Origin of the sequence: Microcoleus sp. B13-B6 (genome assembly GCF_036705405.1) — a bacterium.
Classification (GTDB): domain Bacteria; phylum Cyanobacteriota; class Cyanobacteriia; order Cyanobacteriales; family Microcoleaceae; genus Microcoleus.
Genome location: NZ_JAUBUJ010000040.1, coordinates 1 through 57,671 on the forward strand (window position 1 = coordinate 1; position 57,671 = coordinate 57,671).

Annotated in this window: 50 protein-coding genes (1 of these 50 running past the window's edge); 19 read left to right on the forward strand and 31 right to left on the reverse strand. The window is 46.1% G+C overall.

Annotated elements, in window-relative coordinates:
• From QUB35_RS18780 to QUB35_RS18795, 4 genes are all read left to right on the forward strand, one after another.
• On the forward strand, window positions 1-1,067 hold a 1,067-nt coding region (locus QUB35_RS18780; RefSeq protein ID WP_333143291.1), incomplete at its 5' end, for a GUN4 domain-containing protein.
• Window positions 1,068-1,564: 497 nt separating this feature from the next.
• Window positions 1,565-1,966, forward strand: coding sequence for an endonuclease domain-containing protein (locus QUB35_RS18785; RefSeq protein ID WP_333143292.1), 402 nt, complete (start codon window positions 1,565-1,567; stop codon window positions 1,964-1,966).
• 345 nt (window positions 1,967-2,311) lie between these two features.
• The gene (locus tag QUB35_RS18790; RefSeq protein WP_333143293.1) at window positions 2,312-3,673 is read left to right on the forward strand and encodes a protein kinase domain-containing protein; all 1,362 of its coding nucleotides are present in this window, start codon (window positions 2,312-2,314) and stop codon (window positions 3,671-3,673) included.
• 4 nt (window positions 3,674-3,677) lie between these two features.
• Window positions 3,678-5,366 (forward strand): glycoside hydrolase family 44 protein, encoded by a 1,689-nt coding sequence (locus QUB35_RS18795; RefSeq protein ID WP_333143294.1) that lies wholly within the window; start codon window positions 3,678-3,680, stop codon window positions 5,364-5,366.
• Between the two features lie 111 nt (window positions 5,367-5,477).
• Here the strand turns inward: QUB35_RS18795 and QUB35_RS18800 are convergent, their stop codons facing one another.
• Entirely contained in the window at window positions 5,478-5,879 is a 402-nt protein-coding gene (locus QUB35_RS18800; RefSeq protein ID WP_333143295.1) for a helix-turn-helix domain-containing protein, read from the reverse strand.
• A gap of 43 nt (window positions 5,880-5,922) precedes the next feature.
• Window positions 5,923-6,057, reverse strand: coding sequence for a hypothetical protein (locus QUB35_RS18805; protein WP_333143296.1), 135 nt, complete (start codon window positions 6,055-6,057; stop codon window positions 5,923-5,925).
• Window positions 6,058-6,068: 11 nt separating this feature from the next.
• On the opposite strand from QUB35_RS18805, the gene acsF reads away from it, so the two are divergent.
• From acsF to hcp, 4 genes are all read left to right on the forward strand, one after another.
• The gene (gene acsF / locus QUB35_RS18810; protein ID WP_333143297.1) at window positions 6,069-7,145 is read left to right on the forward strand and encodes a magnesium-protoporphyrin IX monomethyl ester (oxidative) cyclase; all 1,077 of its coding nucleotides are present in this window, start codon (window positions 6,069-6,071) and stop codon (window positions 7,143-7,145) included.
• A gap of 11 nt (window positions 7,146-7,156) precedes the next feature.
• Window positions 7,157-7,903, forward strand: coding sequence for a heme oxygenase (biliverdin-producing) (locus QUB35_RS18815; RefSeq protein ID WP_333143298.1), 747 nt, complete (start codon window positions 7,157-7,159; stop codon window positions 7,901-7,903).
• An 86-nt stretch (window positions 7,904-7,989) separates the two neighbouring features.
• Window positions 7,990-9,387 (forward strand): oxygen-independent coproporphyrinogen III oxidase, encoded by a 1,398-nt coding sequence (hemN, locus tag QUB35_RS18820; protein WP_333143299.1) that lies wholly within the window; start codon window positions 7,990-7,992, stop codon window positions 9,385-9,387.
• 242 nt (window positions 9,388-9,629) lie between these two features.
• Window positions 9,630-11,279 carry a hydroxylamine reductase gene (gene hcp, locus QUB35_RS18825; RefSeq protein ID WP_333143300.1) on the forward strand — a complete coding sequence of 550 codons (1,650 nt, stop codon included), beginning with the start codon at window positions 9,630-9,632 and terminating at the stop codon, window positions 11,277-11,279.
• Between the two features lie 265 nt (window positions 11,280-11,544).
• On the opposite strand, the gene QUB35_RS18830 is transcribed toward hcp, so the two are convergent.
• The 16 genes from QUB35_RS18830 to nfi form a co-directional block, all read right to left on the reverse strand.
• The gene (locus QUB35_RS18830) at window positions 11,545-12,366 is read right to left on the reverse strand and encodes an MBL fold metallo-hydrolase (protein WP_333143301.1); all 822 of its coding nucleotides are present in this window, start codon (window positions 12,364-12,366) and stop codon (window positions 11,545-11,547) included.
• A 15-nt stretch (window positions 12,367-12,381) separates the two neighbouring features.
• Complete coding sequence (locus tag QUB35_RS18835) at window positions 12,382-13,593, reverse strand: transposase (RefSeq protein ID WP_333143302.1); 1,212 nt, start codon at window positions 13,591-13,593, stop codon at window positions 12,382-12,384.
• 407 nt (window positions 13,594-14,000) lie between these two features.
• Window positions 14,001-15,287, reverse strand: coding sequence for an HhoA/HhoB/HtrA family serine endopeptidase (locus QUB35_RS18840; RefSeq protein WP_333143303.1), 1,287 nt, complete (start codon window positions 15,285-15,287; stop codon window positions 14,001-14,003).
• Window positions 15,288-15,378: 91 nt separating this feature from the next.
• Complete coding sequence (locus QUB35_RS18845) at window positions 15,379-15,564, reverse strand: hypothetical protein (protein ID WP_333143304.1); 186 nt, start codon at window positions 15,562-15,564, stop codon at window positions 15,379-15,381.
• Between the two features lie 757 nt (window positions 15,565-16,321).
• Window positions 16,322-17,404 carry an AI-2E family transporter gene (locus QUB35_RS18850; protein WP_333143305.1) on the reverse strand — a complete coding sequence of 361 codons (1,083 nt, stop codon included), beginning with the start codon at window positions 17,402-17,404 and terminating at the stop codon, window positions 16,322-16,324.
• Window positions 17,405-17,661: 257 nt separating this feature from the next.
• A complete protein-coding gene (locus QUB35_RS18855; RefSeq protein ID WP_333143306.1) occupies window positions 17,662-18,732 on the reverse strand; it encodes a D-alanine--D-alanine ligase family protein in 1,071 nt (356 codons plus the stop codon).
• Between the two features lie 197 nt (window positions 18,733-18,929).
• Window positions 18,930-20,270: a tRNA (N6-isopentenyl adenosine(37)-C2)-methylthiotransferase MiaB gene (miaB, locus tag QUB35_RS18860; protein ID WP_333143307.1), complete on the reverse strand. Its 1,341-nt coding sequence runs from the start codon at window positions 20,268-20,270 to the stop codon at window positions 18,930-18,932.
• A 770-nt stretch (window positions 20,271-21,040) separates the two neighbouring features.
• Window positions 21,041-22,195 (reverse strand): DNA cytosine methyltransferase, encoded by a 1,155-nt coding sequence (locus QUB35_RS18865; RefSeq protein ID WP_333143308.1) that lies wholly within the window; start codon window positions 22,193-22,195, stop codon window positions 21,041-21,043.
• A 57-nt stretch (window positions 22,196-22,252) separates the two neighbouring features.
• On the reverse strand, window positions 22,253-23,941 hold the full coding sequence (locus tag QUB35_RS18870) for an ankyrin repeat domain-containing protein (protein ID WP_333143309.1): 1,689 nt from the start codon (window positions 23,939-23,941) through the stop codon (window positions 22,253-22,255).
• Window positions 23,942-24,262: 321 nt separating this feature from the next.
• A complete protein-coding gene (locus QUB35_RS18875; RefSeq protein WP_333143310.1) occupies window positions 24,263-24,691 on the reverse strand; it encodes a hypothetical protein in 429 nt (142 codons plus the stop codon).
• A 59-nt stretch (window positions 24,692-24,750) separates the two neighbouring features.
• The gene (locus tag QUB35_RS18880) at window positions 24,751-26,754 is read right to left on the reverse strand and encodes an FHA domain-containing protein (protein ID WP_333143311.1); all 2,004 of its coding nucleotides are present in this window, start codon (window positions 26,752-26,754) and stop codon (window positions 24,751-24,753) included.
• A 234-nt stretch (window positions 26,755-26,988) separates the two neighbouring features.
• Window positions 26,989-27,519, reverse strand: coding sequence for an FHA domain-containing protein (locus QUB35_RS18885; RefSeq protein ID WP_333143312.1), 531 nt, complete (start codon window positions 27,517-27,519; stop codon window positions 26,989-26,991).
• 277 nt (window positions 27,520-27,796) lie between these two features.
• Window positions 27,797-29,020, reverse strand: a complete 1,224-nt coding sequence (locus QUB35_RS18890; protein WP_333143313.1) for a hypothetical protein — start codon at window positions 29,018-29,020, stop codon at window positions 27,797-27,799.
• A 76-nt stretch (window positions 29,021-29,096) separates the two neighbouring features.
• A complete protein-coding gene (locus tag QUB35_RS18895) occupies window positions 29,097-29,726 on the reverse strand; it encodes an IS607 family transposase (RefSeq protein WP_333143314.1) in 630 nt (209 codons plus the stop codon).
• Window positions 29,727-30,355: 629 nt separating this feature from the next.
• A complete protein-coding gene (locus tag QUB35_RS18900) occupies window positions 30,356-30,586 on the reverse strand; it encodes a KGG domain-containing protein (protein WP_006631632.1) in 231 nt (76 codons plus the stop codon).
• A gap of 474 nt (window positions 30,587-31,060) precedes the next feature.
• On the reverse strand, window positions 31,061-31,714 hold the full coding sequence (gene nfi / locus QUB35_RS18905) for a deoxyribonuclease V (protein WP_333143315.1): 654 nt from the start codon (window positions 31,712-31,714) through the stop codon (window positions 31,061-31,063).
• Between the two features lie 783 nt (window positions 31,715-32,497).
• Between nfi and QUB35_RS18910 the strand changes: the two genes are divergently transcribed.
• From QUB35_RS18910 to QUB35_RS18925, 4 genes are all read left to right on the forward strand, one after another.
• On the forward strand, window positions 32,498-33,331 hold the full coding sequence (locus QUB35_RS18910) for a prohibitin family protein (RefSeq protein WP_333143316.1): 834 nt from the start codon (window positions 32,498-32,500) through the stop codon (window positions 33,329-33,331).
• Window positions 33,332-33,539: 208 nt separating this feature from the next.
• Window positions 33,540-33,731, forward strand: a complete 192-nt coding sequence (locus tag QUB35_RS18915) for a hypothetical protein (protein WP_333143317.1) — start codon at window positions 33,540-33,542, stop codon at window positions 33,729-33,731.
• Window positions 33,732-33,790: 59 nt separating this feature from the next.
• On the forward strand, window positions 33,791-36,802 hold the full coding sequence (locus tag QUB35_RS18920) for an EAL domain-containing protein (protein WP_333143318.1): 3,012 nt from the start codon (window positions 33,791-33,793) through the stop codon (window positions 36,800-36,802).
• Between the two features lie 48 nt (window positions 36,803-36,850).
• Window positions 36,851-37,642, forward strand: a complete 792-nt coding sequence (locus QUB35_RS18925) for a Uma2 family endonuclease (protein WP_333143319.1) — start codon at window positions 36,851-36,853, stop codon at window positions 37,640-37,642.
• A 59-nt stretch (window positions 37,643-37,701) separates the two neighbouring features.
• On the opposite strand, the gene QUB35_RS18930 is transcribed toward QUB35_RS18925, so the two are convergent.
• From QUB35_RS18930 to QUB35_RS18940, 3 genes are read right to left on the reverse strand one after another with little or no spacing between them, the layout of a single operon-like run.
• Window positions 37,702-39,162, reverse strand: coding sequence for a DUF1802 family protein (locus tag QUB35_RS18930; protein ID WP_333143320.1), 1,461 nt, complete (start codon window positions 39,160-39,162; stop codon window positions 37,702-37,704).
• A gap of 2 nt (window positions 39,163-39,164) precedes the next feature.
• On the reverse strand, window positions 39,165-41,141 hold the full coding sequence (locus QUB35_RS18935; protein ID WP_333143321.1) for a P-loop NTPase fold protein: 1,977 nt from the start codon (window positions 41,139-41,141) through the stop codon (window positions 39,165-39,167).
• A 52-nt stretch (window positions 41,142-41,193) separates the two neighbouring features.
• On the reverse strand, window positions 41,194-41,916 hold the full coding sequence (locus QUB35_RS18940) for a hypothetical protein (protein ID WP_333143322.1): 723 nt from the start codon (window positions 41,914-41,916) through the stop codon (window positions 41,194-41,196).
• Window positions 41,917-42,328: 412 nt separating this feature from the next.
• Between QUB35_RS18940 and QUB35_RS18945 the strand changes: the two genes are divergently transcribed.
• Entirely contained in the window at window positions 42,329-42,808 is a 480-nt protein-coding gene (locus QUB35_RS18945; RefSeq protein WP_333143323.1) for a rhodanese-like domain-containing protein, read from the forward strand.
• A gap of 154 nt (window positions 42,809-42,962) precedes the next feature.
• Here the strand turns inward: QUB35_RS18945 and QUB35_RS18950 are convergent, their stop codons facing one another.
• Together QUB35_RS18950 and QUB35_RS18955 are read right to left on the reverse strand one after the other, a co-directional pair.
• Window positions 42,963-43,397, reverse strand: coding sequence for an NUDIX domain-containing protein (locus QUB35_RS18950; RefSeq protein WP_333143324.1), 435 nt, complete (start codon window positions 43,395-43,397; stop codon window positions 42,963-42,965).
• Window positions 43,398-43,471: 74 nt separating this feature from the next.
• Window positions 43,472-44,218, reverse strand: a complete 747-nt coding sequence (locus tag QUB35_RS18955; RefSeq protein WP_445252047.1) for a peptidase — start codon at window positions 44,216-44,218, stop codon at window positions 43,472-43,474.
• A 74-nt stretch (window positions 44,219-44,292) separates the two neighbouring features.
• Between QUB35_RS18955 and QUB35_RS18960 the strand changes: the two genes are divergently transcribed.
• Entirely contained in the window at window positions 44,293-44,499 is a 207-nt protein-coding gene (locus QUB35_RS18960) for a hypothetical protein (protein WP_333143326.1), read from the forward strand.
• Here QUB35_RS18960 and secG read toward each other — a convergent pair.
• The 3 genes from secG to QUB35_RS18975 form a co-directional block, all read right to left on the reverse strand.
• The gene (gene secG, locus QUB35_RS18965; protein ID WP_333103648.1) at window positions 44,494-44,733 is read right to left on the reverse strand and encodes a preprotein translocase subunit SecG; all 240 of its coding nucleotides are present in this window, start codon (window positions 44,731-44,733) and stop codon (window positions 44,494-44,496) included. The genes QUB35_RS18960 and secG overlap by 6 nt on opposite strands.
• Before the next feature lie 476 nt (window positions 44,734-45,209).
• Window positions 45,210-46,811, reverse strand: a complete 1,602-nt coding sequence (gene gpmI / locus QUB35_RS18970) for a 2,3-bisphosphoglycerate-independent phosphoglycerate mutase (protein ID WP_333143327.1) — start codon at window positions 46,809-46,811, stop codon at window positions 45,210-45,212.
• Window positions 46,812-47,237: 426 nt separating this feature from the next.
• Window positions 47,238-47,933 (reverse strand): retropepsin-like aspartic protease, encoded by a 696-nt coding sequence (locus tag QUB35_RS18975; protein ID WP_333143328.1) that lies wholly within the window; start codon window positions 47,931-47,933, stop codon window positions 47,238-47,240.
• Between the two features lie 200 nt (window positions 47,934-48,133).
• Here QUB35_RS18975 and QUB35_RS18980 point away from each other — a divergent pair, with 200 nt between their 5' ends.
• The 4 genes from QUB35_RS18980 to QUB35_RS18995 all read left to right on the forward strand — a co-directional run bounded on the left by QUB35_RS18980 (window position 48,134) and on the right by QUB35_RS18995 (window position 52,708).
• Window positions 48,134-50,110, forward strand: a complete 1,977-nt coding sequence (locus tag QUB35_RS18980) for a hypothetical protein (RefSeq protein WP_333143329.1) — start codon at window positions 48,134-48,136, stop codon at window positions 50,108-50,110.
• A gap of 215 nt (window positions 50,111-50,325) precedes the next feature.
• Window positions 50,326-51,090 carry an MORN motif-containing protein gene (locus QUB35_RS18985; protein ID WP_333143330.1) on the forward strand — a complete coding sequence of 255 codons (765 nt, stop codon included), beginning with the start codon at window positions 50,326-50,328 and terminating at the stop codon, window positions 51,088-51,090.
• Window positions 51,091-51,192: 102 nt separating this feature from the next.
• The gene (locus QUB35_RS18990; RefSeq protein ID WP_333143345.1) at window positions 51,193-51,909 is read left to right on the forward strand and encodes an MORN motif-containing protein; all 717 of its coding nucleotides are present in this window, start codon (window positions 51,193-51,195) and stop codon (window positions 51,907-51,909) included.
• Window positions 51,910-52,087: 178 nt separating this feature from the next.
• Window positions 52,088-52,708, forward strand: a complete 621-nt coding sequence (locus QUB35_RS18995; protein WP_333143331.1) for a DUF6391 domain-containing protein — start codon at window positions 52,088-52,090, stop codon at window positions 52,706-52,708.
• 84 nt (window positions 52,709-52,792) lie between these two features.
• Here QUB35_RS18995 and QUB35_RS19000 read toward each other — a convergent pair whose 3' ends face one another.
• On the reverse strand, window positions 52,793-53,542 hold the full coding sequence (locus QUB35_RS19000) for a Uma2 family endonuclease (protein WP_333143332.1): 750 nt from the start codon (window positions 53,540-53,542) through the stop codon (window positions 52,793-52,795).
• A gap of 194 nt (window positions 53,543-53,736) precedes the next feature.
• On the opposite strand from QUB35_RS19000, the gene cax reads away from it, so the two are divergent.
• Window positions 53,737-54,837 carry a calcium/proton exchanger gene (cax, locus tag QUB35_RS19005; RefSeq protein ID WP_333143346.1) on the forward strand — a complete coding sequence of 367 codons (1,101 nt, stop codon included), beginning with the start codon at window positions 53,737-53,739 and terminating at the stop codon, window positions 54,835-54,837.
• A gap of 200 nt (window positions 54,838-55,037) precedes the next feature.
• Here cax and QUB35_RS19010 read toward each other — a convergent pair whose 3' ends face one another.
• From QUB35_RS19010 to QUB35_RS19025, 4 genes are all read right to left on the reverse strand, one after another.
• Complete coding sequence (locus QUB35_RS19010; RefSeq protein WP_333143333.1) at window positions 55,038-55,754, reverse strand: Uma2 family endonuclease; 717 nt, start codon at window positions 55,752-55,754, stop codon at window positions 55,038-55,040.
• A gap of 99 nt (window positions 55,755-55,853) precedes the next feature.
• Window positions 55,854-56,498, reverse strand: a complete 645-nt coding sequence (locus tag QUB35_RS19015; RefSeq protein WP_333143334.1) for a hypothetical protein — start codon at window positions 56,496-56,498, stop codon at window positions 55,854-55,856.
• A 44-nt stretch (window positions 56,499-56,542) separates the two neighbouring features.
• The gene (locus tag QUB35_RS19020) at window positions 56,543-56,776 is read right to left on the reverse strand and encodes a hypothetical protein (protein WP_333143335.1); all 234 of its coding nucleotides are present in this window, start codon (window positions 56,774-56,776) and stop codon (window positions 56,543-56,545) included.
• A gap of 48 nt (window positions 56,777-56,824) precedes the next feature.
• Window positions 56,825-57,671 carry the 3' portion of a DUF655 domain-containing protein gene (locus tag QUB35_RS19025; RefSeq protein WP_333143336.1) on the reverse strand. Its footprint extends 818 nt past the window's final position, so 847 of the gene's 1,665 nt are visible here — the last part of the coding sequence; its start codon lies off the right edge, out of view; it ends in the stop codon at window positions 56,825-56,827.

Genomic DNA, 57,671 nt, shown 5'->3' on the forward strand with positions numbered 1-57,671 from the left:
TCTGGTGGCTGTGGGCTTTTTCATTCCTTTATTTTACCAGATGCCGCCACTTAAGTTTTTTTGACCTGAATCCTTACGAAAATATTATGCTCAGACGGCAGGGTTTAGGATCGGTTTTAATTGATTTTGGTATAGCAAGACAGCCTACTGCACCGGGGAAGTTGAGGACTAATACAAATGTTGGAACCAGGTATTACGCACCCATCGAATTGTCAGAAAAACGACGAGAATGTGGGTCTTATAGTGATGTTTATTCGCTAGCGGCGACGCTGTACGTGATGCTGACTGGTGAGATGCCGTTTCCGTCGGAATTTAGGAAGCAAAATGTGCTTTTAATTCCGCCGAAACAGCACAATGATCAAATTAGTAACAGGGTGAATGCGGCGATTATCAAAGGGATGGAGTTGGAACCGCAAAATCGCCCGCAGTCGGTGCAGGAATGGTTGGATTTGGTGATGCCTAAAAAAGTTGCTTTGGATTTAGGGATAGCTAAAAAGGCGGAGACAGTGCAATTGAATTTGTTGGAGACAGTGCAATTGAATTTGTTGGATTTGGTGATACCGAAACCAGCGCCTCCTGAGACTGCGCGGGTGATTTCAGCCGTGGGGATGGATTATATAAACTTGCGGAATTTATTGGCGGCTAAAAAGTGGCAAGAAGCCGATGAGGAAACTCTGAGAGTGATGTTGAAGGTGGCGGGTAGGGAGAAAGAAGGATGGCTGGATACAAAGAGTATTGAAAAATTCCCCTGCGAGGACTTGCGAACTATTGACCAACTTTGGGTAAAATACAGCGATGGGCGCTTCGGCTTTAGCGTGCAGAAGCGTATTTATCAAAGTCTGGGGGGAACTAGGAAATATGATATTACAGTATCGGAAGCGTTTGGCGATCAGGTAGGCTGGAAAAAAAATGACAAATGGCTGTACTACAAAGACCTCACTTTTTCAGAGAGAGCACCAGAAGCTCACCTCCCGTTGGGTGGGATGGTTAACGGGTTTAAAGGTCGGATTGGGGGGAGGTGGTGTTTTTGTTTTTTCGCGTCGAGACTTGTAGACTGTAACATCTAAGCGTTTCAGGATTTCATAAAGATTTATAACAAAGCCCAAAACCACGAAACCATGCCCTGTCTAGGTTTCCGACGGGGTTTTCGGGACATAACGAGCAAATAATCAAAGTAAAATCAATCTCAGAAACCGGGTTTCTGCGATAATTTACGCATCATCACCCAGATTCAGGAAGAAACCCGGTTTCTGCCTCCCCACCAACAGCCTCCAAACTCCATAACGCAAGAAACAAAATTTGTAGTTTGCATTAACAACCAAGACTAAGCAACCAACAATAAAACTCAAATAACTCTTACTCCCCCCCTTACCAAGGGGGGGCTGGGGGGGGTTAAAAATCTAAACAACAAACGAACAAACTAAAAAAACGCTCTTACTCCCCCCCTTAGCAAGGGGGGGCTGGGGGGGGTAAAAATCTAAACAACAAACGAACAAACTAAAAAAACGCTCTTACTCCCCCCCTTAGCAAGGGGGGCTGGGGGGGGGTTAAATCCTATATAACAATGACAAAACTCTACAACAGAAGCTCAGAAAAATTCAAGCGGCAGAAGCTTCGCGCAGAAATGACAGAAGCTGAAAAGCAGCTATGGAAACGGATCAGAAACAGACAGCTTGAGAATTGTAAATTTCGCAGACAATACAGTGTAGCAGCATTTGCGCTAGATTTTTATTCACCAGAAATCAAGTTAGCACTGGAAGTTGATGGTGACAGCCATTTTGTGGATGGCGCTGTAGAATATGATGCAGAAAGGCAAGAGTTTATTGAGTCGGCAAGAATTCATTTTTTGAGGTTTACTAATGATGATGTTTATCATAATTTGGATGGGGTTTTAGAGGTGATTGTGGAGGGGATTAAATCGTTGAGAACATCGGGTGTTTTACCCCCCCCAGCCCCCCCTTGCTAAGGGGGGGAGTAAGAGTTAGCCCCTTGCTAAGGGAGGGAGTAAGAGTTAGCCCCTTGCTAAGGGGGGGAGTAAGAGTTAGGAGGGTAGATTAGATTTAATCGTTTATAACATCCACTCTTTTACCCCCCCCAGCCCCCCCTTGCTAAGGGGGGGAGTAAGAGTTAATCCCTTGCTAAGGGTGGGGAGTAAGAGTTAGGAGGGTAGATTAGATTTAATCGTTTATAACATCAACTCTTTTACCCCCCCCCCAGCCCCCCCTTGCTAAGGGGGGGAGCAAGAGTTAGCATTTTACTAAGGGTGGGTGCAAAAGTGTCTATAATCCAAAATTCATAATTTACAATTTATATGAGTTCAAAAGTTACCCTCACTATCACCGCAGGCAATCTCAAAGGCCAAGAATTCGCCTTTGACACCCGCACTACTTGCATTATCGGGCGCGCCAAAGATTGCTATCCCAAAATTCCCGACGACGACAAACACCCCACCATCTCCCGCTATCACTGTTTGCTAGATATCAATCCTCCCGATATCCGCGTGCGAGATTTTGGTAGCAAAAATGGGACTTTTGTAAACGGTGAAAAAATCGGTCAGCGAGAAGCCCATCAAACTCCCGAAGAAGCTGCTCAAATTCAATTTCCAGAATACGACTTGCAGGGGGGAGATGAATTTACACTCAGCGATACTTCTTTTCGAGTTGCTGTTACCCTTGACCCGGAAATCGCCAAAAATATCCAACAACAATCACCCCCAATCATTCCCTCAAATCAAGCCAATCTGTGGGAAATGCTGCAAGCTTTTCTGTTGAAAGCTGTGGCTGGTAAAACTAATATTGGAGTTCTGGGGGATTATGTTTTACTGAAGGAGTTGGGTAAGGGAGGTTTTAGTTTGGTTTATTTGGCGCGACATAAACAAACAAATGAAGAAGTCGCCCTGAAAGTGATGTTACCAAAAGTTGCTGCGAATCAGCGGGCTGTGAATTGGTTTTTGCGGGAAGTTGATAATACTAAATGTTTGAAGCATCCGAATGTGGTAGGATTTAAAGAGTCTGGTTATGCTGATGAAACTTTCTTTTTCACGATGGAATACTGCGAGGGCGGTAGTGTTGTTGATTTGATGGCAAAACGCGGTGTCAGCACTTTGCCGATTGATGAGGCTGTGGCTATTATTGTGCAAGTTTTAGATGGTTTGACTTACACTCATAATGCGGAAATTCCCAATGTCAGATTGGCTGATGGTAGTTTTGCAAAGGGACGGGGTTTGATTCACCGGGATTTGAAGCCGGGGAATATTTTTCTGGCGAATGTGGGTGGGAAACAAGTTGCTAAGATTGGGGATTATGGGTTAGCAAAAGCTTTCGATCAAGCGGGTTTAAGCGGCCAAACGATGACTGGTAATGCTGTCGGTACGCCGTATTTTATGCCGCGACAGCAAGTGCTTGATTATAAGTATGCGAAACCGGAGGTTGATGTGTGGGCGGCGGCGGCTTGTTTGTACGTGATGATTACGGGATATTCGCCTCGCAATTTTGCAGGATTAGACCCGTTTCGTGCTGTTTTGGATAATGATGCAGTTCCTATTCGCGATCGCACTTCCTCGATTCCTCAACCGCTAGCCGCAGTTATCGATCGCGCTTTAATCGACAATCCTGAAATTTATTACAAAAGTGCAGTAGATTATAAACAAGCCCTATTAAATACTCTACCATAAATTAATGAATGCACGATTTTTGTGGCAGTTTCCCGAAAATAAACCTCGTTGGCTTGTCCTATTTTTGTTAGCTTTAATCGCCGCTTTGGCAATTGCCTCCACAACAGTTTACTTCAAAAACGGCATAGCCCAAACAGTCAATCCCACCTTATCTGTTGATGTGACAGCCGATCGACATTCCATCAGTCCTGACATCTATGGTATGAATGATTATGCCCTAGATCCCACAATCGCCAAAGAGTTACGAATTCCAGTAGAACGCTGGGGGGCCAATCACACCAGCCGCTACAACTGGTTAGTCGATTCTTCCAACAGCGGCGATGACTTCTTTTTCGTGGGTGGCGGCGACAAGAAAAATCCTGTTCCCGGTGATTCTATAGATAAAATTGTCAAAATCAACCGCCAAAACGGCAGCAAAAGCATCGTTACAATTCCGATGATTGGCTATGTAAATAAATTTAGCACTTGGAACTGCGGGTTTAGAGTATCCAAATACGGGCCACAAGAAAAAACAAATCCCTACATTTTTCCAGAAGGTGATAAATGCGGCAACGGTAAGCGTCCCGACGGTACTTTGATAACTGATAATAATCGCCTTGATGTCAGTATTATTAGCGACCCAGCATTTCAAAAAGCTTGGGTTCAACACTTAATTAAAACCCACGGTACTGCTGCTAAGGGCGGCGTGCAAATTTATCAAATGGACAATGAACCAAGCGGCTGGGGAAATACTCACCGCGATGTTCATCCAGAAGCGACGAGTTACGAGGAATTGCGCGATCGCACTTACCAATATGCCTCAATGGTAAAAGCTACAGATCCAACTGCTAAGGTACTCGGCCCGTCGGATTTTGGCTGGCCTGTCTATGTGGATTCGGGGGTTAAGGGCGATCGCGAAAAGCACGGCGGTGTCTGGTTTGCGCGGTGGTACTTGCAACAAATGCGCGCTTATGAAAAGCAAAAAGGTGTTCGGATTCTCGACTATTTCGACGAACACTACTATCCTTCGGCGGACGATACCTGTTTGGCCAATTGTCCCGCCGGCGATGCCAACACCCAAGCGCTGCGACTGCGATCGACTCGTTCTCTATGGGATGCTACCTATACTGATGAAAGTTGGATTGGTAAATACAATCCACCCCTAACAATTATCCCCCGGTTTCGAGAGTGGGTAAATCAAGATTATCCAGGTACAAAAGTCGCGATTACTGAATACAATTGGGGCGGTTTAGAGTCGATTAACGGCGCCTTAGCCCAAGCCGACGTACTGGGGATTTTTGGGCGGGAACAAGTGGATTTAGCGACGCTGTGGGGGCCTCCTAAGTCTTCGGAACCGGGGGCCTATGCTTTCCGAATGTACATGAATTATGACGGAAAAGGCGGTAAGTATGGCGATACTTGGGTGCGATCGGGTAGCACAGATCAAGGACTTTTGTCAATTTACGGAGCCGATCGCAGCAGTGATGGTACTCTGACGCTGGTAATTATTAATAAAACCAACAAAAATTTGACTAGCAACTTGAGTTTGAAAGGATTTAAATCGGCGGGTAAAGCTGAATTTTACACTTACAGCGAGGCCAATTTGCAGGCGATCGTCCGTCAGAGCGATTTAAATGTCAGTGATACTGGATTCCAGGCAACTTATCCCGCTAATTCTATGACTTTGGTGGCTATTCCCAAGGCTAATTCTTAGCGGACTTAACTTAAGCCACGGAATTCGCCCGCCAGAACCGGAATGATTAAACCGCAGAGGGCGCAGAGGACACTGAGGAAGAGAAGAGAGAGAGGAATAATTCTGACATTTTTAATCTGAAATTAGACCTGAAGCGTTCCTGCGATCGTCCTTAGCATCCGAGTGTGTTAGTGGACAAATGCAACTCTCCTGTCCCAGCCACTGCGATCCTACTTGATGCAGGGCTACCATCACCGGTTGAATTTGGCGACCCTTGGGCGTGAGGGAATATTCTACGCGGGGCGGAATCTCGGCATAAACACGCCGATCAACTAACCCTTGAGATTCCAACTCTCGTAGGCGTTGGGTGAGGGTTTTGGTGCTGATGCCAGGGAGTGCCGTGAGTAATTCGTGGGGACGCCTCGCGCCTCCAAACAGTTCGCGTAGAACCAAAATTGACCATTTATTGTCCAACAAATCCAGCACAAATTGAATCGGACATTTAACCTCTACGCACTGACTCGCTTCCACCATAAACTCCCTGCACAGTTGCCTTCACGATAATTTCCATATTTCTTTAGAAATGGCTCAAGCGTCCTATTGGCTTCAATGCTTTACCTAAAGTAACTATAGGATACCACTGGTAACTGACTTGTGGGCGATCGCGGATTAAGGCAATGTGGTGCACAGTCATCAATTCCGAACAATCCACTCTCCACTCCTATGGTCAGTTCAATTAGTAAATCGGAGTCTGCTGGTCTCCCATCCAGCATTAAAGCACCTGTTCAAGAAACCCTGTTAACACCCCGCTTTTACACCACCAATTTTGATGCCGTTGCCGAAATGGATCTGTCCGGGCAACAAGCGGAATTAGAAGCAGTTGTAGCAGAATTGCGCGCGGACTATAACCGCCACCATTTTGTCCGAAATCAAGAGTTTGAGCAATGCTGGGACAACATTGATGGCGAAACGCGAAAGGCATTTATTGACTTTCTAGAGCGATCCTGTACCTCAGAATTTTCGGGTTTTCTGTTGTTCAAAGAACTCTCCCGCAAACTTAAGAATCGCCAACCGTTGTTATCGGAAGCCTTTAGCTTACTGGCACGGGATGAAGCGCGTCATGCCGGTTTCTTGAATAAGGCGATGGCAGATTTTGGGTTGTCTCTCGATCTGGGCTATTTAACAAAAAATCGTACCTACACATTCTTCCCTCCAGAATGGGTAATTTATACTGTTTATCTGTCGGAAAAAATTGGCTACTGGCGCTATATTTTGGTGTATCGCCATCTCGAACAACATCCAGAACATCAAATTTATCCCCTGTTTCGCTACTTCGAGAATTGGTGCCAAGACGAAAATCGGCATGGGGATTTCTTTAAGGCTTTGTTGCGATCGCAGCCTAAGCTTTGGAATAACTGGAAGGCAAGACTCTGGGCGCGCTTTTTCCTACTGACGGTGTTTGCCACCCATACAATGACGGTGTTGGAACGCTCCACATTTTATGACTCCATCGGCATCGACCCCGATGAATATAACAAGCAGGTGATTCATCACACCAATGAAACAGCAAAACGGGCGTTTCCCAGTATTTTAGATACCCACCATCCAGAATTCTTTCCCCGTTTGGATCGATGTGCGATCGCCAATCAGAAGCTAGCAGAAATCTCAACTAACCAGCGCCCTGCCGCCATCCAATTTTGCCAAAAATTACCCTGGATTGCTGCGATCGCGTGGCAGTTGTTGCGCCTTTATTTACTGCCTTCGATTAATGCTGAATCGTCCAGAACCGCTATTAATTAGGAGATATTGCCATGACTAATCTATCGACACGCCTCAGAGAAGGCACGATGCAATCCCACACCACAGCCGAAAATACGGCATTTATGAAATGCTTTATCAAAGGCATTGTGGAACGGGAACCTTTGCGTAAACTATTTGCCGATTTGTACTTTGTTTACAGCGCCTTAGAAACGGCTTTGCAGAACCATGTCAACCACCCGATTATCGGAACCCTCTATTTCCCGGAGTTAAATCGCACTGAGAATCTGGCTTGCGATCTAGCTTTTTATTACGGTGAAAATTGGCGGGAGGAAATTACGGCTTCGCCAGCGGGTTCTGTGTATCGCGATCGCATTCAAACCCTCTCAGCAACCGATCCAGTCCTGCTGATTGCCCATGCCTACACCCGCTACATGGGTGATTTATCCGGCGGACAAAGCTTGAAAAATGTGATTCGATCGGCGTTGTCTCTGCCGCCGGATCAGGGAACAAATTTCTATGAATTTTCCCAAATCTCGACACCAGAAGCAAGGCGAGTATTTAAGGAACGCTATCGCCAAACCTTTGATGAGTTTCCGGTGGATGCTGACACGATCGAGCGAATTGTCGCCGAAGCAAATACGGCATTTACCCTTAACCAGGATGTAATGCACGAACTCGAAGCCGATGTGAAAGCGGCGATTGGAGACCATACCTTTGATTTGCTGACTCGGCAAGATCGCCCCGGTAGCACAGAAGGCCGCAGCCCTCATGCCAAGCGAGAATCTGTCGCAAAATAACTCGCCCAAGGAAAACAAGATCGATCCTATCTCTAAAATATGCCGGGGTTCTGAATTTACACAACAACAGAAGGATACATTAGTTAATGAAACAGTTATCACAAACGGTTGAATTTGATGCTGCATTGTTGAATAAATACAACCAGCCTTTACCTCGCTATACCAGCTATCCACCCGCCACAGAATTAAGCACTGATTTCGATCGCCACGCATTTAAAACCGCGATCGCCGTCGGCAATCACAAACAAACCCCCTTATCGCTTTACTGCCACATCCCCTTTTGTGAAACGCCCTGTTATTTCTGCGGCTGCAATACCATCATTACCCAGCGCAAGGAGGTGGTAGAACCCTATTTAGGCTATCTCGATCGCCAAATTCGCCAAGTTGCCAGTTTGGTGGATGCCGATCGGCTGGTGCATCAGTTGCACTGGGGCGGCGGCACGCCCAACTATCTCGATCGCAGTCAGGTAGAGTGTCTCTGGAACCAGTTAAATCGATATTTTCGGTTCGATGACGCTGCAGAAATATCGATCGAAGTCAATCCTAGCTATATCGATCGCGAATATATTCTATTTTTGCGACAATTAGGATTCAATCGCATTAGCTTTGGCATTCAAGACTTTAATCCCATCGTGCAGGAAGCGATCAATCGGGTGCAGCCCGAAGCGATGTTGTTTGATGTGATGGATTGGATGCGGGAAGCTGGGTTTGAAAGTGTCAATGTGGATTTGATTTACGGCTTACCTTTCCAGACACAAGCAACATTCCAGGACACAGTAAAGAAGACCTTGCAATTAAATCCCGATCGCATTGCTGTCTTTAATTTTGCCTATGTTCCCTGGCTCAAACCGGTTCAGAAACGAATGCCAGAATCTGCTTTGCCGACTGCGGGCGAAAAGCTGAAAATTCTGCAAAGTACGATCGACCAACTGACGCAAAATGGCTATGTGTTTATTGGTATGGATCACTTTGCTAAGCCTAATGATGAACTAGCTATCGCGCAACAAGCTGGGCAACTACATCGTAATTTTCAGGGTTATACCACTAAGCCCGAATCGGATCTGTTGGGCTTTGGCATGACTTCCATCAGTATGTTGCAGGATGTGTATACCCAAAACCACAAGCGATTGCAAGATTTTTATCGGGCGATCGATGGGAAGGAATTGCCGATCGAAAAAGGTGTTATACTTAATCAGGACGATCTGATTCGGCGCACAGTAATTATGGAATTAATGTGTCAATTCCAACTGTCGGTGCAAGATTTGGAAGAAAAATACCATCTCGGCTTCGATCTCGATTTTAATGACTATTTCGCTCAGGTTTTGCCACAACTTGATGCCTTAGAAGCCGATGGGTTAATCAAACGTTGGGGCGATGGCATTGAAGTAACCGCGCTCGGCCGCTTGCTAATTCGCAATATTGCATCCGTGTTTGATAGCTATCTCATCCGCCACTCAAGCAAACGGTTTTCCAAGTCCCTATGAATCATCGTCAGATTTGTTAACTCTGAGATGTTGCACCATTCTCAATTACTTGTTTAGGAACAGGCTTTTCGGCCTGTTCCACAACAAAATTCACTCTTTATGGAACGGGCCGGAGAGCCCGTTCTTGAGAATGCTACAAGATGTGAGTTAACTCAGATTTGTTAACATAGTCAGAGACGGATAAATACTTTCATAACCGAGTTGTTGCGTAAATTCTAACCAATTCAACAAGGAAAAAATCAATGTTCTGTGAACAATGCGAACAAACAGCAAGCGGACAAGGATGCCATCAGTTTGGTGCTTGTGGGAAAAGTCCCCAGGTGAATGCTATCCAAGATTTGCTGATTTATTATCTGCGCGGGTTGGCTCCGATTGCCCTAAAAGCAAAGGAGTTAGGCATTGATACTCATGCAGTGGATGTCTTCACCTGCGAAACGATCTTTGCCACGATGACGAATGTCAACTTTTCCGAAAAGCGGTTTGTTGAGTATCTCCAAGAAGCGATCGCCCATCGCGCCAACCTCAAGGCTCAAGTGCAGCAAGCAACAGACACTCCACCCACCTGGGCTGCAATTTCCGACTTTGAACCCAACTTTGAGGAGAGCCTGGTTGAGCAGGGTGAGCAGATTTCCCTCCAGTTCCTCAGTCAGTCTGCCTCGAATGTGGATATTTTCTCACTCAAACTCACAGTGCTATATGGGGTTAAGGGTCTTGCCTCCTACACCTTCCACGCCTACGAAGTGGGCCAGGAAGACGAGCGGGTGTATCGTTTCATTTATGAGGCACTTGTCGCCCTCGATAACCAGACCTTGAGCTTGCAGGAGTGGGTGGATCTTGCTCTTGAGGTGGGAGCCATTAATCTGCGCTCTATGGAACTATTGGATGCCGGACATACCGGTACCTATGGGCATCCAATTCCCACGCCTGTTCCCCTCAATCCACGGCAAGGGAAGGCGATTCTGGTTTCAGGACATGACATCAAACAACTCGAAGGCTTACTCAAGCAAACAGCAGACACTGGAATTACTGTTTACACCCACGGCGAACTTCTACCAGCCCACGGCTATCCCAAACTAAAACAGCAGTACCCCCATCTATACGGTCACTACGGCACTGCTTGGCAGAACCAAACCAAGGATTTTGGCAAGTTCCCCGGTGCGATCGTGATTACGACCAACTGCTTAATGCCAACCCATTCCTATTATGAAAATAAACTCTTTAGCGTTGGCCCCGTCGGCTATCCGGGTCTGATTAACTTGAGTGAGATCGACAATGGCACACCCGATTTTACTCCCGTTATTGAGAAAGCACTGGCACTTCCCGGCTTTACCGAAGATGCACCCCCCAGGGAAGTCACAGTTGGTTTTGCTCACAATACAGTCCTAGGGGTGGCAGATAAAATCATTGAGGCTGTGAAACAGCGTAAAATCCGCCATTTCTTCCTGGTAGGGGGCTGTGATGGAGCCAAACCCGATCGCAACTACTACACCGAGTTCGTAGAAAAAGTGCCTGATGATTGTGTCGTGCTCACCCTAGCTTGCGGTAAGTTTCGCTTCTTCGATCGACAAATGGGCGACATTGACGGACTACCCCGCCTGATGGATGTTGGTCAGTGCAACGATGCCTACTCAGCGATTCAGATTGCTGTAGCCCTAGCCAATGCCTTTGAGGTAGGTGTCAACGATATACCCCTTTCCATGATTCTGTCGTGGTATGAACAAAAGGCAGTAGCCGTCTTGCTAACTCTCTTGCATTTGGGGATTAAAAACATTCGTCTAGGGCCGACATTACCGGCGTTTATTTCTCCCAATGTCTTCAAGCTTCTGTCGGAGAAATATAACTTGCAGGCCATTACCACCCCTGATGCCGATCTGGCAGCTTGCTTGAGCTGATTAGCAGTCATTCGCTAAGTCTATTCAGAGGGATTCATCTGCGTTAATCTGTGTTTATCTGCCCTCATCTGCGGTGAAAAAAAGAGAATTTATCGAGCCGCAGATGATAAGGGATTGACGCTGATTCACGCAGATGTCGAGAAGAGAGATAGGAATGGGCGAGCGATCGGATGGAGATTCATATTCTAAAAGATGGCAGTCGGATTTTCACAGGCTACCGAGGTCAAATGAATCTGGCTGGGTCGGAGTTATGAACCCGATCGCACTAAGCATCGAGCATCCAAGCAATACACTTTTGCATTTGATTGCTCATTGTTTGTCGATCGGCATTATACCTGCGGCCATGTCCCGGCAACACCCATTCAAACGAGTAATTAGCCAAATTCTGCATAGATTTGATTTGTTCCGGCCAAGAATACCAACAGACATCGTGAAAGCCAACTAGCTGCTGCAAACTTTCCGACCAAGCAAGATGATCGCCGGTGAACAAAAACTTGTTATTGTAAAGCAAAACTGTGTGACCTTTCGTGTGACCTGGCACCGATATAATCAACAAATCATCTGCTAGTTGATACGGTTCGGTGGGCGACAATTGCATTTCTACACGGCAAGTATCAGCGTTAATTTCGTCATAATGAATGATGCGATCGCACCCAAAATGATCGCGGTATTGTTGATGATCTGCGACATCATCGCGGTGAGTCAAGTACATATAGCGAATGCCGCCCATTGCTTCTATGTTTTTGACTAGCGGCGGCACAAAACGGGGAGAATCAACTAAAATGTTTCCTTCAGGGCGGACAATTAAATAGCTGGCTGCAGCGTAGGAATTCTCTGAGTGGTAGCCGCAGTGATAGACATTTTCTGCTACGAGTGCGGGTAACAGTTGCTGGGCTTCTTTGATCCTTTTGGGTTTTTCTACAGTCCCTATCGAACTTGTGGGACAAGACAAAAGAGCCGCGAGCGATCGCATTTCTTCAGTGTCATTAGTTGGCTGGTGGTAAACTGCCGACTGTTCTCCCGCTTGAGTAAATACTTCAGGTGCCATCCACCGACAAGTATCGCAGTCAATGCAGGTACTGTCCACTTGACACTCCCCTGGCTAAAGCCGAGGGGATTCTTGATTCGCAGAATCGACTTGCCGATGCAGAATTACTTCAACATCGGTAGCGGTCAACTCTCCACAAGCGTTCGGATCTAAGATCCAAGTTCCGACGTGCCCCGCCGTACTCAATCCCCGACTTAGGATATTTCTACCTGCGTTGTGATCGCGATCTAATACACATCCACACCGACAAGCGTGAGTTCGCGTTGATAGACTTTTCTTAACAATGGTTCCGCAGCTAGAACATTCTTGACTCGTCCCGTGGGCTGGCACGGCAATTGTAATCCTTCCGAATACTTTACCGAAATATTCCATCCACACTCGAAACATATACCAAGATGCGTCGTTAATCGATTTAGCTAAGCAGTGATTCTTCACCATGTTTTTGATTCTCAAATCTTCATAGACTACACAGTCGTTTGACTGGATGACGCATCTTGCTAATTTCACAGCAAAATCTTTACGCTGTCTACTTATTTTGAGGTGGCGTTTTCCTAGAATTACCCTAGCTTTTTTTCTATTTTCTGAACCTTTGACTCGCTTTGAAAGCCGCCTTTGGGCTTTCTTTAGTCGGCGCTCTCCTTTGCCCAGAAAACGCGGATTTTCGACTGTAACACCATTAGAGTCTGTGTAGAACTCTTTGAGCCCCACGTCTAATCCAATAGCATTACCTGTAACTTCAATCTTCTCGGAACGGTCAACTTGAACGCAAAACTGGATGTAGTATCCATCGGCTCGTTTGACTAAGCGCACTCGCTTAATTTGGCTAAGCTGATAGAAATGTAAGTCTCGCGTTCCTTTTAATTTGAGTTTCCCGATTCCATTCTTATCTGTAAAAGTGATAGATTTCCGGTCTGTCGCTAGACGCCACCCGGTCGTTTTGTATTCGACTGAGCGGTTGTCTTTCTGGAATTGCGGAAATCCCTTTTTCCCGGGAATTTTCTTTTTACAGTTGTCGTAGAAGCGGGCGATTGCCGACCACGCTCTTTCGGCGCTTGATTGTCGAGCCATGCTATTCAATTCATCGCAAAACGGAAACTCTTTAGCTAAAACAGCGCTGTACTTATTCAAGTCATATTTGTTGACTTTTTGGTTTTCCATCCAAAAGCGCAATGCTTTGTTACGGATGAACTGCACTGTTCTAATTGCTTCATCTACAGCATCGAATTGCTGCTTTTTACCGTATGCTTTGAATTCAAAAACTAGCATGACTTCGACCTCATCACGTTCTTCTTATGCTAACAGCACTAGCTTAATATCATCAAAGTGTTTACAAGACTTTACAGAGTTGTATCCTAAGTTGCAATCCTAATATCTAATGAAAGATACTGGGAAGCTAAAGCCTCCTTCTCCCTTTCATCCCCGGACTAAAGTCACGGGGTTTTCATGTTCGATTTCTATAAATTATGGTAACAATGAGTACCCCCCACATCCCGACGGGGGATTAAACCCCGTCTCACAGACCAAGCCGATTAAAACTCACCTCTTGCAGCATTCTCAAAAACGGGCAAGATGCCCGTTCCACAAGAGATTAATTTTCTTGTGGAACAGGCATCTTGCCTGTTCATAAAATGCTAATTGAGAATGGTGCAATATCTAAGTTTCAATCAACAATTCTACCGCTCCTGATCCGCTGGAAAAGCACCCGCTTTCACCGCCACAGTAACAGGTTGTCCGCCGCGGCTCAATTCAAGCTGCAGATCGCTGCCCACTGTACTTTTCTCGACAATTTGCTGTACGCTGCCAGCATCAGTTACTTCTTTACCGTTGATTTTCTTGATCACATCGGCAAGGCGAACTCCAGCTTGTGCCGCCGGAGAATTTTTCGCAACTCCCAAAACTAACACGCCTTTATCTTCAGTCAGCCTCAATTTGGTGTTGGGATTTTTATTGAATTCTGCCTTGACTTCGGGAGTAATGCTCAACATCCGAACGCCGAGATAAGGATGTTCGGCTTTTCCTACTGTTACTAATTGGTCGGCAATTTGTTGTGCTCGATCGATCGGAATAGCAAAACCCAATCCTTGAGCGCCTTGAATAATCGCCGTATTCATGCCGATAACTTGACCGCGCTGGTTCAGCAGCGGGCCACCAGAATTGCCGGGATTAATCGCAGCGTCGGTTTGAATAAAGCTGACGCGCTTGTCGGGAACACCGACATCGGCGCTAGAACGGCCTGTAGCGCTAATAATGCCCACAGTCACAGTATTGTCCAAACCGAGGGGATTGCCGATCGCGATCGCCCATTCTCCCGGCTGTAACTCTTCAGATTTGCCCAAACTCACCACAGGCAAATTGTTAGCTTCTATTTTAACAACAGCCACATCAGTAACTGTATCTACGCCTAAAACTTTACCGACAAATTCGCGGCCATCCTTCAGTTTTACCGTCACCGTATCCGCCCCGTTAACGACGTGAGCGTTAGTCAAAATGCGGCCATCAGAACCAAAAACAAAACCCGAACCGGAGCCCCTTTCTACCCGATTTCCCGGTTGAATGGGAGATTCCGAACCGAAGAAGCGGCGGAATTGCTCGGGGATCTCATCTGGAACTTGGTTCGTCACGGTGCGAGACGAATTGATCCGCACCACTGCCGGGCCGACTTCCTGCACAACTTTAGTGACAAAATTAGAGTCTTGAGATGGCAGTATATTTGCAGGCAATGCTGAGATTGGCGCTGCACTTGCCGGTTCAGCTTTGATGGCGTTAGAACTTCCAGGAACTTGAGAAGTTAGGGCGTTGCACCCAACAGTTGCGGTGGAACCGAGCAAAATGAGGGATAAAAAAGCAAGTTTTTTAGGGAAAGCAAAAGTGCGAGAACGCTGAGATGCAGGCATATTTTGGGTTGACATAGTATTGATTTGGTTGGAGTTAGAGCGAGAGTTATAATTATGGTTTTGCATTTTTAGCACCTACTGTAATTAAATTAGAACTAAAGGTTCTTTAATTTTTATTCAAGCATTGATGATATCTGCTTGACTGGTGGGGTTTACCCTACAAGCTGGGGTAGAAACCGGACCGTCGCAGGCAAATTGTTTGTGGATTCGAGCTTTTGAGTGCGATCGAACAGGGTCTGCACTGGCGAATTGCTGTCTGAGTGCGATAATACAAACTACGGTAGCCAGCCCGCATATTCCGCATTTTCCGCAAACTTTTCACAGGATTGATATCCGAAGTCATTCGATTTTAGATTTTAGATTTTAGATTTTGGATTGACTTGCGCGAGATAAATTCGGGGGCTTGAGGATTTTAGATTTGAGATTTTGGATTGATTCCACGGATAAATCACGTGGCGGGTACCACCTTTGAAATTCTTGGTCAAAAATAATCCTGGACTCAACAAAACCAGGTTTCTACGCAAAATCTTCGTTGGGAGCGATCGACGTTAACCTAGAAACGGAGTTTTTGACCCCGCCTGAATCCAGGAAGGATAGCAGCTAAAGCACCCGAAAGCTTCACCCTACAGCAGGAAGTAAAAAACCTGTAATATCGTTTCCGGTTGTATCGGAATGATTTAACCGCAGAGGGCGCAGAGAACGCAGAGGGAGAGAATACAGAGAGGAATAATTCCGATGCTACCGGATTTGATATAAAGCCTCAAGCTAAAGTACCAACTAAACCTACAGCATATTCGGTGGTTCATGAAGTACAGTATCCGCCTTAATTGTTGGTACATTGTTATGTAGGGTGCGTCGCTGCTCATGTTTAATGAAACTTGCAGATTGACTGGTGGCGACGCACCGATGCTTACGACAAGATTGTGTGTACCGCATATACATGGAATATGCTGTAAGTCAATCGATTGCGCGATTTTAGATTTTAGATTTTAGATTGACTTGCGCGAGATAAATTCGGGGGCTTGTATCCTGGATGCTCTCGGTCACAATAGCCTGCAAAAACTCTTTTCAAATCTAAAATTTGAACCTATGGAGGAATTTTATTGCTCCATAGGTTCAATGGAACTAACCGAATCGATTTCCCTCGACTTGTTCCTCGAACTTTCCAAAATATCAACAGTATTCTTAATAAAACCAGCCATCGGCACAGCAACTAACAAACCTGCTATTCCTGCCACCTTAACCCCCACCAGCAGCGCCACTAAAATCCACACAGGATTGAGACCGATAAAACCGCCTAATAACCGAGGAGCAACCCCACTTTCAATTATTTGCTCAATTACTGTAGCGACAGCTAAAACTGTGACGCCGAGCCAAAAGTTGCTTAATGTGATCAGCAAACTGACAATGCAAATACTGAAAGGTGCCCCGAAGGGAATCATAGTCATTACACCCACACCCAAACCGAACAGAAGTCCGAAGGGAACTCGCATAATTAAAAAAGCAACAGTGATAGACAATCCCATCAAACCCGCCAAAGTTGCTTGCCCGACGAAGTAGTTGTGGAAGCTGCGCGCCAGCAACTCTCGCAATTGAAGGCTATGCTTGGAAGGAAACCATTTAAACAATCCTTCCCATACGCGATCGCCGTGCAAGAGCAAGTAGAATGTCACGACTATTGTGAGGAGGAAATTCAACAGACTGTCTGCAGCACCCAAGCCAAATTTGAGAATTTCGCCAGTGAGAGACTGCAATTGAGATGAAAGTCGCTCGCTCAATTGGGTAGTCAAACCGCTGACATCAATGCGGAGATTGCGATTTTCCGCCCACTTGTTGAACGCTTCAATCTGTTCTGTGCCAGAAACTATCCAAGTCGGCAGTCGGGTGGCGAGTTCAGTGATTTGGTTTAGCAGAATGGGTGCCAGAGTGATACCTAAAACCACCAATACCAGTAAAGTCAAAAACAATACCGACAAAACTGCTCGATCGCGCTTCAAGCCATATCTGTGCAGAAAGCGCACTGGATAATCTAGCAAAAAAGACAGCACTGTAGCCACTACCAAAACTGTAATCAGGGCGCGAAAATATTCAAAGACTAGGAGGGCTAACCAGCAGTTGAGTACCGCTAGGGGAAATACCAGTCCGTAAGTCCACCACTGCTGCAGTTGAGTGAAACGTCTCATCTAAGTTAACCGAGTTAAAATTTGAGATGCAAGATGTGAGATTGGCGCTGCTATTTGCCCTTCTCCGTTAACCATTTTATAGTGCATTTATTTATACCCGACTGCTGAAACTTCTCAGTTGCTCTGCCAGGGTAAATTGGGTTGCTGGCAGGCAGTGCCTGCCACAACTATGTTATATCGTTTCCGCTGGTATGGATATATTACCTGCGAAAATAATTTCTTTTCGGTTGGCACGGCAGCGGTTTGCAGCGCGCGATTCAGCCTTTTTCACCATGCCGTTCGAGAGCTAATTGAATTAAACGGTCTACTAATTCAGGGAAAGAAATGCCGTCCGCTGCCCACATTTGCGGATACATACTGGTAGCTGTAAAGCCGGGAAAAGTGTTGATTTCGTTAATCAAAACTTCTCCGGTTGATTCAATGTAGAAAAAGTCTACTCGCGCTAAACCTGCTGCGTCTACAGCCAAAAATGCTTGCACGGCCATTTCTTGGATTTGCGAGACGATCGCACCGCTGACTTTTGCCGGGATTGAGCAGTCGGCTTGTCCCTGGGTATATTTAGTTTCGTAGTCGTAGAAATCGCTTTGAAAACTAATTTCTCCCACCGTTGAAGCTTGGGGATTATCGTTACCTAAAACTGCACATTCTAATTCTCTAGCCACCACACCCGCTTCGACAATTATCCGCCTGTCGTAGCTGGCGGCGCTGTCGAGAGCTGATTCTAACTCAGCGCGCGATCGAGCTTTAGAAATTCCCACAGACGAGCCCAAATTGGCCGGTTTAACAAAGCAAGGATAGCCCAAAGCTGCTTCAATTTTATCACAGAGTTTAGGAAAAACGCAAGGATTAGACCAGATTTCCGAACGGTTAACAGCGATGTATTTTACCTGCGGCAAACCAGCTTGAGCAAAAGCCATTTTCATGGCAATTTTATCCATTCCCAGCGCCGAACCTAAAACCCCGGAACCGACAAAAGGAACTTGCATTAATTTCAGCAACCCTTGCACCGTACCATCTTCACCGTTTGGGCCGTGCAAAACAGGGAACCAAACATCTACAGCATTAAAATTAGGAAATTGTCCAGCCGGAGAGTCGTCTTGTGCTGTTTGTTCTTCTATTTCCAGAGGTTTTCCTGTGGCTAAGACTTGTTGAGGTAATGTTCCCGACAGCCAGCGGCCGTTTTTTTGAATGTAAAAGGGCAGAACTTCGTATTTAGAGGCATTTTCCTCCGCAGCGAGGGCGCGGGCGATCGCCCGCGCCGAACTAATTGAGACTTCGTGTTCGCCCGATCGCCCCCCGAACAATAGCCCGATCCGCATCATTGTCATTTTTCACTACTCCTAGGACTTTTCGACAAATATACACGCAGAGAGCGCAACTAAGGCACATACGAACCGCTTTAAGACTACTTATCTCCTCCCTTCCACTCTTCCTCTGTGTCCTCTGCGCCCTCTGCGGTAAAAAAAATTACATCTTCTTAGAAAAGTTCACCAGTAAGCCGTCCCCTATCTCATTCCGGTGCTATTTAAAGCATTTCCCCCGTCAAACTAAAAGCGCGAATATCTGTAATTTTAACCCGCACAATTTTACCCGCCAATTCAGCAATATCGCCCTTAAAAAATGTGAGACGATTGCCGCGAGTGCGCCCCATCACCTGAGTTGAATCTTTAAGATTCTGGACTTCCACCAAAACCTCTTCAGTGCGTCCGAAATAGCGCTGCGATCGTTCCATCGCCGTTGTTGTCACTACATGATTGATTCGTTGCAGGCGATCGGCTTTCACCTCCTCACTCAACTGATTTTCCCACAAAGCCGCCGGCGTCCCAGGGCGAGGCGAATAAGCCGCAGTATTCACCAAATCGAAACCAACCTCTTCGATCAACTTCAAAGTCTTCTCAAACTGCGCTTCCGTCTCCCCAGGAAAACCGACAATCGCATCCGCAGTAATCGAAGCATCCGGCATATAACGGCGAATTGTATCAATAATCCGGCGGTATTTTTCCTGAGTATAACCGCGCGACATCGCCTTCAAAATATCATTATCCCCGGACTGAAAAGGAATGTGAAAATGTTCGCAAACCTGCAGTAATTCAGCACAAGCCTTAATCAATCTTTCCGTAAAATAGCGCGGGTGGCTAGTAGCAAATCTGAGGCGATCGACACCAGGCACATCCTGCAAGAAATAAAGCAAATCCGTCAAAGTATGCTGGTTGCTGCCGCCCGGTTTTGTCCCCGGTAAATCGCGTCCGTAAGCATCAATATTTTGCCCCAATAAAGTTACCTCCTTGTAACCTTGACGGCCCAAATCTTCCATCTCAGCGCGAATAGCCTCCGGCATTCGCGACTGTTCAACCCCGCGAACATTGGGGACAACACAATAAGTGCAGCGTTCATTGCAGCCGTAAATTACATTCACCCAAGCAGTCACCTTGCTATCCCGGCGCGGCTTAGTAATATCCTCCATAATCTCAACAGCTTCAGTCGCCACAATTTGATTGCCCTCAAAAACTTGTTCCAGCAAATCTTCAAGTCGGTTAGCGTGTTGTGGCCCCATTACTAAGTCTAATTCCGGCACTCTCCGCAGCAGCGCTTCACCTTCCTGCTGCGCCACGCATCCAGCTACAATTAAAGTTAAACCCGGTTCTTGGCGCTTGCGATGAGCTTGCCTTCCGAGGTTAGAATAAACTCTTTGTTCGGCATTATCGCGAATTGTGCAAGTATTGTAGAGAATCAAGCTAGCTTCGTTCGGGTCTTCCGAGAACTCAAAGCCCATATTTTCCAGAATGCCGGCCATCCGTTCCGAGTCGGCTTTATTCATCTGGCATCCGAAAGTAGTGATGTGATAGCGGCGAGGTTTAACGGTCATGGCGAATTGCAGGCAAATAAAAAATATAGGTTTTCAACCTTAACCAACTATTATATAACAAGTCTAAACCCTTTGTGAACTTTTCTTTTTATCAGTCTTTTATTTTTCTCAGCACCCTCTGCTGTTTATGAGACTTATTGCATAAATCTTTGATGGATAGGGGAAACCGCAGATCAACGCAGATCAACGCAAATGCCTTTCAAGATAGTTTGCAAAGGCATACAATCTTGCCTCTTAAAAAAACCACTTTCACAAATCTGTAGGGTGTGTGAGGCGCGGCGATTAACTTGCGCTACCGACAATCAATCTTAAACCCTGCATCACGCACCAAAATCTAGTTGTGGCGGTGCGTGAGTGTTAAAAATATCACAGTTTGAATTCAAAAACTACTCGCCCTCACGCACCCTACACCCAAAGTCCTGATGCTAAGGAATGAGAATTAAATAACTTACAATGCGTGATGGTTCTTGTGGGATGGGCGTCCCGCCCGTCCAGAAAGGGCGGGCTATAAGCCCAACCCCTACTCCCCACAAACTTGTGTAAATTATTTAATACCAATTTAATGTGAAGTTGCACATATCTCGATCCCCCTAAATCCCCCTGATTGTTGGGGGACTTAGAGAAGAATCTTGTCCCCCCCTTTGTAGGGGCGGTGCGACCCCTACTCCCCGTGCCCGCCCTCTTGGCTAGGGGGGATCGGATTCTATGCAACCTCATGAAAAATTGGTATAATTCGCGATCCTAATGTTTATTTGTGCCTATTTCTCTATTTATTTTGTCTGTAAAAAATGTAAAATTGTTTTGGCAATACCTTGTGCAGCCAAATAAGGAACCCCATTGCCAACAGTTTTAAACATATTAGTCAACGTCATCTTTTCCGGCAGTGCAAAATCTTTTGGCAGTGACTGAATAGCCAGTGTTTCTGCAACAGAAAGCCGACGAAGTTTGTAAGGGTGCAAATGAACTTCGTTATTGCCGTAACAAGCTGTTGGCGAATAACGCCATCGGTGCAATCGCTTGAAAGATTTTTTTGAATCATCTCCTTCATCAACGGAAGCAAACCGCTTAATGCCTGCTTTGGGTTGGAAATAGTGTTTGGCATTAGGATGGTTGAGAACGTCATTTTTTTGGAACCAAAATTCTACCGTTAAATCTTGGGGAATGCCATCAGGACAAGGCACGAAATCATCATCTGCAAAGGCCGTTCTCTCTGGCCAAGGATGAGAAAAAATTTCTGATTTGGGATATAATACCTGACTTTGCCAAGGAAATAAACTTTCGGCTAACATTGGGCTTTTTTCCTCTAGGGAAATGCCCATATTTTTGACAAGGTTTTTTCTAAGCCCAATCAAAATAATTCTATCCCTATCTTGCGGAACCCCGTATTCTATCGCATTAATTAAACGTTCGGCAAAAACGTATCCCGAATCAGCCAACTGATGTTTTAGTTCGTCGTAAAAAGATTTATGTTTTTTGGTTCTCCACAAACCTTTGACATTTTCAAATAAAAAGAAATCTGGCTGCTGCTGACAAATCAATTCAATGTATGAAGCTGAAAGTTGACCTTTATCTCCTTCCCCACCCCGGTTTTTACCACCAATAGAAAAGTCAGGACAAGGCGGCCCCGCGATAAATCCCACAATATCGTGATGCTTGCGGGCATCCTGCATCAATTCCCGCAGGCGAAAAGCTGGTTCTCCCCCTACAAGTCGAGTTACATCTGCTTCCTCTCCTTCGCAATATCCGTATTCTGGTAGCGGCAAATTCATGCACTGCCGAGAATAGCGGTATGCTTGCATGAAAGGTGGGAAAAGTTCATTGACATACGCTACATTAAAGCCGATCGACTCAAAGCCCAAATCGAGCAAGCCAGAACCCGAAAAAAATGAGAAAATACAGGGGATGGGGAATTGGGAATTTGGCATGGGGAATTGGGAATTGGGAATTGGGAAACAGAAAAGATTAACTTAATGGAACTCATTTTATTCATGCGTATTCGCTTGACTCCAAATTAAAGTTGTTAAATCCAAAATATAATCGATTGAGTTATCAACGTATTTTTCGGCAACTTTTCCACCAGTAATTAATATTTTTGATGGCTCTTTGTAATGCGCCTTGTGACAACAAATCAACTGAGGCTTATCTCCTGTAGTTGTCAGCTTTTCTATTTTGAACGTGTCGAGGTGAAGTCGATAAACTGGCGTTTCATTATAGTTTCTGTCCTTAAGATAGCCTAAATTGCCAATAATGTAGATATACTCTCCAACTAAGGTTGCAGAATGAAAATCAGTGGGAGGGAAAACCTCTTTGGGATAGCCTAAAATCTTAAAATTGCCATGTCCGTCGTAAACAACCACATCGTTATAGATACAAAAGTCTGGATCGTAGTAATCTTCGTGTTCGCCAGCAATTTCAATGATTCTTCCATCTGGCAATTCTGTAATTGTTCTCCCAAATCTTTGATAGCACCATACAACAGGTCTATCGTAGTTATCCCCGCTAAACATTGAGTCCGCATCCCAAGCCCCACTACCACTCAGAATCATTGCCTTCCAAAAGTCCACTTCCATTACTTCTGGATTAGTTTTCCCAAATCGACGCTCTCTGCCAGACAAATACTGTTCTAGCGTTACTTCGAGATCGTAATTACCCACTCCAGTGAGATATGACCTCATATCATCGCTAATATCGCTTAAATCTTCGCCCACATCAACAAGCATTCGGACAATTTGTAGATTACTTGCCAATTTAATAGCATTATCAGAGCAATGATTTATTCGACTAGGATTTGCTCCATTCTCTAAGAGAATACGCACGCAATCAGTCGCGCCACATTCTGCCGCTAAAATTAAAGGAGTGCTATTAAAATCATCAGTAGCTTCGATATCAAATCCCTGCTCAATCAACCATTCTAAGACTTCGGTTTTATCGTTTTCGATGGGATACATCAATGGAGTCTGGCCACAGTGTCCACGATCGCTGCGATCTGCTCCTGCTGACAATAATAATTTGGCTGTTTCAAGCTTACCGACTTCCAAACTCAACAGCCAAGGAGTTCGACTCCAGCAGTCGCGCGCAGAAAGATCGGGATTTTGAGCGAGTAATACCTTTACATTTTCGACATCCTCACAGGCGATCGCTTGCATTAGTCCCGCCCATTGGTCACTAGCATCCGCACCTGCCTCTAGCAATAATTTGACAGCATCATAACGTCCCCTTTGTGCGGCGAAACTCACGGCGGACTTGCTGTAGATACTGACATTGCTAAGTTCTGCACCTCTTTCGATCAGCAAACTTAAAATTGATAAGAATTCTCGATCTGTTGAGATAGCGCATCCATTTATGGCATCGATTAAAACATGATAGCCATTTGGTCTCTGATAGTTTATGTTGGCTCCAGCATCCAAAATCAGTCGAACTTTATCGAGACTCCCTGACTGCACGGCTAAGCTGAGTACATTATTTTCATGCTCTCCACAAATCACTTCAATATCAGCTCCGTTGTCTAAAAGAAACTTAACCATATCGCTCGTTGCCTTTGAGCTAGATATCGCGCACATCAATGGTGTGTTTGAGTAAAAGTTATCTGTACTATCAATATCGACTCCACTAGCAATTTGGTGGGCTACACCTGGAATATTTCCTTGTTCGGCATCAATATGAATTTGCATTGCTTTGAGTTAAATTTACTAATCAAATATTCCTAAGATTTGTACCGCATTTTGGAATAGTGTTAAGGTTCCATTGCATTAGTTTCTCCAGCGAGGGGTGAATTCTCCATTATACACCCATCAGCTAATGCTGCTTTTGATTAGCATCGGTGCGGGTGTTGTGGTGTGGTTTCTGGTTTTTTCGATCGCCAAGTTCAAGAGCGTGTTGGCTAAATTCAAGAGAGGAAGATAATCAGGAAAGCCCAAGGGATAGTTTTGGCAAGGTGCTTGATGTGGATTATAAGATAGATTTGCCCGATCGCTCCCTGAACCAAACTATTGTTAGAACCATTGGCCGCCTCGGAAACGCCAGTAGGGAAACAAAATCCGCATTACTGTTTGCGATGCCAGATAAATAGCCAGCCATACAAAACTATAATGTAGAGCAAAAGCTCCTAAATCAAAGTCTAGCAGCGGTATCCCCGGTAAACCGATAGTTTTGATTAATAGCAAGACAAAAAGTGCTTCCCAAATCCCAGCGAGCAATTGAAATGCGCCGGGCCAATCTCGATCCCAGCGGTACTGCTGGATCGAGATATATAAGGCATCCCAGCCGATGCCAAAAATCGCTAGATACCCTAAAATCCCGAAAAATATCGAGCCTGATTTACCAGCGATTAAACCTAGAAAAAATGGCAGTGTTACTAAAACGCCGACTGTTGCAAATAATAAAATTCGAGTTTGCCATCGACCAAATAAGGTGGGAGTCATTCGATTTTAGATTTTAGATTTTGGATTTTAGATTGAATGCGAAAGGGTTTTGTTTTTAATCAATCTGGAGATTTATTGAAAATCCACTTAAACCACTGCACGAACGATCGCCAAACGCTCAATTTCCGCACACCAGCAACTCGGTTGGCGGCCAGACTTTCAACCGATCGCAAGGCGGCGTATTGCAAGCCCAAAAAACTATCTACCGGCGCGTAAGGCCCCCCCAAAGTAATCGCGCCGGCTGCATATACCCGGCCTTCTGTGTTGCTAGCAGAAGAATTCCGCAATTCGGGCACTTCAAAATCGTTGTTAACACTCAGCCGGCCCAAACCGTTGAGGGGAAGATTGTATTGAACTACCAAATCGTTTAACAGAGGACTGGTTTTTACCTTAGCGTCCAAACCCGTAGCATCAATAATAAAATCAGCCTCTAACTTAATTTGTCCCTTGAGTTCCTTCTCCTTAATGTACGTCACCGTGCGGTTTTGACTGTCGCGCTCGACTCGCTCGACTTCCCCGAAGGTAATTTGATACCATCCTTGACTTAAACCTTCTTTGACAATCCGCCGCCAGTCGCTGCGCTGGGCGGTGGTAGTGCCGCCCCAGTCTGTGAGCAACTGCGGCCGCAATTCCGGGGCGACTTTTTCCAAAAGTACGCGGAGTTCCCCGCCCCAGCAAGCTTTCGGCCAGTTGAAAGGTTGAAATTCGTAGTGATTTTCGACGCTGCGCTCAGCGAGTTTAAATTTGTTACCTTGAGGTTTGGGCGATCGCATCAAATGCAATACTTGAATATTACGGTTTCGCTGCCGCGCTTCGTAAATTCGCTGCACCACCCGCGAAGCCACAATTCCCCGGCCTCTAATTAACACGCTGCCGCCGCTGGCCTCCAATTTTTCGTAAACGCCGTCGTGGCTTTCGTAAGCGTTGACAACCGACTCAAAATCCTGGGTTTTTTCGCGGTAAGCTTGCAAGTCTGGCAGAAATTGAATGGCGGGATAGCCGGTGGCTAAGTGTACGTATTTGGCGATTAAAAAAGCGTGATCGCGGTGCTCGGCATTCGATCGAGAATAAGCGATCGCGTACCTGCCGTCATCTGTTTTGCGAATTCCCCGCACTCTACCGTAGCGAAACATCTGATTCCACCCAATTCGATCGACTTCCCTGTCAATAGAATCAAACACATTCCCCGCGCGAGGCGTATAAGTTTCGGCAAAAGTCGGTTCAGCAAACACCTGCCACATCAACTTCAACGACATCCCCAAACGCCCTTTGAGCAATTCCCGCCAAGCTTCCCGCAAAGCATAGGGAGGCCACCCCCAAATGTTGTCTGGACAAGAGTCAGAATTCGATCGTAGGCGTTCCCGCAGCGGAATTTGAGAATTCAGGCACAGACGCAGATAGCGGGCGTAAGGCTGGTTTTCCATGCCCAAAACCGCAATTCGATCGATTTTCACGCCGCAAATTCTGAGCAAATCCACCCAAATAAAACTGCCCAAACCGCCGCCAACGGCAGCCCAATCAACTTCTGTCATAGGGAGTCCCATAGATTGGAGCGATCGCATTGACACTTGAGAAGCTTGCAAAAATGCGATCGGCGGAAATTCTCCCCTACTACCTGTTTGAGGAACCTGCAACATTATTGGCTGCCCCAAGGTGGGGTCTGGCCCATTGGTCTGCGGGTTAAAGAAAATGTGAGAATTGACCGATGGCGTTTCTGGGGAATTCACAGCAAAAGAAATGCCGATCGCGTAGGGCCCAACTTGCAGCATATCCCCGTTTGCCAGCACGCAACGGGTTTGGCGAATGCCGTTAACAAAAGTACCGTTACGGCTACCCGTGTCAGTAAGTAAAATACTGTTACCTTCGGTGCCAATCACTGCGTGAAAGCGAGAAACTTGACTGCTGCTGAGGGCAATTCGAGAAACTCGTTTCCCGTTGATTGTGGCGGGCATAGCTTCAAAAATTCGTCCCAAAGCGATGGGTAAGTCGAGTATGGGGGATCGACAATCCCCCGTAGCTGTATCTGTCCAAGTCAGTCGCAGGCGCAAGGGTTGAGAATTCATGATTATTTTTTAAACATCAGCCGTCGGCTTTGAGCTTTCTGCAAAAAAGATTTGTGAATTTGAGAGTGTTTAGCGGATACCCTGATTTTCCGTTTTTCTTAAATCTTGCACCATTGTCAATTAGCCTTTTCTGAACAGGCTTTCCGGCCTGTTCCACAAGAAAATTCACTCTTTGTGGAACGGGCCGGAGAGCCCGTTCTTGAGAATGGTGCAACATCTCAGTTTTTCCAACTTTCACGGAGACAGCATCACACTCGCCGCCGCCGCCAAAGAAGTACCGCACCACGGACACCCCGCATTCAACTGCGCGTAAGGCGAAATTCGGCTGCATTTGGGACACTGCAAACCATATTGTGAAGGCCCCGTCGGGTGAAAGTTACCAGGTGCGGGAGGCCCAGACAGCAAAACAGTCTGGGGCGCGGCTACCTGCACCTGTGTCACATTCACCACCTCAATTTGCACTTGGCCTAAATGGATGTGGCTTCCCGAGTTCAATTTTGCTTCGCCTCGGGCGAGAATTTTTCCGTCTACCAGCGGCGGATTGCTTTCGCGCAAATTCCGCACTGCATACTCCTGCAATTCCTGATTAAAAAATATTTCAACGTGCAGCCCCGATACGCTGGGATGCGAAAATACTATATCGCACTTCGCGGGATCGCGCCCTAGCCTGACGGTTCCGGGATTTTTGCTCGGCTGTCCGTTTTCAATTGTCTGAGTTTGGCGCACCCCAGCTTCTGTCCATGCTAAAGTGAGCTGGTTGGTCATGATTGTATAGTTTGCTGCTCAAAAAGATAAAAAAATATTAGCTGATTTATTTTGAGGAGTAACCCATAAATCGAGTAAGTCGGAGCGAAACACGACATTCCCAATAAAGTTCACTTTTGCAACTCCTCTGTAGTCGCGTCCTTTAGTTTGTGGGAGCTAGTCCCAACCAAGTGGAGCGTAGTAAGGTAGGAATTTTTAGGCAGTTTACCCTGGCCTAATACAATCAAAGTGGCAGTCGCTAACACCGTTCTAGTTTGATTGCACACCTCAAGTATTACTACTTAAGGCTTTTAAGATTGAGCTCCGCCTCTGGGATGTTGCGCTGGATTGCTTTTAACGCTACATTGCGGGCGGCATTTAATCCAGAATGAGTTTTGTAACCATTAACAGTTGCCACTAATGCCGCCCCAGATTGATAGTCCTCAAATTCAAGTGGGCTAGCAGGAAATTTAACTCCTCTCCAAAGTGGATCTCCCCACGGACTAAGACGGCTCGTGTTCATCGGACTAACACGAGTTGTCAATATGGCATAATCTTGATACGCAATCCGCTTGACTTGTTCAAAAACCTTTCCCTTGAGCCAGTAAGCGCGTTTTTGATTTGACCGCCTAGAAAATTTACCTTTTTTGGGGCGAAGATTACCCAGGTGTTCAAAACTAATTACATCCGCTTTCCAGTGCTTCGCGAATTCAACAAGACTCCTTGAAACAACCCTAGAAAAGTCAATTTCTCTAGCCGTTATTGAGTCCCATTTTGATTTAGCAAAACCGCGACTCACTATTTGGGATTTTCTCATCTTGATTGCAATTCTTCCTAGATCCCGCTTCCTACGAGCTATATGACGCGACTGGTTGATAAAGTGTCTAGCGATCTCAGTCGTTTCGCCTCTGTCGTTGGTTTCTAGAACGGTTGCAATGATGATAAACTTGTCGATATCCATATCAACTCCGCAGGTTCTAAATGCGGATTTAGACATGAGTCCCTTGATACCTCCAGTTGCAGGAACATACTTTTCTAGTGGAAAAACGATCCACAAAGAACCGTTTTGTACCTGAATCCTGGGAGAACCTTTTACCCATTCCGCTGAGATATGAGGGCATTGGTATTGATGTTTAACCCACTTCCACGCATCTCCAACTCGCATCTTCAAAACAATGGAAAAGCCATCATCCTCTTTCCACATCCCTGAATCGTACTGCGGGTTGAACCGGAACGCTCTAGGATGGATAGGAGGTTTATGATGCCTCATCCGCTTCGGCCGATTTAACCATTTTTGGTAGGTAGAATTCCAACTTTCGTAAGCGCCGATGGCTTGTCGAATTGCAGCTCTTTTCAATGGGGAAGGGAAACCATTGATAAACTGATGACCAGCAGTCAGTAGTTCGTAGTATCGCCAAACACCATTAGATTGAACGGGAATACTAACGCCTTGAGGATTTTCGGCAATTAACAGGAAATAAAAATGCACTATTTCGTTGTAAGCATCCTTGGTTTCCTGCATATCAAACTTTGAGCGAATCAATTTCGCTTTAACTGATTTTGTTGCGATTGAATATCCTTTTTGGCGTTTGAGCATTTTACAAGGATACTCCTATACACTCCGATTCGTCAATGGGTTCCGCAGATTTTTCGTTAGTCGTTATTTCTTCTTTACTGATCGGGTCTTTGTAACGCCTCAGAAAATAAAGGCGGCTACTAAAGCAGTGCATGACGCTCATAAAGTCCTGCATCAATTCAGCGTGAGGGGATAGGTCGGTTTTGCCTAAAACAGTTATTTTGCAGCCATTTTGAGAGCAGTACCATTCCACAAATTCAAATCCAAATCGGCACAGACGATCTTTGTGAGCGACAACAATTTCAGATATTTCTCCGTGTCCAACTCGCTCCATCAATTTAATGAATTTCTTGCGCTTAAAATTCATCCCAGAGCCGATCTCTCGAATTAAGTTGCCTTGCCGATTAGCTTTGAGGGCTGTAGCTTGAGACTCTAAATCGTTTTTCTGCGAATGAGTTGAGACTCTGGCATAAATGATTACCAATCCGGTAGTTTCCTGCAAGCCTGATTTCCCGACAATACTGGACTCTAGGTAGCGGCGATGACCTCCTTTGGAGCGGATGTATTCGATTTTGCCGTCATCCGCCCAATCTGCTAATGTTTTAGGGTGGTAGCCGTATTTTTCCTGTGCTTGAGCTGGGGACAGATACATTACTAGAACACTCTAATATATAGAATCACTCCAGTATACTCCAATATTCCGTTTTCTAGTAATTAGACGGACTTCCTCACCAAAAAACTTAATTATAATTATTGACCAAGAATTTCAAAGGTGGTACCCGCCACGTGATTTATCCGTGGAGTCAATCCAAAATCTAAAATCTAAAATCCTCAAGCCCCCGAATTAATCCGTGGGGTCGCCTCCAAAATCTAAAATCTAAAATCTAAAATCGAATGACGCCGACTCGATCGCACTTCTAAAAATATTATGTGCAGCTATACAAAAAAGCCCTCACTTCGGGGCTTTTAGTGCTCGTATTGGCTTTTTTTGACAGACTGAATCGCGCTTGCCAGCTTTTGTTTCCCGCAAAATTATTAACCCCAGTGCAGCTTGGTTAAAAAATTGCTGTTCAAGATTTGCCAGCGATTGCTAAAAACTCATTCCTGGGGGGTTTTCACATTTGCGAGGCTGTGGTGCGCTAGTCACGAATTTTGGAGGTTGGACGATCGAACTACCTTGGTAACTTCGATCGCCCAACCTCCTCAAACGTTTACTGTCCTCGTGCTATCTCTCGCGCTGCAACTGTGCAATCTTTCATTACAGGGCCAGCCTTCAGAGACTTAAGCTTCGCTCTTGCGGCTTTTCCGACCGCCTTCGCGACCAATTTGAGCCATGTGTTCGCGATTTCTGCTGACAGCTTCGCCGCCTTTTTGACCAGCTTGTCTGGCTTCTTCAGGGGTGAATTCGTGTGCAGTTCCTTTCTCGTGTGCAGCTTTTCCGCCTTTGCTAGCAATTGCGCGCTGTTTTTCTGCATCCATAGAAGCGAATCCGCGTTTGCTTTTCTCAGCCATGACTGTCTCCTTGTTTGTTTCTGATTTTTTAGCTCGATCGCGCCTTCGCCTCCCACTGTCATGGTTACTCCCAGTCAGTGGTGAGATATCCGACGGTAAATTATGAAACCTCATCAGACGAATCTAAGCTTTTGGTTTAACTCGCAGAAGGAATCTTTCATAATTTACAAATGTGAACTAAAAATAGTTCACGCCCGGGCACTATAGTTAGAGCCGCCAATGTTTTAAGCTGGTTACTGTCTTTCAATCATTCTATAAACCCCCCCAACTTTTATACCTCTTTCTCAGGTATAGTCATTCTTTAGTTCGCTGGAAGGATGCTTTAGTTCGCAGGAAGGATGGAACCGAAAGCTGATTGGCAGTAGACTCAGAGGATTTTTCGACTCGGGCGGCGCCACCTCAAAAATTAAAAGTCCAAAGACGGATGCTTTTGTGGTCTTTTTACTTTTTTTTTTGGCATTCCGCGCTTGCCAGTTATCCCGATGTTAGTTGGTCTGCCGATCGAGTTGTTTCTGGTAAGCGATATTTTGGGGCGCAGCGCAGGACGTACTCGATCGCACTGATCAAGTTTACCTTATGACCTATCGACACATACATCGGCTTTATCCCTGTTTGCGTCCTCAGCGCTGCTCCTACCGTTGATCCCTCCAGCAGTAAGGGTTGCCAACTGCCCCGATCGAGTCCGACTTCTGAATGTTCTCCAATAAATCGATTTTTGGCAACTCCGATCGTGGGAATCCCTGTCAAAACCCCCAAATGGCAAGCAAGACCGAACCTGCGGGGGTGGGCTAGTCCTTGACCGTCGCACAATATCAAGTCTGGTCTCAAACTGATATTTTCTAAAGCTTCGAGAACTGCCGGCACTTCTCGAAAAGACAGGAAACCCGGAATATAAGGAAAAGTTGTAGGACTGCGAACTACAGCTTGCTGCTGCAACTGCAAGTCGGGAAAACTCAGAACTGTTACAGCGGCCCGCGATACATCGTTTGCACTGTCGTAGCCGACATCTACGCCTGCGACGTACCGAACTGTGTCCAGTTGATTTTCGGTAATTACCTCTGACCGAAGCTGTTCTTGAATGGCGATCGCCTCTTCAACTGTCTGCGGCCAAGGGTGTCGCTGCAACATTTTGATTTCTCTTCAACCGTTCTCATCTAAGCTTAACTTATTTTCGGGCATTTTTAAACTCGGATCTTTATCGTTTGTAGCCATAAATTCCCAACTTGCCCAAGGAGTCTTTTTTTCTACTCAGGAGGGTTGAGCAAGGCGGGCCGATGCCAATTCTACAAATAGAGTCTGTACGTTGGAGAGTGAAATTCTATCTTTCGCTTGTGCTGGAACCAACCCCCAAAGGTTTTATCGGCATCCTTCTCCAATTTTCTACTCAAAATTTACAAAAAATACCTATTTGATGCTGATTTTTTGGCTTTCTAGAAAGCTTTCTCTTTCCGATCGCCATTTTATCCATTGTCCCAGAGCGATCGAGCTATCTATTTACTTCTGCTTTATCTAAAAAACTCCCGTTTGTCAAGATGATTGAAACATTTATTCATCAATAATCTCACCCTGCTACAAGTGCCATTGTTCATCCCCGCTCATCGAGCTAAGAGGTTCCCAGACCCTCGCAAGTATATGACTTTTATGAAAAAGAATCAATTAATTTAGGGAGCATCTCATATTTGTAAAAATACTTCTTCTGGCTCCTTCCTTCTTGTGGCTCCTTCCTTCTTCCTCTTTCCTTCTGCCTCCTGCCTCCTGCCTCCTGCCTCAAAACTCCAATTTCTAGCTTGGCCGCAAAGGTGAGATGCTCCCTTAATTTATGAGTTGTTGCACCATTAACATGAAGCTATAATCTTAGATAAGATGAATATAAAACTAACATCAAGTAACACAACATAGGTGAATTAACATATGAAAACCATGCAAAGTGTTAAGTACAACCTAGCTCTCTACATCGTCGGTGGCATCGTCTTCATCATCGCCGCCTTGATTTTAAGACCTTTTGCCCTCGTCGGCCCAGGGGAACGCGGCGTTATGATGCGCTTCGGGAAAGTTCAAAACACGATTTTAGATGAAGGCATTCACCCGATTTTCCCGATCGTCACCTCTGTAAAAACTCTCAGCGTGAGGGTACAAAAAACAGATTTAAAAGCAGATGCAGCATCCAAAGATTTGCAAAGCATTACGACCGATTTGGCAGTTAACTGGAATGTTGACCCCGCAAAAGTAAATCAAATTTACCAACAAATAGGAGACGAAGAACAAATTGTTGCCAGCATTCTGAGTCCGGCAATTTCGGAAGTTCTCAAAGCAGCAACTTCTAAAAAGACCGCAGAAGAAATTATCACTAAGCGCACGGAACTCAAAACAGAAATCGACAACAGCCTTAAAAAGCGTTTGGAACCTTACGGCGTCATTGTCAGAGATGTTTCGTTAATAAATTTTGGCTTTTCTCCAGAATTTAGCAAAGCCATCGAATCCAAACAAATAGCCGAACAAGAAGCTAAACAAGCAGAATTTACTGTTCAAAAAGCAACCCAAGATGCTAAAGCTGAAATTAACCGTGCTAAAGGTAAAGCTGAAGCTCAACGCTTGCAGCGGCAAACATTAACAGCCGAAATTTTGCAGCAGCAAGCTATTGAAAAATGGAACGGCCAGTTTCCGACAGTAATGGGAGGAGGCGGAACTTTGCCATTAATTAATATTGCGCCGCCTAGTTCTCAAGGTGCCACTCCTGCTAAATAAGCTGCTGCGGATCGTGATTGGCAGGGCGCAGGGAGAAGGGGAGAGGGGGAGAGAGTCTGAGGGGGGGAAGAATAGAGGGTTTTTCACTGCGGATGTGAAGATGTGCTTTTTTAAATGCCCAACAGCAAGCGTATAAAATACAACTAACAACTAAGGTTGAATCTCAGATGTTGCACCATTGTCAATTACTTGTTTAGGAACAGGCAAGATGCCTGTTCCACAAGAAGAAAACTTATTCTTTGTGGAACGTTTAGGAACAGGCAAGATGCCTGTTCCACAAGAAGAAAACTTATTCTTTGTGGAACGGGCCGGAGAGCCCGTTCTTGACAATGGTGCAACATCTGAGTTAAATCCCGCTTACTTAAATACCAAGATACAATTTACGTTGCGCGAGTCCTGAAAAACGTTAAAGTAAGAAGCAACTCGGAAATTGTAAAGGTTTGCTTGAAAGTTCGGCTGATGGGAGATCGGGAGAACCAGTCAATTTCTAATTTAGGTGAAGTGGGGAGTGCCGACGATCGCCATAGTGCGTCAGAAGCACTGTGGCTACGCGATCGAGCCTTGGCAGCTAGTAGCTGCGGCATTGTCATTGCTGACGCCAATGCACCCGATTGTCCCATAATTTATTGCAATCCGGCCTTTGAACGGATGACGGGTTACTGCGCCAGTGAAATCTTGGGGCGCAATTGCCGATTTTTGCAAGGCCCGGATACCGATCGAACTACTGTAGCTAAAATCCGCGACGCCTTGCGCCAAGGTCGAGCAATCCAGACACCAATCAAAAATTACCGCAAAGACGGCACTCCTTTTTGGAGCAAATTATCGCTATCTCCCGTGCGAGACGACAACGCTAATTTGACTCACTTTGTAGGAGTTCAGTATGATTTGTCGGAACCAATATGTGAAGTGCAGCAAGCATTGCAGCAAGCGAACGACCAACTGCAAACGATTTTGGAAGCAGTTCCGGGAACGGTATCTTGGATTAGCTCGGATTTGCGCTATTTGGGGGTTAACCAGCACTTAGCCAAACTGCATGGTTTGCCGCCGTCGGCTTTTGTCGGTCAAGATATTGGTTTTCTGGCTGCTAGCTCGGATTTTAACTCTTTTGTGGTGGAGTTTTTTGCCGACGACGCTACGGAAGCGGTTAAAGAACTCAACGTTAAGGTACAAACCGATGGGGGAGAGTCGGAGGGATACTATTTGATTGTGGCTCAAAAGTACGATGAGGGCAAAGCTGCTTGTCTGGTGGGGATTGACATTACCGAGCGCAAGCGGGCAGAAGAAGCTCTGGTGCTGACTCGCAAGGCGGTGGAAAGTTCGAGTGACGCGATCGGCATCAGCGATGCGAACGGCACTCACATCTATCAAAATCAAGCGTTTTCTCAGCTATTTGAGTGGGACACCGCAGAGGAATTTAAACTAGCCGGAGGTATATCGGCAGTTTTTGCTGACCCCGCAGTCGCCAGGGAGGTACTCGACACGATCGCCCAAGGTTATTCTTGGTTTGGTGAAATTATCAACCGCACTAAAAGCGGTGAAACTTTGCAAGTGTTGCTGCGGGCCGATGCTATTAAAGACGCTACAGGGAAAATTGTCGGTCTGATTTACATGAATACCGATATTACCGATCGAAAGCGCACCGAACAAGAGCTGCGGCAAAGCGAAAAGCGCTTTCGATCGTTGATTGAAAATGCTAGAGACATTATTGTGATTCTCGACGAGAAAGGCTTTTGCCGCTATGTCTCTCCTTCCCTAGAGCGGATTTTGGGCTACCCGACGGCGGAAGTGCTCGGCAGATCTATATTTGACTTGATTCACCCTGACGAATTGCTGATAGTGGATCAAGTGTTCAAAGGTGTCATGCAAATGCCGAAAGTTAGCCTGGGAATGGCGGAATACCGAGTGCAACACAAGGATGGTTCCTGGTGCGTGTTGGAAGCGGTGGCGACTAATTTGCTCAACGAACCTTCGGTGCGGGGAATTGTGGTCAACTGTCACGACGTGACTGAGCGCAAGCTGGCTGAAGAACAATTGTTGCACGATGCTTTGCACGATGCGCTGACGGAGTTGCCCAACCGTGCTTTGTTGACTGACAGGTTGGGGCAAGCTTTTGCCCGCGCCCAACGGCATCCGAGCGAGCAGTTTGCGGTGCTGTTTCTGGATTTGGACAGGTTTAAGGTGATTAATGACAGTCAGGGACACCGCACGGGCGATCGGCTGTTGGTGGCTGTGGCTCGTCGTCTCTTGACTTGTTTGCGGCCAGGCGATACGGTGGCTCGTCTGGGGGGAGATGAGTTTGTGATTTTGCTGGAAGACATTCATGGTGTTGATGAGGCGATCGCCCAAGCAAAGGCAATTCTCAAAACGATCGAACGACCGCTGAATTTGGAAGGTAATAAAGTTTTAATTACTGCTAGCATCGGCATTGCTTTGAATACCGACAAATATCAGTGGCCGGGAGATATTTTGCGCGATGCTGATATTGCGATGTACCGGGCAAAAGCTCTCGGTAAAGCTCGCTACGAAGTTTTTACCAGTGCGATGCACGCTCGCGCTGTGGCTTTGATGCACTTGGAACACGATTTGCGGGAGTCGGTTGAAGAATTAAATTTGAAATATTCGATCGTGGATTTCGCGTGTGGGACGGCGGCGGAAAACTCGCCGATGAGTGAAATCGATCGCAGATTGGAGCGTCCGAAGTCGCAAGTGACCGCTTTAAAATTGGAATGTCCTTTTACTGTTTATTATCAGCCGATCGTTAGTTTGAAAACTGGTTCTGTTATCGGATTTGAGGCGCTGGTGCGCTGGCTGCACCCGGAACGGGGTTTAGTTTCCCCGATGGAATTTATTGCGATGGCGGAGGAAACTGGGTTAATTATGCCTTTGGGTTTGTGGGTTTTGAACGAAAGCTGCCGCCAAATTATTAAGTGGCAGAGTTTGAATTTACCTGGGGGAAATTCGCGGCTGACTGTAGCAGTAAATCTTTCCGGGAGGCAGTTTTCGGAACCGGAATCCATCCAGCAAATTAAGCAAGTTTTGCAGGAAACAGGTGTTGATGCTCGCTGTTTGAAGTTGGAGATTACTGAGAGTGTGGTGATGGAAGATGGGGAAGCGGCGGCGGCGATGCTTTCGCAGTTGAGAGACTTGGGGATTGATTTGTGCATTGATGATTTTGGCACTGGTTATTCGTCTCTGAGTTATTTGCACAAGTTCCCGATTAATATTTTGAAGGTCGATCGCTCTTTTGTCAGTCGCATCGGGGAAATGGGGGAAAATTTGGAAATCGTGCGGGCGATCGTCATGCTGGCCCGCAGTTTGGGGATGGAGGTAGTGGCAGAAGGTGTCGAAACCGCCGTCCAATTGGCTCAAATGCGGTCGATCGGCTGCGAGTACGGTCAGGGGTACTTTTTCTCTAAACCTCTCGACAGTGAGGCAGCTACAGCCTTGTTGAGGCGATCGCCCAAATGGTGAACTGAACTACAATAGGAACTGTATCAAGGCAAACTCATACCAAAACCTATGTCTCAATCGATCGCCCCAGTTTTACCAGACCAGCAACTCGATACTTCCCCAACTTTAACCTTTGAAGAATACAGAGTTTATCAAGGAGAATCTGATGTAAAATATGAACTGTACAAAGGCAAATTAATCCCGATGCCAACAGCCACAATTTTACACATCAAAATTTGCGAATATTTTGTTTACCAATTGCAGCGTTACCTAGCTGAACACAATCTTGACTTAGTAGTAAAAACGGGTCTGGGAGTGAGAACAGATGAAGATAAATCTCGGATTCCCGATGTAGTTGTCTGCACTCAAAGTCTTTTGGAACAAGCTGCTGCTAGACCAGGTGCAGGTATCCTCGAATTTGATGAAAAGCCGCTGTTAGTGGTAGAAGTAGTCAGCGAAAATCGCCGCGAAGATTACGTGATTAAACGCGGAGAGTACGAATTAGCGAATGTGCCAGAATATTGCATTGTTGACCCTAAAACGGGGAAGCAAAAAATCCGGCTTTTTGCATTGATTGAAGGTGAAGATGGTTACACGTATACAGATTTCTTGCCTGGTGAGGAAATGGAATCTGTAGTATTTCCCGATCTAGTTTTATCGGTGGATGAAATACTAAACCCGCCATTGGTAGAGGAGTTAGTTAAGGCAGAAAACGCTCAATTGCGGCAACTCGAACAGGAAGCTGCAATGGAACGCCAACGGGCCCAAGAGCAGGGTCAACGTGCCCAAGAGGAACATCAACGCGCTGAAAGATTGGCGGCAAGGTTGCGGGAATTGGGCGTAGATCCTGATGCTGTGTAGGAAATTAGATCAAGTACGTGAAGCGAAGCTATCCCGCTCTTAATCGCCATTGATCTATCTCAATCATCTAGTGGCAAGTCGCGCAGGAAATAAAAGCGATCGCTTTGCCCATTTTCTCCTTTAATTCGCCCTAAGTAACCAGTCAGCGGTGAAGAAAGTTCTATAGTCAAATCCTTTACTGATTCCTCTGTCAGCTTAGAATCAGTGGCGGCAAATGTAGCATTGTATTGAACTCTAATCTCAACAACCGTTGTAAAGTCGCTATCTGAGCAAAGTTGTTTAACTGCTTGTATGATTTGCGATCGCAGCCTAATTTCTCTTTCAACTTTCTCAATATAATCCTTAATTCTGTCGTCAATTTGCCGCCCCATTTCTAGATAGGGCTTGAGTTCAACTAAGTTGACAGCACCTGGATATTTAGCTTTTAACTCAACTAGCTTCTGTAAAGTCATGGCATTAATAATACTAATTTTCCATTGTTGTGCTGATTTCAACATATCCGCCGAAGGATTGCCAGGGCCAATCACTAACTTGGTATATCCTAAAATTTTATCCGCACCTAAGTGCATTCCTCCTAGTTTAATCAATTCCTCAGCAGTTCGACTAGGGATAAGCCTACCCGCTTTACACTCACCAACTAAGGGGTAAGGTTTGGAACAAAATAAATCCAAACCACCAGCACCGCCTTTGTACTCATTCTCTATCTTGAATCCTAAGAATTCAAGGCTTTGACGTGTGACATTCTCAAAATCTGTCCCTGCTTGATAGTTGCTTTTTTTTTCTTGTAGTTCTATGCTGCGATTTCCCAAAGCTGCGATCGTTTTAATCCAATCTAAATCTATATCTGGTTTTGCTGCTGGTAATTTTTCCGACCAACCTAGAAACATTTTGATTTCTGCGTCTAGTTGTTTGGCTTTTGGGTTGGTGGTGGATAAAAGCACTAATGCACTTTGCAACTCTTCCAATTCTGGATGTTCTGGCGGCTCTAGTTTTTCCAGCTTTTGACGGCGTTTGGCAAACATAGACTCGCTCAACACAGGCGTTGAATCAGTAACAGTTAGGGATTTGGGCAAAGATACAAAATTGCCGCTCGGATGCACTGGCATTTCCAGCGGCTGAGGTAGCAGATAAACGCGAAGATGAGCTATAAAAAGATAAGGTTTTTCTAGGAGAGTTTGCTGTAATGCCTCTGTTGTCCAGACTGTTAACTGCGACAAAATTTCTAATGATTCAGGATCGTTTAGTATTTGGCACAATTCACATCTAGCCCAAGCTTTAATGAAAACTTTCTCAGAATTTAACTGAGCAAGTGCGTTTTGAGCAACAGGCCAAAAACTTGAGCGATAATGTTGTTCGTGAGGCAGCAAATTAATCGAGATATCGGCTGGATAGAGGGCAAATGTTCGCCCCGGATTCAGGAACATCCGAGGTATAGCTGCGATAGATTGTCCTTGGATTAAAGCTTCGATATCTGGAACTGGTAAAGCCAGCGCTGTTTGAAGTAAAATTGATTGGTTCATACTTAACTAAATGAGCCGCTTAGATCACCAGCATCTGTATCATCACTGTTGGAATGGTTGAAAATGTCTGCTAAAAGGTCGAGTTCATCTTCATCATCGACTACAGGCATTTGATTGGACGGATCGCTCAAAATTTCTCGCAGTAAAAGATTGTAAAAAATGAGCTTCTTCTGAGACATAAAAGCCAAAACCTCGTCTTTTGTTAAATTATACTCTGTGCATTTTTCATAAACAGCACGAAGAGCAATCAGCGGTTTTATTTGCTCTTCAATCAAATACACAATCTCACCGCCTTTTTCTACTGATACGAGTTTTTCTAGTAGCTTGTAGGCTTGAGAATTTTTGCTCATTTTCTCTATTTTTGATTGAGAACGGACTAAACAACCCCGCGTTAAATCAAATTTTTGATAGTCAATTAAGCGCCTTAATCCTGCAACTAAGTCAGATTGAGAAGTTTGAATGACTGCAACACCAATCTTTATCTTTTGTCCATTTTCGACACCAATTATCTTGAAATCAATCCAACGCCCATTTTCTAATTTTGGTTTCACATCTGTCATAATATTATTAATTTTTACGTTGTCAATAGTCTCACCTATCAGGGTTGAAAAGCCAAAGCAAATAGCATTAGCAATTGTGACACTATCTTTCATCTCCTCTCGGATATCTGCATCAAGTTCATTGGTTAAAGCCAACTCAAACCGCTTAACAGCATCTTTTGGATCTTCAGATATTTGAGGTATAAAAACTTTACAATTCTCTGCACACCATGTCAAAGCTTCCCGTACCGTTGGCTTATTTTTCCCATATTCTCTCAGTTGATTTTCCTCAAATGGGTAGAGGGGATAAGGAGGGGTTAAATTCCTGACATTATAAAAATCTTCCAACCATAACTTGACTAAATCTACTAAGGAATCACCATTCAAGTATTTTAACTCGATGGGTTTTCGCTGTGTGTATGTTGAAATTCGATCGAGTATGCCAGCAGGCATTATATTAACTGTTTTCCAAGTATCGGGTGACATTACTGTGATAATAACCAAACCTTGACTGAGTTCTGATTGTTCGAGAGTATCGTACAAACGCTTAACGAGATCGGCAATTACCTGCGGGGTTGTGAATCCATCATCTCTACAATTGGTGTCTACATCTATTTCATCAAAACAAATGATTATAGGACTGTAGTAACTCACCAAATTTAAAATTTGCTGGATATTATTAAGAGCTTCTGCTTCTCTGCCCTGATTAGTCTTGCCGGAATTAGTTGGCAATCCTAGTTCCTCAGCTTTAGATTTATCTAACTCTTCACCAGATAACCATTTAATAGCAAAAGGTGTTTCAAATTCTGATAAAGTCCACAAAACAGCTCTAACAATATAAGGATCTGCCTTTGATTTGGATTTGAGAACTTGCTTAGTCAGGGCTTTCATGTAATTCTTATTTTTAGTAGCCCAACTAGCACAGACTTCATCAAATTGATCGAGTAGTTTTTGAGGAGAAAGATTCGGTGCAGCAGGATTCCTCGCTTTGAAACATTCGTTTGCCATTGCTGCCGCTATTTCCTGCCACTGCATGACACCTTGCCTACCTACGCGACTTAAACTGTTAGCTAAAGTTTGCTGAAATTGATGTTTTGCAAAGTTCAAGTCGGTGTAATTATTAACACTGGCATAAACAAATAAAGCACTGCCAGTGCTTTCTAGTCTGTGGCGAACACGACTCAAAACGTGGCTTTTTCCGACTCCCATTGCAGCAGTTAATACCAGTGAAGTCACCTTTTCTTGACTAGATCGAATTGTCCGTACTTTTTCAATAGCCTGAAAAATTGCATCGGAAGCGTGAGCATTTAGAGTAGGAAGATCAGGAAAACCTTTTGTCCAAATAGCCTGTTCTTTAACAATTCCAGATTTACTAAAAGGATTGTGATTTTGAATCGCAGCATTGATGGCTTCTATTGGAGAAACTGGTAGATTATTCATGGTTATTAGGTGTGAGGTGAGGTAACGAACTAGAAAAAAATTGAGAACAATTTTATGGATTCAAACGCTTGGCATAGTAACGCAATGTGCCGCCAGGAATGATGATTGAGTCTTCACGTTTATCTGGGGTGATGTCTCGCATTTCTCCAGCCATTAGCTGGAAAATGTCATTAGCCTGCATTTCCAACAGCCACTCGCTGAACTGAGAACGGCTGACTTTTTCCCCAATTTCTCGCCGCATCCGATAAATCGGCACTAAATCATCTAAGTTATAATCCCGGTTCAAGCTGTCATACACATCGATCGCCACAGCCTTAAAATCGTTATATGATGCGATCGTCCCTACATCCCCTTTCCCCTTCTCAACCGCAACACTTGCCGCACCATCCTGATGCCGAATCCACTTCAACAAAGAATTTCCCAGCCGAGTACCAATTTGAGAACCATCAAACTCAAACAGAGAATCCTTACTTTTCAAGCCTTCCGCTAAAACTTCTTTCCCTTTCGCGCTCAATTCCACCAGCGTCACCCGATTTACCAGCGAATACTCGATCGCCCCAGTCGCCTGCAACTCGCCGAGCACTCCCAGATATCTCTGACTCGTCTCATTAGTGCGAACAATCCGCTTAGTCAAATCCCCCTTTTTCACCTTCATCTTCCCGCCGCCCAAATCCCACAAATTCAGCAGTACCCGAACTTTCGCCTTCGCATCCCACACCGCTTGCTCTTCCGGTGTCAAAGTGTTAGACACCGGAATTTCATCTTTCTCAGACATATTCATACCTTTAAATACTTGTTTTTACTCTTAGATTTTACCAGAAACCTTCCTGGCCAACATTTAAACTTTTCCGCAAAAATCCGCGCGAGGCTACGCACAACTTATGCAAATTTCATTTAAAAATAATAGGGATTGACTAAAATTGAATTCTTTGATAAAATACCGGATCTAACGAGCGATCGCACTTCAACTTCTCTGCACCAAATGCGATCGAAACAATTTTAAGCACAGCCCGCTATGCTCTAGCAACCTCAACAAATGTAGCGATCCCAACCGCAGCTAACAACCAGCAAACCAGATTAAATGCGACTTTAGTTCAATACCGGATTCTGCCTTTAGAAAGACGAATTCAACCTAAACATCTTGTTACATTGCAATAGCAATCAAAACATTGAACAAGATTTTACCCATGAAAACTATTCCCGATCAAATTTCCGACATCAAAGAAAAACTTCCAGATTTGACTCCCACCCCTCCTGGTTTAAAAGCTCAAGCATCTAGCCACGACCTCAAAGCCCGTTTAGATTGGGGCGAACCCGGACTCACAATCATCGACGCTCGTGATTTTGAAAGCTTCACCAAAAGCCACATTACCGGCGCGGTAATGATGCCAATGGACGAATTAGTTGAGCGCGCACAATCGAGTTTAGAACCCATCCGCGACATCTACATCTACGGCGAAAACGACCAACAAACCGCCGAAGCTGCCAATCTTCTCCGCGCTGCAGGCTTTCAAAAAGTAGCCGAACTAAAGGGCGGAATTCCTGCTTGGAAAGCCATTGACGGCCCTATGGACGGCTCTGGCGAACACGATACTCCTGGCCCCGACGCCTACAACGTTTTCTCTCGCTTGCAACACCACGCCGAAGCTCAGAAAACGAAGAAATAACCTCAGATTGGCGGCAGGATTCGCCCACAGAATCTGACACTTAATAAACCCGGTATCGCAAAAGTTACCGGGTTTTACTATCCGAACTTATACCAAATCCGTCTTATATTTTCTTAATCTCTTAGAGAGAGACTTCCTTTGTAGAGGATGGGTTTCAACCGCCGACTCTTAACTTCCTGCTATCCAAATATGCCTTAACTTCCGCGAACATTAAGCGGTTGGCATCAAAAGTAATCCGTGTAACAGCTTCCTCAAAAGAAAGCCAAGCAGAATTTTGAACTTCCTCCTCTTGCAAAACAACTTCCATCGAATTGACAAAACCCAAAAAATAAGTCACAGTCTTTTCAATCGGCTCCCCATCCTTAACAAAAGAATAGTGTTCCGTAAAACTCGGCTCATCCAGCATTTCAAAATCCGATATACCAGTTTCCTCCAGAAATTCCCGCCTTGCCGTTTCCGCAGGAGATTCCCCCGGATTCGCGTGACCTTTCGGAAACGCCCAATGTCCCGCTTGATGTTGAATCAACAAAAACAAAGCATCAGCTTCTTTTCCAAAAATCGGCACAATCCCAAAACATTCATCTTTCATTTTTCTGATATTTCCTATTAACTATTATGTTTTTTTAGTCCGCGTAAGCGAACTTAACTTGAGTAGATGCGATTTCAATCGCCGAGTCTCTGAAATTCCCACCCTAACCGAGTCTGCTGTTCATAAACCCGCTTCAAAGTATTAACATCCCTCGCTGAAATAGGCGGAGGATTTCTCACCTGAGAAAAATAAAGCACATCAGTTTCCATCAAACTGTGGCCCCAAATTCCCAAAGCGTGACCCAACTCGTGCCGCGCCGTCGCCGGAATATACTTACCCACTTGATTCGGATTCAAATAAACCGAAAACCGATGAGATAACACAGTTTTATCCCCATCCCGACCGGGGTACAATTCATAGGTAGCCTCTCCAGAGCGCGATCGCAAAACCCCTTGACGCAAAGGCGGAGCCCGACGTAAAATCCTAATATCAGCCACCTCCGAAATATCCACCACTTCCAAAGGCAAATAGACCCCCCATTCCCGGACAACATCCAACACAGCCCCCACCCATTCTTCAGACTTATTACCATCAACTGGACGCTCAACATAAACCTGAATCGGAAACTTCGACCACAACAAATGACCAAAATTCGGTGGCTTAACCTGGTCAAAATAATCACCACTATCCGTGGAATCTTGCCAATTCGCCAGCGTTGGCGGCAAAGGATGAACCTGTGGATTCGGGAAACTATTCGGGAGAGAAGAAAGAGTCGCCGCCGGAGTATTAACCTGAGTAAAAATTATCAGGCTAAAACAACATAAAGCCAATCCCAAACCAGCCAGCAATCGAGGTTTTAATGTCACTTTCCCCAACCGCATTTTTGCAACCGCACTTAAATTTAATCTTTAGGGCGGGCTAGAAGCCCAACCCCTACTCCCCACAATATTTATTTATGTGGCACGGGCGTCTCGCCCGTGAGCTAATGTGGCACGGGCGTCTCGCCCGTGAGCTAATGTGGCACGGGCGTCTCGCCCGTGAACTCATGTGGCACGGGCGTCTCGCCCGTGAGCTAATGTGGCACGGGCGTCTCGCCCGTGAACTAATGTGGCACGGGCGTCCCGCCCGTGAGCTAATGTGGTTACAAATCCAAATTTTATAACTTAGGCGTCAACCAACCAGCACTCAAAATCACAGTCAAACCCATAAAAACAATAGACAGACCCCAAGTAATGCGGTTCAGACTCGTTTCTGCACTCTTGGCGCTGGTAAACAATTGAGCTTGTCCGCCAATCCCTCCAATACCATCGCCTTTAGGACTGTGCAGCAACACAAAAATCACAAGTCCTAAAGCAGACAAAGACCAGATAACTTGTAACACAGAAACAATATCCATAATCGGGGGTAATTGGTAATTAGTAATCGGTAATTTATTATCATATCAAATTCGGTTGATCGCACACAATCTCCTCCGGGACACAGCATCGTACCCATTGTTGTCAAATTAAGCTGTTAGTCCGCCAGTCCGCCAGGGAATGAATTCCCTGTCTCAAAGCGAAAGTCCTCTTAAGAGGACTGAAAAGAAGAATTTTTGGTGCTGCTGAATCCAAGTATGATTTTGCCTGATGGGGTAATTCTAAGTGCTTACGCTGTCAGCAGTGGGGCAACCACGGGGGGATTGCCCCTACAAATTTCATACCCCAATTCACCAACGCCGAATTTTTAAACTCATTAGTCCTCTTGAGAGGACTTTCGCTATTAGACAGGGAATTCATTCCCTGGCGGACTATCGGATGGGCGGGAGGACTGGGCGGATGACAGCTTAAGTTGACACCAATGCACAGCGCCTTTGTCCCTAATCCTGCGTCCCTACTACAATCGGACTCGCACCGGAGTGCGATTGGCGCGAACTTCAAAATTAGCGGGTTCAATCATAGAACGTCCCGTCATCTCCGGGGGCTGAGGCAACCTCAACAGCTCCAGAATCGTCGGCGCAATATCCGCCAAAGAACCATCCGCCCTCAGAGGAACATCCGTTCCGTGGCCCGGAATCTTCAGACCTTCACCTTCTACCAGAATAAACGGCACGGGGTTAGTAGTGTGAGCCGTCCAGGGATTCCCGTCATCGTCAAACATCTGCTCAGCATTTCCGTGGTCAGCAATAATAATTGCCGTTCCCCCAGCTTTACTAATGGCGCTTACCAGCCGCCCCAAACATTTATCCACAGTTTCGATCGCAATTATCGTCGCATCCATCATCCCCGTATGACCAACCATATCCGGGTTAGCGTAGTTAATCACCATCAACGAATAGATGCCTTTTTCCAAAGCCGTCACCACCCCATCCGTCACCAAATCCGCCGACATCTGGGGCGCCTCATCGTAAGTCCCCACCATCGGACTCTGCACCAACTCCCGGTGTTCCCCGATAAAAGGCTCTTCCAGACCCCCATTAAAAAAATAAGTCACATGAGCGTACTTTTCAGTTTCCGCCGTCCGCAACTGCTGCAAACCGTGCTTAGAAATCACCTCGCCCAGAATATTGTTCAAATTCTGCGGTTCAAAAGCCACCATTACCGACGACAACTTCGGGTCGTACTGAGTAAAACTCGCAAACGCCAGCGGCTCAATTAACTGCCGTTGAAACCCCTTAAAATCGGGCACCACAAAAGCCTGAGTCAATTCTCTAGCCCTGTCCGGGCGAAAATTAAAGAAAATTACCCCATCCCCCGATGCCACAGCCCCCGGAGCAATCCGAGTCGGAACTGCAAACTCGTCGGTCACTCCTTCAGCATAAGAGGCCTGCAACACATCAACCGCCGATCGACCGTCAGGCGCACCCTCAGTCGTCATCACCTCGTAAGCCCGCTGCACCCGATCCCAGCGCTTGTCCCTGTCCATCGCGTAGTAGCGGCCGCTGATGGTCGCAATCCGACCCACCCCTACCTCTGCGATATAACTTTCAATCTTGCCTAGAGCTTCGACACCCTCTTTCGGAGTAGTATCACGGCCGTCTGTAATCGCGTGAATGCAAACATCCGAAATTCCCTGTGCTTTTGCTAATTGCAGCAAACCCTTAATATGACTGAGATGGGAATGAACCCCACCTTCAGAACAAAGACCAGTCAGGTGCAACTTGCCGCCCGTGGCGCGAACTTTCTCGCAAAGCCCAACCAGCGCTTTATTGTTGAGCAAAGAACCGTCTTCCACTGCATCCGAGATCCGCACCAACTCTTGAGGAACCACGCGACCCGCGCCCAGATTCAAGTGACCAACCTCTGAGTTACCCATTTGTCCGTCTGGCAGCCCTACCGCCCGGCCCGATGTTTTAATCAGAGTTCTGGGATAAGCGGCCCAGAGACTGTCCATCACGGGTGTTTTCGCAGTGGCGATCGCATTTCCGTCTTTTTCTTCACGATAACCCCAGCCGTCTAGAATAATCAGCACTACAGGAGATACAGACGCTTGTGCCATGTGAATACCTTATTTACAATAATTAATTTCTCGATTTTCATGATTTCCGATTTTGCGGAACATCTGCCGCTAATCAGTTTACATATTTTCTCGGCTCCGGCTGAACAATGCCAACCAAAATTCCCTTAGCCACAGCATTGTGGGAACTAATCTCGACCTGCTTTGGGAATTGTTTAATTGATTGCCTTGGGCTGTACTGTGAATGCACAGTCGGAGGCTGTTACCTATCTCACCAACAGCGACCCTGCTTTTGCGGCCGCATTTTCACGAATTGTTTAACGGTAGGTTGCTATTTAAACACTAAAAAGAATACCACAGATGGCGGACTTTTACTACTGCCTCAAGGAATAGATTAAACAGCTTTGACTGGGCTGGGAATAACTTTAAACCAGTTGAGCAAAAATCCGTTTCCGAATCGGCTCACTTTCAGCGGACATAAAATTCTACAACATCTTTTTTAATTTTGACATCGTAATTGCCAAAGAAATCGTGACCGAGCAGACCTATTGGCATTTGTTTGGCGATCGCCACTTCGACATTTTGGATCGCAGCACCCCCAACCCGAATCGATCGCACTACGCCGATGGGGAACTCGACAAAGCTACCGTCAGCGATCCCCGCTCTGATGGTACGCACCGGCCTCACTCCCAGTGCAGTAGCCATCCGCTGAGAAATCAAAGTGCCACTGGCGCCGGTATCGAGAATCATCTCAAAAGTCTGGTTGCCGTTAAATACCACATCAATCACCGGCGTCCCGCCTGCGCGACGCTTGATTTTAGCTTGAAATACCTGTGGATTCCCCGGAGGCTTCGCCCGTTGATTTGCTGGGGGTTTGGCACCACCATTTGACGGGTTCCAAAACTGAGAGTACAATTTGCCAGTTGTCAATCCCGATCCCGTTATAGTGCGATTCCCTACCCTTCGGGAACCCCTGCGGGGAACGGGATAGCTGCGCCGCGCGTGCTGCTGGGAACTCACATCGGGCATCAATGTCATCACCTGGGTTTCTGGCTGATGTGAATCAGAATGCACCTGGCCGCCCCCCACCGATCCCACACCCACCAAAACGGTCGCAAAAACAAAGCCCGATCGCCAAATCCGCTTGAGAATCACTTTTGCCATGATCTAAATACCTTGATTGCTTCAATATTTCCCACAACGACCGCCATTGATATCCTAACTTGCTCCACAAAACCCAGCGGCCGAAGAGTCCGATCGGATCGTGAGGAAAACTTGGCAATTTTCAAGCGATCGCATAACATCGAACACAGATAAACTGATAAACGGCAACAGGCTGTAATTGCAGAGCCTTGTTGGATATCTTGAAATTAAGCATTTGGGGACGATCGGCAATGCACAAACTTTTATATTTTGCAACTATAGGACTACTAGCTTTCTCGATCGCAGGCTGTGGTGGCGAGGGCAGCAACACAGCCAGCCCCAGCCCCAGCCCCAGTGCAGCCTCTCCATCTCCGGCAGCCTCTGCCAGCCCCACCCCAGGAACTCAGACATTCCAGTCTCCAGTAGTAGCGGCCCAGCCTCCAGGGTTAATTCGATCGACCAACCCAGACGAACGAGCGAGACAGGCTCAAACAGGCATCGGCAACAACAAAAACAGGAATCCAACGCTTCCGCTTCAGCCGGTGCCCCAAGGCCCTGTGACACCGAATCCTTCTCAGTTAGACCCCTTTGGGCCGCTGCCACCGATCGCAGTTCAAAACCCTCCCGGAGTTGGCGATATCCCCGGCGGAGTCCCAGCAGGGCCCATGACAGCCAATCCGTTGCCCAAACTGCCACAGCGACAGGTGGCAATGATACCTAAACTGCCAGAACTATCCCGCCCAGTCCAAATTGGAGGAACTAAGCTCAGAGGCCCGGCCGCTCCCCAAATCAATCTCAGCCCGACAGCAAGACGCGTTGTCAACGAATTCAGGACGCTTCAGGCTTTGCTAGACGAGACCACACAAAACTCTGAGTACGATAGGGATGTGGGTACATTGGTCGACACTATTTACGGAACATTGAGAGAGGATAATGTTGGTGTAGTCAGACGAGAGTTACTACTAACTAACCGACCATTATTCAGAAGAATAGAAAAGGCCCTGGATGAATATCGGACAGCCTCAAACTTGTGGGACATTTATGGAGAAAGATCACCTGCTGATGCTCTCCGATGTTCCATCGTGCCGGAAATTGCCGAGGCAATTGAGGTATATCGACCGCCGACAGTAAGAAGGGGGGAACTTTCTTGCGTGACGCGAGGAAATTTGCTGCAAGCAGTTTGGCGACAGGGTAAGAATAGACTTGATGCAGCCCTCCGCGATCAAGACTATGAGGCGCGAACAATCGCAAAAGCTCCTCTTCTGCCAGTTCTATCCGAAAGTCCGACAAATCGTCAGCCCGAAGGCGAGAGGGCCCTGGGTCGGGAATTAGCCCGGTTGCCAGAAGTGCCTGGGCTAAACCCCCCGCCAGTAGGGCGTCGCCCAGCGGGATCACCGTTAATAGCAGCGGGCCCCGGAGATCCTTCTCTGCCGGGAGGCGAAGGCGTGGAAGTTGGCTCCCCGCGCCAAGTTCCGGGACTTAATGCGCCTCAATTGGGCAGTCGCCCCGGACAGCCAGGTTTTCCCGGAGGCGAAGGCGCGCAAATAGGCTCGCCGCGCCAAGTTCCGGGACTCAATACGCCTCAATTGGGCAGTCGCCCCGGAGATCCTTCTCTGCCGGGAGGCGATGGATCGGAAATTGGCTCGCCGCGCCAAGTTCCGGGACTCAATACGCCTCAATTGGGCGGCCGTCCAACTTCATCACCAACTACCGGTAGGAATCCGCGCCGTCCTGCACCCCCGCGCCCGCCCCAGCCCATTGCAGCTAGACCCATAGGAGTGCCGGATCTGCCGGAACTGCCAGTAGACAAGCGCCCGCCCCAGTGGAGAGACCCCAATCCCCCACCTCCTCCCCAGATACCCGTAGTTCCTGCAGCACCGCCACCGCCTTCTACTGACCTCGCTACAGGCACTGAAGTCAGTGGGGTGGTAAAAGTCGGGAACGAGACGCAAGTGATTGTCAAAGTACCGAATGAACCAACCAGCCGATATGTCAAAGTCGGGCAGCGGTTGTCTAACGGGCAAGTGTTGGTGAAGCGGGTGGATATCAAGCCCGGAGGAGATCCCGTCGTAATTCTAGAGGAAAACGGCGTTGAGGTAGCCAAAGGTGTTGGCGAAAAACCTGCAAGTCGCGAACAAAAACCCGCCAATGCAGTTATTAGCCGTCGGCCAAATCCGAATAGCTCAACGCGGCGCTGAAAATTGACATTAAAGCATGAAAAATGCTAAGGGCAAAAACTCTAATTTTTGCCCTTAGGGTTTATGGCTGATATCGAATCTGAAGGTAAAATTAATATAGAGTGAGTTAGTCGCTTCTGGGAAGAAACATTAGGGATTAAAAAATAGAAGACTTTTCAGCGAGTCTTAGCTTCTATAAAATCCCTATTAGTAATGGAAGTCAAAGGAGATTTCTCATGCTCGGTTCAATTCAAAAATTAGGGATGGTGATATTAGTTGCTTCTTGTATAGGCAGCGCCACTAATCTCTTGAATCCCCAGCCATCAATGGCTCAACCAACACCACAGCCAACACCAGAGGCAAAACCCGAAGAAGAAAAACGCTCTCCCTTCTGCCAAGGAAATCCTCCGACGGGAAGAGTGAAATGCAATTACGAGACAGGCGATAATTACGAGGGAAACTTCGTTAACGGCCTCCCCGACGGCAGTGGAGTCTACGTTTACGCTAATGGCGATCGCTACGAAGGACAATTTCGGAAGGGAGTGCCCAATGGTAGAGGGACATTCATTTTTAAAGATGATGCCCGCTACATAGGCGTGTTCCAAGACGGCACGATGAGATATGGGACGGTGGTTTTCCCCAACGGTGAGCGCTACGTGGGAGACTTCGGAGTCGTCCAGAACCTTCAGACTAATGTTATTAGCAGCCAACCAGCAGGGCGGGGTCAATTTTTTTACTCCAACGGCGATCGCTACGAAGGACAATTCTTTGCAGGTTCGCCCTTTGGCCCAGGGGTATTAGTACGCAAAGACGGCACTCGCTGTTCCGGCAGATTTTTTAATCAAGAACTAGATGCTAGTGTCACCTGCACTTTCCCCAACGGTACGCGCTATGAAGGAGAATTGCGAAAGGGAGTGCCTCACGGTGTCGGAACGATGATCGATGCTAGCGGCAGGCGCTTTCCGGGGGTATTTCGCAACGGCAAACGCGGAGTTTCGTAAAGCATAAATTGAGGTTTTCAGGCCACTTTTGACCAGAAATCGGACAAAAGACAAATGACGAAGCAAAATAATATCCAGAAGCGTATAGGAGAGACTTTGTTAATGATTTCCCGTTTTAAAACCAGTGGAATCGCTCTATTAGTTACATCAGTGTTGGGAATTGGTAGTTACGCGACTTATCCCTTGCCATCAATGGCGCAAGTAGGGGTAGGAGCTCCGAGTGGTCGTTGCGTCCCAGCTATCGCTACAGGTAGAGTTAGGTGCGACTATGACGGCGGTGATAGCTACATCGGACAGTTCGTTAACGGTTTGCCGAGTGGCACTGGGGTATACGTATATTCCAACGGCGATCGCTATGAGGGGCAGTTCCGTCAAGGCCAGCCAAACGGTCGAGGACAATTTATATTTAAGGACGACGCCCGCGTCGAGGGCATATTCCGAGATGGCAGAATCAGCTCCGGGACAGCTATTTTTACTAATGGCGATCGCTATATAGGCCCGTTTTCTCTGGATTGGAAAGTGGGTACGCCGACAGGACAGGGGCAATTCATTTTTGCTAACGGCGATCGCTTTGTCGGTCAATTTTTAGGGGGCAAGCCTTTGGGTACGGGGGTGTTCACCCGCGCTGACGGTACCCGGTGTTCGGGACAGTTCTATAATCAAGAACTCGATGCTAGGGGTAGCTGCGCGTTTGCTAATGGTATCCGCTATCAGGGAGAGTTCCGCAAGGGATTGCCTCACGGCAAAGGGACAATTATCGATACCAGTGGCCGGCGGTTTCCGGGAGTGTTCCGCGACGGCCAGCGGCTCGAACGATAAACTGGAAATAAGTGCGCTCTATTAGTAAGGGCAGGTTGAGGGCTAATAATTTTTGCACAAAACCTGCCCTTGCTAGGTTTTAAAGTCACAACTATTGATAATTTACGATCGGCTTTTTCTCAACCGAATTGCTAATCTTAAATATCCACTTAATTGGAGTTAATGGAGGCGTTTTGATATGACAACTACTGCTTCTGCTTCCGGCCACACCGGCCAGTTTCCCTTCGACTTTGCCCCGCAGCGGACTCAAGATGCTGATTTGTTGCGACAACTCAATTTTGTGCCCGGTTTGAAGGAAGTCTTGACTTTGCGCCAAGTTCATGCTTTGGAACACGCTACTGTTTGGGTACTAAGCCAATCGTTTGGTGCGACGACAGCAAGAACCGATAATGAGTTATTGGGCGGAATGTCCACAGACCAAGGGTTTTATCTTTATGGTCACGTTAACATTGCACAGTTGCGTCAGGCAGTGCGCGAGGCTTTGCAGCGGATTGCCAGCGGAGAGTGGGATTTAGCTGTACATCCCCGCTGTGGCACGAATTTGTCGGTGGCAATGCTGCTAACGGCAGGACTTGCTGTTGGCATCAATTTAGCCCTGCCTCGCGGGCCGATTCTACAACTTTTAGGTTTGGGTGCAGCGGCGGCTGCTGCGGCTCAGTTAGCCCCTGATGTGGGAGCTCTGGCTCAGCGGTACGTCACCACTGCTATTCCGTTTAATTTGAGTGTTGTTGATATTACTGTAAGTCACGACTTCTGGGGACGCGAAGCTCATTTTGTGCGGGTGCGTTGGGTTGAATAGCTGCACAGTATCAAGCCCACCTCAAACAACAGAATACCCAGATCCCCGACTTTTTTAAGAATTCGGGGATCTGACAGAAACCTCCTAAATGCGATCGGGATCTACTCCTAATTCTCGCAACCTCGCCGCCAATCTTTCCGCCCGTTGGCGCTGCTCATCAGCTTGCTGCTCAAGTTCCTGGAACCGAGCTTGTTCTGCTTTAATCAACCCTTCAACTAATGGCGGAGACAGTATTTCATTCACTGATAATGTCAGATTAGGAAATACTACAGACACTATTTGTTGCCCCGCCCTAAAATCAGTCTGCGTATAGATGTCTTCCCCTTCAGGAAAGGCTAAAACTCGCACCAATTCCTTGTTAGGTGTAGGGTCAACAATTACATATTCAGGTACGTTAGCTAGTTCGTACTCAGCTCGTTTAATCACATAATCTGCGCGCCGATTTTGACTCACTACTTCTATGACTAACAGGGGCTTTTCCTCAAAATCGAGGATACCAGAACCTGGTCTAGCACCAGCTTGTTCCAAAAGACTTTGAGTGCAAACAACTACATCAGGAATCCGAGATGTATCTTCTTCTGTTCTTACTCCCAGACCTGTTTTTGCTACTAAGTCAAGATTGTGTTCAGCTAGGTAACGCTGCAATTTGTAAACTAAATATTCGCAAATTTTGATATGTAAAACTGTGGCGGTTGGCATCGGAATTAATTTGCCTTTGTACAGTTCATATTGTAGATCGGAATCAGTTTGATAAAATCGGTATTCTTCAAAGGTTAAGGTTGGTGAAGTATCAATTTGCTTTGATTCAACAACTGGCACTACAGATTGAGACATATCTTTTCACCGATGTCGATATAATTCTATTATATTCAATCTGCCTCGCTCTGGGTGCATTTCCGGTTAAAAATTCCCATTTATCGATCGCACTTGCCAGCAGAATTGTCAGAGAATAGTTGAATAGTGTAAAATCAACTTTGCGATCGCCCCGACAACTCGACATCACCCTTCCTTACACCATCCGAGTTCCTATGTCAATCAAAAAGATTCTTTCCATAGCGCTGTTAATTTTTATCCCCATTTCCATCGCCGCTGAGTATTTGCACTGGGGTTCCCTCGCAGTTTTCATCACATCCGCTTTAGGCATTATACCTCTGGCGATTTGGTTGAGCACAGCAACAGAAGAAGTGGCGATCGTTACAGGCCCCTCCATAGGCGGCTTATTAAATGCAGTCTTCGGCAATGCTACGGAATTAATTATTGCCATAGTTGCCCTGAAAGCCGGCTTAATTGACATTGTGAAAGCCAGCATAACCGGTACAATTATCAGCAACTTGCTCTTAGTCATGGGATTTTCCATGCTGCTAGGAGGAATCCGCTACAAAGAACAGGAATTTAAGCCAATAATCGCGCGGGTGAACGGTTCCACAATGACTCTAGCAGTGATTGCCATCCTGCTGCCGACAATGGTAATTTACACCTCCAATGGAGTCGAACCCGCAGCCATTCAAAATCTTTCCTTAATAACTGCGATCGTCCTAATTGCAGTTTATGCTTTAACTCTGCTATTTTCATTAAAAACGCACAGCTATCTTTACGATGTTGGCTTAGTAGAACTAGAGTCAGAAAATCCTCAAAATACCAAAGAAGAATCTACTACGCACAAACCGAATTTGTGGTTGTGGATAGGGGTGCTAGTTGCCTCAACTGTTGCCGTTGCTTTTGAATCAGAAATTTTCGTTGGTGTTGTCGAAGAAACTACCAAAGGATTGGGATTAACGCCACTGTTTACAGGGGTAATTCTGTTGCCGATTGTTGGCGGCGCCGCTGAATATGTAACTGCGGTGGGAGTTGCGATGAAAAACAATATGGATTTGTCAGTTTCTGTCGCAATGGGTTCGAGTTTGCTAGTTGCTTTGCTGGTAGCGCCGGTGTTGGTGATTATCGGATTAGTGATTCATCAGCCGATGGATTTAAACTTCAATCCGTTTGAAGTAGTTGCAGTTGCCATCGCCGTGACAATTGCGAATCTAATCAGTATCGACGGGCGCTCTAATTGGCTCGAAGGAGTGCTGCTTTTAGCAACATATATTGTGTTAGGAGCGGCATTCTACTTTCACCCCATTACTTGATTTTCGCGGAACAGGCACTCCGACCTGTTCCACAAAAACTCAATTTTCTTAACTGGTTCCTAGGCTGTGCCTGGGAACCGATGTAAGCGAGGCTCTGCCTCGTTTGCTTTCATGAAAATTGGAGGCAGAGCCTCCGGATCTGCGTTACCAGGCTCTGCCTGGTAACGAGTAATTCCGAATCTCAAAAGGACACTTTAGTGCTAAATAGCGTCCGGGTCTATTCCCATCTCCCGCAAGCGCGCCGCCAGTCTGTCAGCTTGCTGTAATCGAGATTGTTCTTGTCTGATTAAATCTTCGACAAGTGGGGGAGAGAGAATTTGATCCACTGATAAAATCAAATCTGGAAACTGTAAAGACACGATGTTTTGCCCAGGGAAAAAATTCGCTTGTTCGTAAGCAGTCTCATTTTCCGGCAAAGTTACAACTCTGACCCTAGTCCGGTTAGGTTTAGGGTCTGCCATCCAATATTCCGGCACTCCAGCATTTTCGTATTCTGCTCTTTTTGTCACGTAATCTTGACGCTCGTTTTGGCTGACAACTTCAACAATTAACACTGGCGTTTCATCTAAATCGAAGACGCCAGCACCAGGTCTGGCAAGCAGTTGTTCCCAAAGACTTTGAGTACAAACAATCACATCAGGAATCCGCGAGGAATTCTCTTCCGTTCTCACTCCCACATTAGTTTTTGCCACCAAATCGAGATTGTGTTCAGCTAAGTAACGCTGCAATATGTAAACTAAGAATTCGCAGATGCTTGCGTGTAAAGCCGTTGCGGCTGCCATCGGTATTAATTTTCCCCTGTGAAGTTCGTAGAGAACGTCAGGTTCTCCCTCATAGACAAGATATTCTTCAAAAGTTAAGGTGGGCGAAGCATCAACTCGATCGGTTTCCGAAACAGGTAAAACAGACTGAGACATATTTATCCGCGCTCCGGTTTTAGTTCTCTTAATTAATTTTAGCCTCTCTTCTTTTATTCCTCTGGGGTTAATTAAAAGAATTAGGTATTTTTCAAGCAGTTACGGACAGCGACACTGTTGAACAGGAAAACACTCTCGTCGGCAACTTCTTTTTCGGCCTTTACTGTCGCGACAATCAGATGTATCCCGACATTCTACCTGATCTTGACAAATTTGCTGACGGGGAAAAGTACCTAAGTTCTGTATAGAAACTTCAGCCGTAAGCGCACCCTGTTCTCTAACTTGGTCATTTTCTTTAATTTCATAGAGAAACTTATTTTCTCCCTCTAAAACCGAAAAAGTTCTTGTTTTATGACTGTTACCCAACTTAAATGCAAAATCCTCGGAAAACTCGCCTTTGTCGTAACTTCTGTCGGTGTAGGGATAGGGGTTAGTTTCCATGCCATCAGTCACATTTTTAATCATCACCCTCCTGTTAGGGGCCGGAGGAGTTTTGCTGGAGACAAATCGAGCGCTTTGCGAATCAGGGGAGAAGACAGTACCAGCACACGCACCTACATATTCAGTGCGCTTAAATTGAATCAAATTAATATTAAAAGCGTTTTCGTTTTTGACCCTAAATTGTGCTTCGCTAGTCTGCTGGGCGCTAACTGTGAAAGCTGCTAGCGTCAAAAAAAATGCTCCCACCAAAATAGCTAGGAATTTGATTTGTGGCCTCCCCGTAATAAATCTGGCGTGTTTCATCTCTCTATACCTCTCAGGTGAATAGATAGCATTTTGTTTAGAAGTTATCTTAACTTGAGAGCTGATGTGTTGTCAAAGTAGATCCAATAGGTTTCTAGTGAGGACTTGAGTCTTTGATGCTGAGTTGCGAAAGCAAGGACGGAAGTTATGACTGTGAACTTTTTAGAGTCAGGAATGAAGTCCTGATTACTGAGATGTTGCACTATTGTCAATAAGCCTTTTATGAACGGGCAAGATGCCCGTTCCACAAAGAGTGAATTTTCTTGTGGAACAGGCATCTTGCCTGTTCTTGAGAATGGTGCAACATCTCAGGAGTACGAACTTAATTACCAAGTTACTCGATCGCGCCATCTCTCTAAAATCTTGTCCCCGACTCCCTGTACCCGTGCCACATCCTCCAAAGAGGTAAAACGTTGCTGTTGCCGCGCTGCAATAATTCTCTCGGCTAACTTCGGGCCAACCCCAGGCAAGGTTTCTAATTCTTCCTGAGTCGCTGCATTCAAATTAACTAACTTTTTACCCGCACCAATTTGAGGTTTAGCACTCGTAGTTTTTGATGCTGCTTGTAGTGAATCACACTCTTTTTTCTTAGCATCAATTCTCTGTTTGATTCGGGCGGGAATTCCCATGATTGCACCTTTGTAAAGCCGATCGAACTCCCGCTCAAAATGGGCCGCAACTTTGGGACTCTCGATCGCCAGCAGCGTCTCGTCATTCCCGTGATTTGCCGCCTCACTCCAGTTGTGAGAACCTGTAAGCACTGTTTTGCCGTCCACAACGCCGAATTTGTGGTGCAGGCGATCGCCCATTGGTAACAGCGGCACTCCCACCGTAGTCAGCGGCTTTCTCCAAGGGCGATTGTCAGCTTCTAACTTACAATCTTGGATGAAAGTCGCACCCATCATATCCAAACCTTCACTGTAAGAGCGATAAATAAAATTAGAGTCAATTAAAGCTCGCACCGCAACTCCCCGGCTAGCTTCAATTTCCAAAGTATTGGACAACCGCTGAGCCGAAAATACAAACAATGCCAAATCAACCGACTTTTTCGCACTACCCAAATTTCGATTTATCAAACTGTTAACGCTTTTTTCCCAAGGCAAAGTCTGGGAAGTCGGCGAAAATTGCACCGCCACTGTCGAATTCCCTACTCTTACTTTTTGCACTTGACGA

What these genes read in the sequence shown, in the direction of transcription:
- QUB35_RS18955 (WP_445252047.1), bottom strand. Translation starts at nt 44,218, where the DNA reads ATGCGGTTGGGGAAAGTGACATTAAAACCTCGATTGCTGGCTGGTTTG.
- nfi (WP_333143315.1), bottom strand. Translation starts at nt 31,714, where the DNA reads ATGTTGCAGCGACACCCTTGGCCGCAGACAGTTGAAGAGGCGATCGCC.
- QUB35_RS18865 (WP_333143308.1), bottom strand. Translation starts at nt 22,195, where the DNA reads ATGCCAAATTCCCAATTCCCCATCCCCTGTATTTTCTCATTTTTTTCG.
- QUB35_RS18950 (WP_333143324.1), bottom strand. Translation starts at nt 43,397, where the DNA reads ATGAAAGATGAATGTTTTGGGATTGTGCCGATTTTTGGAAAAGAAGCT.
- QUB35_RS18840 (WP_333143303.1), bottom strand. Translation starts at nt 15,287, where the DNA reads ATGCAAAACCATAATTATAACTCTCGCTCTAACTCCAACCAAATCAAT.
- QUB35_RS18855 (WP_333143306.1), bottom strand. Translation starts at nt 18,732, where the DNA reads ATGACAATGATGCGGATCGGGCTATTGTTCGGGGGGCGATCGGGCGAA.
- QUB35_RS18785 (WP_333143292.1), top strand. Translation starts at nt 1,565, where the DNA reads ATGACAAAACTCTACAACAGAAGCTCAGAAAAATTCAAGCGGCAGAAG.
- QUB35_RS18935 (WP_333143321.1), bottom strand. Translation starts at nt 41,141, where the DNA reads ATGAATAATCTACCAGTTTCTCCAATAGAAGCCATCAATGCTGCGATT.
- QUB35_RS18835 (WP_333143302.1), bottom strand. Translation starts at nt 13,593, where the DNA reads ATGCTAGTTTTTGAATTCAAAGCATACGGTAAAAAGCAGCAATTCGAT.
- QUB35_RS18975 (WP_333143328.1), bottom strand. Translation starts at nt 47,933, where the DNA reads ATGGCAAAAGTGATTCTCAAGCGGATTTGGCGATCGGGCTTTGTTTTT.
- QUB35_RS18875 (WP_333143310.1), bottom strand. Translation starts at nt 24,691, where the DNA reads ATGACTCCCACCTTATTTGGTCGATGGCAAACTCGAATTTTATTATTT.
- QUB35_RS18990 (WP_333143345.1), top strand. Translation starts at nt 51,193, where the DNA reads ATGATTTCCCGTTTTAAAACCAGTGGAATCGCTCTATTAGTTACATCA.
- acsF (WP_333143297.1), top strand. Translation starts at nt 6,069, where the DNA reads ATGGTCAGTTCAATTAGTAAATCGGAGTCTGCTGGTCTCCCATCCAGC.
- QUB35_RS18910 (WP_333143316.1), top strand. Translation starts at nt 32,498, where the DNA reads ATGAAAACCATGCAAAGTGTTAAGTACAACCTAGCTCTCTACATCGTC.
- QUB35_RS18885 (WP_333143312.1), bottom strand. Translation starts at nt 27,519, where the DNA reads ATGACCAACCAGCTCACTTTAGCATGGACAGAAGCTGGGGTGCGCCAA.
- hemN (WP_333143299.1), top strand. Translation starts at nt 7,990, where the DNA reads ATGAAACAGTTATCACAAACGGTTGAATTTGATGCTGCATTGTTGAAT.
- QUB35_RS19010 (WP_333143333.1), bottom strand. Translation starts at nt 55,754, where the DNA reads ATGTCTCAGTCTGTTTTACCTGTTTCGGAAACCGATCGAGTTGATGCT.
- secG (WP_333103648.1), bottom strand. Translation starts at nt 44,733, where the DNA reads ATGGATATTGTTTCTGTGTTACAAGTTATCTGGTCTTTGTCTGCTTTA.
- QUB35_RS18890 (WP_333143313.1), bottom strand. Translation starts at nt 29,020, where the DNA reads ATGCAGGAAACCAAGGATGCTTACAACGAAATAGTGCATTTTTATTTC.
- QUB35_RS19015 (WP_333143334.1), bottom strand. Translation starts at nt 56,498, where the DNA reads ATGAAACACGCCAGATTTATTACGGGGAGGCCACAAATCAAATTCCTA.
- QUB35_RS18940 (WP_333143322.1), bottom strand. Translation starts at nt 41,916, where the DNA reads ATGTCTGAGAAAGATGAAATTCCGGTGTCTAACACTTTGACACCGGAA.
- cax (WP_333143346.1), top strand. Translation starts at nt 53,737, where the DNA reads ATGTCAATCAAAAAGATTCTTTCCATAGCGCTGTTAATTTTTATCCCC.
- QUB35_RS18930 (WP_333143320.1), bottom strand. Translation starts at nt 39,162, where the DNA reads ATGAACCAATCAATTTTACTTCAAACAGCGCTGGCTTTACCAGTTCCA.
- QUB35_RS18845 (WP_333143304.1), bottom strand. Translation starts at nt 15,564, where the DNA reads ATGACTTCGGATATCAATCCTGTGAAAAGTTTGCGGAAAATGCGGAAT.
- QUB35_RS19000 (WP_333143332.1), bottom strand. Translation starts at nt 53,542, where the DNA reads ATGTCTCAATCTGTAGTGCCAGTTGTTGAATCAAAGCAAATTGATACT.
- gpmI (WP_333143327.1), bottom strand. Translation starts at nt 46,811, where the DNA reads ATGGCACAAGCGTCTGTATCTCCTGTAGTGCTGATTATTCTAGACGGC.
- QUB35_RS18995 (WP_333143331.1), top strand. Translation starts at nt 52,088, where the DNA reads ATGACAACTACTGCTTCTGCTTCCGGCCACACCGGCCAGTTTCCCTTC.
- QUB35_RS18880 (WP_333143311.1), bottom strand. Translation starts at nt 26,754, where the DNA reads ATGAATTCTCAACCCTTGCGCCTGCGACTGACTTGGACAGATACAGCT.
- QUB35_RS18920 (WP_333143318.1), top strand. Translation starts at nt 33,791, where the DNA reads ATGGGAGATCGGGAGAACCAGTCAATTTCTAATTTAGGTGAAGTGGGG.
- hcp (WP_333143300.1), top strand. Translation starts at nt 9,630, where the DNA reads ATGTTCTGTGAACAATGCGAACAAACAGCAAGCGGACAAGGATGCCAT.
- QUB35_RS18900 (WP_006631632.1), bottom strand. Translation starts at nt 30,586, where the DNA reads ATGGCTGAGAAAAGCAAACGCGGATTCGCTTCTATGGATGCAGAAAAA.
- QUB35_RS18795 (WP_333143294.1), top strand. Translation starts at nt 3,678, where the DNA reads ATGAATGCACGATTTTTGTGGCAGTTTCCCGAAAATAAACCTCGTTGG.
- QUB35_RS18870 (WP_333143309.1), bottom strand. Translation starts at nt 23,941, where the DNA reads ATGCAAATTCATATTGATGCCGAACAAGGAAATATTCCAGGTGTAGCC.
- QUB35_RS18895 (WP_333143314.1), bottom strand. Translation starts at nt 29,726, where the DNA reads ATGTATCTGTCCCCAGCTCAAGCACAGGAAAAATACGGCTACCACCCT.
- QUB35_RS18960 (WP_333143326.1), top strand. Translation starts at nt 44,293, where the DNA reads ATGTGGCACGGGCGTCTCGCCCGTGAGCTAATGTGGCACGGGCGTCTC.
- QUB35_RS18985 (WP_333143330.1), top strand. Translation starts at nt 50,326, where the DNA reads ATGCTCGGTTCAATTCAAAAATTAGGGATGGTGATATTAGTTGCTTCT.
- QUB35_RS18945 (WP_333143323.1), top strand. Translation starts at nt 42,329, where the DNA reads ATGAAAACTATTCCCGATCAAATTTCCGACATCAAAGAAAAACTTCCA.
- QUB35_RS18815 (WP_333143298.1), top strand. Translation starts at nt 7,157, where the DNA reads ATGACTAATCTATCGACACGCCTCAGAGAAGGCACGATGCAATCCCAC.
- QUB35_RS18790 (WP_333143293.1), top strand. Translation starts at nt 2,312, where the DNA reads ATGAGTTCAAAAGTTACCCTCACTATCACCGCAGGCAATCTCAAAGGC.
- QUB35_RS18925 (WP_333143319.1), top strand. Translation starts at nt 36,851, where the DNA reads ATGTCTCAATCGATCGCCCCAGTTTTACCAGACCAGCAACTCGATACT.
- QUB35_RS19020 (WP_333143335.1), bottom strand. Translation starts at nt 56,776, where the DNA reads ATGCCTGTTCCACAAGAAAATTCACTCTTTGTGGAACGGGCATCTTGC.
- QUB35_RS18850 (WP_333143305.1), bottom strand. Translation starts at nt 17,404, where the DNA reads ATGAGACGTTTCACTCAACTGCAGCAGTGGTGGACTTACGGACTGGTA.
- miaB (WP_333143307.1), bottom strand. Translation starts at nt 20,270, where the DNA reads ATGACCGTTAAACCTCGCCGCTATCACATCACTACTTTCGGATGCCAG.
- QUB35_RS18915 (WP_333143317.1), top strand. Translation starts at nt 33,540, where the DNA reads ATGCCTGTTCCACAAGAAGAAAACTTATTCTTTGTGGAACGTTTAGGA.
- QUB35_RS18800 (WP_333143295.1), bottom strand. Translation starts at nt 5,879, where the DNA reads ATGGTGGAAGCGAGTCAGTGCGTAGAGGTTAAATGTCCGATTCAATTT.